Genomic DNA, 54,042 nt, shown 5'->3' on the forward strand with positions numbered 1-54,042 from the left:
GTTGGTCGCGGAGAGCCCGGCCAAGACCCAGATCTAGCCGGGCTCTCCGCGACCAACCCAACCCCCGCCACGAGGGGCTGCGCCGTTGGCTGAAAATCCATGTAACCGCTTACAAGGAAACGGATTTTTGCCGCAACGGGTATCATGACCGGCTGACTTCACACAGGAGCCACCCGCTCATGCGCCGCAAGATCGTCGCCGGAAACTGGAAGCTGCATGGCAGCCGTCAATTCGCCAATGAACTGCTGGGGCAGGTGGCCGCTGGGCTGCCGCTGGAGGGAGTGGACGTGGTGATCCTGCCGCCGCTGCCCTACCTGGGGGAGCTGGTCGAGGACTTCGGCGAGGCCGGCCTGGCCTTTGGCGCACAGGACGTGAGCAGCAACGAGAAGGGCGCCTACACCGGCGAAGTCTGCGCGGCCATGCTGGTCGAGGTCGGGGCCCGCTATGGCCTGGTCGGCCATTCCGAGCGTCGCCAGTACCACCATGAAAGCAGCGAGCTGGTCGCACGCAAGTTCGCCGCCGCCCAGCACGCCGGCCTGGTGCCGGTGCTGTGCGTGGGCGAGACCCTGGAACAGCGCGAGGCCGGGCAGACTGAAGCGGTCATCGCCAGCCAGCTGGCGCCGGTGCTGGAGCTGGTCGGCGCGGCCGGTTTCGCCAAGGCCGTGGTCGCCTACGAGCCGGTCTGGGCCATCGGTACCGGCCGTACCGCCACCAAGGAGCAGGCGCAGCAGGTGCACGCGTTCATCCGTGGCGAAGTCGCGCGCATCGATGCTAGAATCGCTGATTCACTGCCCATTGTTTACGGCGGTAGCGTGAAGCCCGACAATGCCGGGGAACTGTTCGCGCAGCCGGATGTCGATGGTGGGCTGGTCGGCGGCGCCTCCCTGGTGGCCGCGGACTTCCTGGCCATCGCAAGGGCGGCGGCCGCGAACTAATCCTAGAAGTTTTGTCCGAGGGCGGTTTCCAATGCTGATGTTGATCCTCAATGTCGTCTACGTGCTGGTCGCTGTGGCCATGATCGCGCTGATCCTGATGCAGCGTGGTTCGGGTGCGGCGGCGGGTTCGGGCTTTGGTGCCGGTGCCTCGGGTACGGTGTTCGGTGCGCGTGGCGCCTCGAACTTCCTGTCCAAATCGACCAAGTGGCTGGCTGTCGTGTTCTTCGGCATCAGCCTCTTCATGGCCTGGTATGCCGGTCATGGCAGCCGCCCGGCGGCCGACCAGGATCTGGGCCTGATGTCCGCTCCGGCGGCCGTCGCTCCGGCGGCTCCGGCGGGCGAGCTGCCGGCCGTTCCGAAGGCCGATGCGGTCCCGGCCGCCCCGGTTCCGGCCGCGAATGTGCCGGCTCAGGCGGAATCTTCGGTTTCTGGTGAAGAAAAGCCTTCGGAAGGCTCCCAGAAAGACTGAAGCCGGTTACAATACGCGGCGCATCGGGAAGATAGTCTGATGTGATCGTTTGCCCAGGTGGCGGAATTGGTAGACGCACTACCTTGAGGTGGTAGCGACGCAAGTCGTAGGGGTTCGAGTCCCCTCTTGGGCACCATTTGTAAGTAAAGCGGGTTCGTCTGGCGCGCAAGGCGCCAGGCAGATTCCCGTCCACTCCCCCATGCCAAAGCGCCTGCAGGCGCGGCGGCAGAGGCAAGAGAGAATCGCTGTGCTGGCCGAATATTTGCCGTCTCTGCTGTTTCTGATCGTTGCCACCGGTATCGGCGTTACGCTGATGCTGGTTGGTCGATTCCTCGGTCCCCGCCGCCCCGATCTGGAGAAGCTGTCGCCGTACGAGTGCGGCTTCGAGGCCTTCGAAGACGCGCGCATGAAGTTCGACGTGCGCTACTACCTGATCGCGATCCAGTTCATCGTCTTCGACCTGGAAATCATCTTCATCGTGCCGTGGACCCAGGTCTTCATGGAGCTGGGTGCCCGTTCGCTCATCACCATGGGCCTGTTCGTCGGCATGCTGTTCCTCGGTTTCATTTACGTCTGGAAGAAGGGAGCGCTGGAATGGGAGTGATTCAGACTCTCGATGGCCTCATGAACAACCCCACGCCGGAAGGCCGGGTTGATGACATCCTGCGGCCGGAAGGCGACAACCCGCTGCTGGAAAAGGGCTTCGTCACCACCAGCGTCGATGCACTGCTGAACTGGGCGCGCACCGGCTCGATGTGGCCGATGACCTTCGGTCTGGCCTGCTGCGCGGTCGAGATGATGCACGCCGGCGCCGCGCGCCTGGACCTTGACCGCTACGGCGTGGTGTTCCGCCCGTCGCCGCGTCAGTCCGACGTGATGATCGTGGCCGGTACCCTGGTCAACAAGATGGCCCCGGCGCTGCGCAAGGTCTACGACCAGATGCCGGACCCGAAGTGGGTCATCTCGATGGGTAGCTGCGCCAACGGTGGCGGCTATTACCACTACTCCTATTCTGTGGTGCGCGGCTGTGATCGCGTGGTGCCGGTGGACGTCTACGTCCCGGGCTGCCCGCCGACCGCCGAGGCGCTGGTGTACGGGATCCTGCAGCTGCAGAAGAAGATCTGGCGTACACAGACCATCGCCCGCTGACCCCTTCACCTGACAAGAGCGCGCCAAGCCCCCATGGCAGAGCAAGCATCCTTCATCGACCGACTGTCCGCACGTTTCGCTGGTGCGAAAGTCATCGTGGTCGAACCCCGCGGCGAAGTGACGCTGGAAGTGCCTGCCGCCGAGTGGCACGCCACCGCCCTGGCGCTGCGTGACGAGTTTGGTTTCGAACAGGCCGTGGATCTCTGCGGCGTCGACTACCTTGGTTATGGCTCCGACGAATGGGACACCGCCGACGTGTCTTCTCAGGGCTTCAGCCGCGGCGTCGAAGGCAAGGCCCAGGGCCGCTTCGCGTGGGGCGAGTTCCCCACCGAGGAAAACGGCGCCGACGGTGCCCGCCCTCAGCACATGCCGACCCAGCGCTTCGCCGTGGTCGCCCAGCTGCGCTCGTACCAGCACAACCTGATGATGCACCTGCGGTGCTTCGCCCCTGACGAAGCGCTGCCGGTGGTGTCCTCGCTGACCAGCATCTGGCCGGGCCTGAACTGGTTCGAGCGCGAAGCGTTCGACCTGTACGGCGTGATCTTCGAAGGCCACCCGGACCTGCGCCGGATCCTGACCGACTACGGTTTCGTCGGCCATCCGTTCCGCAAGGACTTCCCGCTGATCGGCAATGTCGAAGTCCGCTACGACGAAGAAAAGAAGCGCGTGATCTACGAACCGGTCACCTCGGTGGAGCCGCGCGTCGGCGTGCCGCGCGTGATCCGCGACGACGCCCGTCTGCAGACCGCAGAAGGTGAGCGCGCGCAGGAGGCAGTGAAGTGAGCCACGTACACCAGGCCGGCGAAGCATTCGCCAGCAACGCCGCCGAAAGCCGGCAGGAAATCCGCAACTACACCATGAACTTCGGCCCGCAGCATCCGGCCGCGCACGGTGTGCTGCGCCTGATCCTGGAAATGGACGGCGAAACCATCATGCGCGCCGACCCGCACGTGGGCCTGCTGCACCGTGGTACCGAAAAGCTGGCCGAGTCCAAGCCGTTCAACCAGTCGATCGGCTACATGGATCGCCTGGATTACGTGTCGATGATGTGCAACGAGCACGCCTACGTGCGCGCGATCGAGACCCTGATGGGCATCGAGGCGCCGGAGCGTGCGCAGTACATCCGCACCATGTACGACGAAATCACCCGCATCCTCAACCACCTGATGTGGCTGGGCTCCAACGCGCTCGACCTGGGTGCGATGGCGGTGATGCTGTACGCCTTCCGCGAGCGCGAAGAGCTGATGGACTGCTATGAAGCGGTCTCCGGCGCGCGCATGCACGCGGCGTACTACCGTCCGGGCGGTGTCTACCGCGACCTGCCGGACCACATGCCGAAGTACAAGGAATCGCGCTGGCACAAGGGCAAGGCGCTGAAGCAGCTCAATGCTTCGCGCGAAGGCTCGCTGCTGGACTTCCTGGAGAACTTCACCGTCGAGTTCCCCAAGCGCATCGACGAATACGAAACCCTGCTGACCGACAACCGCATCTGGAAGCAGCGTACCGTCGGTATCGGCGTGGTCACTCCGGAACTGGCCCACCAGTGGGGCATGACCGGCGTGATGCTGCGCGGCTCGGGCATCGCCTGGGACCTGCGCAAGAAGCGTCCGTACGCCAAGTACGATGCCGTCGATTTCGACATCCCGCTGGGCAAGGAAGGCGACTGCTACGACCGTTACCTGGTCCGCGTTGCCGAAATGCGCGAATCCAACCGCATCATCAAGCAGTGCGTGGCGTGGCTGAAGGCCAACCCGGGCCCGGTGATGGTGAAGAACTTCAAGGTCGCTCCGCCCAAGCGCGAGGACATGAAGGACGACATGGAAGCGCTGATCCATCACTTCAAGCTGTTCAGTGAAGGCTATTGCGTGCCGGCCGGCGAGACCTATGCGGCAGTGGAAGCGCCCAAGGGCGAGTTCGGCTGCTACCTGGTCTCCGATGGCGCCAACAAGCCGTTCCGCGTGCACCTGCGCGCACCGGGCTTCGCCCACCTGTCCTCGATCGATTCGGTCGTGCGCGGCCACATGCTGGCCGACGTGGTGGCGATGATCGGTACCTACGACCTGGTGTTCGGCGAGGTTGACCGGTAATGCCGTCCGCCACGCCAACGCCCGCTGCAGGCAGCCGGCGCAAGCCGGCGCCGCAGTTTCTGGAATTTCACGTTATGCATTTCGCTGAGGTCGGCCGATGAAGGCGACAGGTAATTTCGAGGCGGCGCGCGACGTCGACCCGATGGTGGTGCTGAGCGACAAGACCCGCGCTCACATCGATCACTGGCTGTCCAAGTTCCCGCCGGACCGCAAGCGCTCTGCCGTGCTGCAGGGCCTGCATGCGGCCCAGGAACAGAACGAGGGCTGGCTGACCGACGAGCTGATCGCCGGCGTGGCCAAGTACCTTGATCTGCCGCCGGTGTGGGCCTACGAGGTCGCCAGCTTCTACTCGATGTTCGAGACCGAGAAGGTGGGCCGCAACAACGTGGCCATCTGCACCAACATCAGCTGCTGGCTCAATGGCGCCGAGGACATCGTCCGCCATTGCGAGAAGAAGCTGGGCATCAAGCACGGTGAATCGACCCCGGACGGCCGCGTCTACCTCAAGCGCGAGGAAGAGTGCCTGGCCGGTTGCGGTGGCGCGCCGATGATGGTCATCAACGGTCACTACCATGAGCGTCTGACCCTGGAAAAGGTCGACGAGCTGCTGGACGGGCTGGAGTAAGGGCATGGCACATCACCACGAATCCAAGGGTCCGGTCGGCCCCGCGCCGCTGCCGCACCAGGTGGTCTACACCACCCTGCATTACGACACCCCGTGGTCGTACGAAAGCTACCTGAAGACCGGTGGCTACGCCGCCCTGCGCAAGATCCTCGAAGAGAAGATCCCGCCGGAGCAGGTCATCGAGATGGTCAAGGCCTCGGGCCTGCGCGGCCGCGGTGGCGCAGGCTTCCCGACCGGCCTGAAGTGGTCCTTCATGCCCAAGGGCAACATGCAGAAGTACATCCTCTGCAACTCGGACGAATCCGAGCCGGGCACCTGCAAGGATCGCGACATCCTGCGCTACAACCCGCATTCGGTGGTGGAAGGCATGGCGATCGCCTGCTACGCCACCGGTTCGACCGTGGGCTACAACTACCTGCGCGGTGAGTTCCACCATGAGCCGTTCGAGCACTTCGAACAGGCCTTGGCCGATGCCTATGCGAACGGCTGGCTGGGCAAGAACATCCTCGGCAGCGGCGTGGACATCGACATCTACGGCGCGCTGGGCGCTGGCGCCTACATCTGCGGCGAAGAAACCGCGCTGATGGAATCGCTGGAAGGCAAGAAGGGCCAGCCGCGCTACAAGCCGCCGTTCCCGGCCAACTTCGGCCTGTACGGCAAGCCGTCGACGATCAACAACACCGAAACCTATGGTTCGGTGCCGGCGATCATCCGCAACGGCCCGGAGTGGTTCAAGGGCCTGAGCCTGACCGCCAACGGCGGCCCGAAGTGCTTCTCGGTGTCCGGCTGCGTGCAGAACGGTGGCAACTTCGAAGTGCCGCTGGGCACCAAATTCCACGATCTGCTGGAAATGGCCGGTGGTCTGCGTCCGGGCCGCACGCTGAAGGGCGCGATCCCGGGCGGTGTGTCGATGCCGGTGCTGACCGCGGCCGAGCTGAAGGACCTGCCGATGGACTACGACACCATCCGTGCGCTGGGCTCCGGCCTGGGTTCGGGTGCGATCGTGGTGCTCGACGACAGCGTGTGCTGCGTCAAGTTCGCCTGCCGCATCAGCCAGTTCTTCCACAAGGAATCCTGCGGCCAGTGCACCCCGTGCCGTGAAGGTACCGGCTGGATGCACCGCGTGCTGGAGCGCATCGTCGCCGGCAAGGCCACGATGGAAGACCTGCACCAGCTGAAGGCGGTGGCCGGCCAGATCGAAGGCCACACCATCTGTGCGTTCGGTGAAGCGGCTGCATGGCCCATCCAGGGCTTCCTGCGCCAGTTCTGGGACGAATTCGAGTACTACATCGTCAACGGTCATTCGATGGTTGACGGCAAGAAGGTGGAGGCAGCCGCCGCATGAGCGCGCAACCCGTAAACCCGAACGTGCCACCGGATCACGTGACCATCGAAATCGATGGCAAGTCCCTGGTCGTGCCCAAGGGTTCGATGATCATCCAGGCGGCCGACAAGGCCGGCATTTCGATTCCGCGCTTCTGCTACCACGAGAAGCTGCCGATTGCCGCCAACTGCCGCATGTGCCTGGTGGACGTGGAGAAGTCGCCGAAGCCGGCGCCGGCCTGCGCTACCCCGGTGATGGACGGCATGAAGGTCGCCACCCGCAGCGAAAAGGCACTGAAGTTCCAGCGCTCGGTGATGGAGTTCCTGCTCATCAACCACCCGCTGGACTGCCCGATCTGCGATCAGGGCGGCGAATGCGAGCTGCAGGACGTGTCGCTGGGCTATGGCCGTTCGGTCAGCCGCTTCAACGAGCGCAAGCGCGTGGTGCCGGACGAGGACATGGGCCCGCTGGTCGCCACCGAGATGACCCGCTGCATCCAGTGCACCCGCTGCGTCCGCTTCACCGCCGACGTGGCCGGTACCTACGAACTGGGTGGCATGTACCGCGGTGAGAACCTGCAGATCGGTACCTTCGACGGCAAGCCGCTGACCACCGAGCTGTCGGGCAACGTCGTCGACGTCTGCCCGGTCGGTGCGCTGACCAACAAGGTGTTCCAGTTCCGCGCCCGCCCGTGGGAACTGACCGCGCGCGAGTCGCTGGGCTACCACGACGCGATGGGTTCGAACCTGTTCCTGCACGTACGTCGCGGCGAAGTGCTGCGCACCGTGCCGCGCGACAACGAAGCGGTGAACGAGTGCTGGCTGTCCGACCGTGACCGCTACTCGCACCAGGGCCTGTACAGCGAAGACCGTGCGGTCAAACCGCTGCGCAAGGTCAATGGCGAGTGGAAGGAAGTGAGCTGGGCCGAAGGCCTGGCCGCGGCCGCCGAAATCCTCAAGGCGAACCAGGGCGACAACCTGGGCGTGCTGGTGCATCCGTCCACCTCGAACGAGGAAGGTGCGCTGCTGGCCCGTCTGGCCAAGGGCCTGGGCTCGAGCAACATCGACCACCGCATCAACAACCGCGATTTCTCCGACGCCGCCACCGCCGAAGTGTTCGGCCTGCCGCTGACCGAAATCGAAGGCGCCGACCGCATCGTCGTTCTGGGCAGCAACATCCGCCACGAACTGCCGCTGCTGCACGCCCGCCTGCGCAAGGCGCAGACCACCAACGGTGCGAAGATCCACGTCGTCAACCCGGTGGACTTCGACTTCGCCTTCAGCATCGCCGGCAAGCAGATCGTTGCGCCGTCGAAGTTCGTCGACGCGCTGGCCAACGCAGAGCTGCGCTCGGCAGTGCAGGGCGGCAACAACACCGTACTGATCGTCGGTGGTATCGCCGAGAACCACCCGCAGGCTGCCGCGATCCGCGCCGCCGCGCGTGACTTCGCTGCCGCTACCGGTGCCAAGCTGTGCCGCATCCCGCAGGGCGCCAATGCTGTTGGCCTGACCCGCGCCGGTGTGCTGCCGGCCGGCAAGGACGTCGCCGCGATGCTGGCGCAGCCGCGCCAGGCCTACGTGGTGTACGGCCTGGAGCCGGGCCTGGACTTCGCCGACGCACCCGCCGCGCGCAAGGCGCTGGTGGGTGCCCAGGTGGTGGCCTTCAGCCAGTTCGCCTGTGCCTCGACCCGCGACGTCGCCGACGTGATCCTGCCGATCGGTGCGCTGCCGGAAATCGACGCCACCCTGACCAACCTCGATGGTCGCGAGCAGTTGGCCCGTGCCGGCGGCAAGCTGCCGGGCGAGGCCCGTGAGGGTTGGCGCGTGCTGCGCGCCCTGGGCGGCGAGCTGGCCGTGGCCGGTTTCGACTTCACCGACCTGGCCGGCCTGCGTGCCAGCCTGGCCCCGGTTTCGGTCGCCGTTGCCGCTTCGGCGCAGCCGGCGGTTGCCGGTGAAGGCCTGGAAGTGGCTTCGACCGCCGCGATCTACCGCACCGATGCGGTGGTCCGTCGCGCGCCGGCGCTGCAGTCGCATCCGCTCAACAACGCCCCGCGCATCGTGCTGAATGCTGAAGATGCTGCTCGCCTGCAGCTGCAGGAAGGGCAGATGGCCAAGGTCGGCACCGATGCCGGCAAGGCCACCCTGCCGGTGGTGGTCGACGCCCGCGTCGCTGCGGGTTCGGTCTGGATTGAATCGGGCCACGGCGCGACCGCGCCGCTGGGTGCCGCTCGCGTATCGGTGGTGGCTGCATGAACGAATTGCTGTTGAACGCGGTCGACCCGCTGCACCAGTGGCTGCTTGGCCTCGGTGACATCGGCGCGCTGATCTGGATCATCCTGAAGATCCTGGTGATCACCGTGCCGGTGATCATCTCGGTGGCCTTCTACGTGGTCTGGGAACGCAAGCTGATCGGCTGGATGCACGTCCGCCACGGCCCGATGTACGTGGGCATGGGCATCTTCCAGGCCTTCGCCGACGTCTTCAAGCTGCTGTTCAAGGAAGTGGTCCAGCCGAGCAGTGCCAACAAGGCGATCTACCTGCTGGCACCGCTGATCACCCTGGCGCCGGCCTTCGCGGCCTGGTCGGTGGTGCCCTTCGATTCGCAGATCGTGCTGTCCAACGCCAACGCCGGCCTGCTGTATCTGCTGGCGATGACCTCGCTGGGCATCTACGGCATCATCCTGGCCGGTTGGGCATCCAACTCGAAGTATGCGTTCCTGGGTGCGATGCGCGCCTCGGCACAGATGATCAGCTACGAAATCGCCATGGGCTTCGCCCTGGTCGGCGTGATGATCGCGTCGGGCAGCCTGAACCTGAGCAACATCGTGATGGCGCAGGCCGGCAATTCCGGTTTCTTCGACTGGTTCCTGCTGCCGCTGTTCCCGCTGTTCGTCATCTACTGGGTGTCGGGCGTGGCTGAAACCAACCGCGCGCCGTTCGACGTGGTGGAAGGCGAGTCGGAAATCGTCGCCGGCCACATGGTCGAGTACTCCGGCGGTGCCTTCGCCCTGTTCTTCCTGGCCGAATACGCGAACATGATCCTGATCAGCTTCCTGATCTCGATCTTCTTCCTCGGCGGCTGGCTGAGCCCGATCCAGGGCTGGGTCAACTTCGGCGATGTCTCGCCGCTGGTCGACTGGATCTGGAAGGGCGGTGCACCGTGGCTGTTCGTCAAGGTGCTCTTCTTCGCCAGTGCCTACATCTGGTTCCGTGCCAGCTTCCCGCGCTTCCGCTACGACCAGATCATGCGCCTGGGCTGGAAGGTCTTCATCCCGCTGGCCATTCTGTGGATCGCGGTTACCGCCGTCATGGTGTTCTTCGGCGTGATTCAAAAGGGCGTCTAAAGTGATGAACAGGATTACCCATTACTTCAAGAGCCTGCTGCTGCTCGAACTGCTGGCCGGTCTCTGGCTGACCTTGAAGTACAGCTTCAAGCCCAAGTACACGATGATGTACCCGATGGAGAAGTTCCCGCAGTCGCCGCGCTTCCGTGGCCTGCACGCCCTGCGCCGTTACCCCAACGGTGAAGAGCGCTGCATCGCCTGCAAGCTGTGCGAAGCGGTGTGCCCGGCACTGGCCATCACCATCGACTCGGCCAAGCGCGAAGACGGCACCCGCCGTACCACGCGCTATGACATCGATCTGTTCAAGTGCATCTTCTGCGGCTTCTGTGAAGAAAGCTGCCCGGTGGACTCGATCGTCGAAACCCACATCCTCGAGTACCACTTCGAGAATCGTGGCGAAAACATCGTTACCAAGCCGCAGCTGCTGGCCCTGGGCGACCGTCTCGAGTCCGAGATCGCCGAGCGTCGCGCCGCCGATGCCGCTTACCGCTGAGGTCGAGAGATGGATTGGGTAAATATCGCTTTCTGGGTGTTCGCCATCGCGGCAACGGTTTCGGCCGGTGCGGTGATCAGCGTGCGCAACCCGGTTCACGCCGTGCTCTGCCTGGTGCTGACCTTCTTCTCCATCGCCTGCGTCTGGCTGCTGGTCGGCGCCGAGTTCCTCGGTGTGGCACTGGTGCTGGTGTATGTCGGCGCGGTGATGGTGCTGTTCCTGTTCGTGGTGATGATGCTGGACATCGATCCCACCAAGATGCGTGAGGGCTGGGTCCGCTACCTGCCGGTCGGCCTGATCGTTGCCGTGGCCATGCTGGTCCAGATGCTGATCCTGATCGGCGTGAAGGGCAGGGCGGTTACCCCGTTCCCCGCCGACAACGCCGCCGCGGTCGCTGCCGACAGCTCCAACGTCACCTGGCTGGCGCGCACGCTGTTCACCGAATACCTGCTGCCGTTCGAGTTCGCTGCGGTCATCCTGACCGTGGCCGTGGTTGCCGCCGTGATGCTGACCCTGCGTCGCCGTACCGGCGTGAAGAGCCAGAACCCGGGCGAGCAGACCATGGTCAAGGCCGGCCAGCGCCTGCGCATGGTCAAGATGGGCGCCGAAGCGCCGGTCGTGCACAGCAACAGCAAGCCGGCCACCGGCGAGGAGACCCAGCCGTGATTACCCTTGGCCACATGCTTGCGCTGGGCGCGGTGCTGTTCGCCATCAGCCTGGCCGGCATCTTCCTCAACCGGAAGAACGTCATCGTCCTGCTGATGTCGATCGAGCTGATGCTGCTGTCGGTGAACGTCAATTTCGTCGCGTTCTCGCGTCAGCTGGGCGATCCGTCCGGCCAGCTGTTCGTGTTCTTCATCCTGACCGTCGCCGCCGCGGAAGCCGCCATCGGCCTGGCGATCCTGGTGACCCTGTTCCGTACCCGCCGCACGATCAATGTCGGCGAAGTCGATTCGTTGAAGGGCTGATCCACAGATGGAAATCACTCTCTCCAAGAGTCTGTTGATCGCAGTGGTGCTTGCACCGCTGTTCGGCAGCATCATCGCCGGCCTGTTCGGTCGCCAGGTCAAGCGCTTCGGCGCGCAGACCATCACCATCCTCGGCGTTGCGGTTGCCTGCGGCCTGTCGATGTACACGCTCTACCAGCTGCTCTGGGGCGGTGCGCAGCCGTTCAACCAGAATATCTACACGTTCTTTGAAGTCGGCCAGTACTCGGCCCACGTCGGCTTCATGGTCGACAAGCTGACCGCGATGATGATGGTGGTGGTGACCTTCGTGTCGCTGCTGGTCCACATCTACACGATCGGCTACATGCAGGACGATCCGGGCTACCAGCGGTTCTTCAGCTACATCTCGCTGTTCACCTTCTCGATGCTCACCCTGGTGATGAGCAACAACTTCCTGCAGCTGTTCTTCGGCTGGGAAGCGGTGGGCCTGGTGTCGTACCTGCTGATCGGCTTCTGGTTCAAGCGCCCGACCGCGATCTTCGCCAACATGAAGGCGTTCCTGGTCAACCGCGTCGGTGACTTCGGCTTCCTGCTGGGCATCGCCGGCGTGCTGTGGGTGTTCGGCACCCTGGACTACTCGCAGGTGTTCTCGCAGGCCGGCATGCTGGCTGACCCGCGCGCCCAGCTGCAGATCTGGGACGGCACGATCCTGGGCATGCAACTGCTGAACGAGCCGGTGATCTGGTCGATCGCCACCGTCATCTGCATCTGCCTGTTCATCGGCGCCATGGGCAAGTCGGCCCAGGTCCCGCTGCACGTGTGGCTGCCGGACTCGATGGAAGGCCCGACCCCGATCTCGGCACTGATCCACGCCGCGACGATGGTGACCGCCGGTATCTTCATGGTCACCCGCATGTCGCCGCTGTTCGAGCTGTCGCAGACCGCGCTGAACTTCGTGCTGTTCATCGGTGCCACCACCGCGTTCTTCACCGGCCTGATCGGTATCGTGCAGAACGACATCAAGCGCGTCGTCGCGTACTCCACGCTGTCGCAGCTGGGCTACATGACCGTAGCCCTGGGCGTGTCGGCCTATTCGGCGGCCGTGTTCCACCTGATGACCCACGCCTTCTTCAAGGCGCTGCTGTTCCTGGGCGCCGGCTCGGTCATCATCGCGATGCACCACGAGCAGGACATGCGCAAGATGGGCGGCCTGCGCAAGTACATGCCGATCACCTTCGTCACCATGTGGATCGGTACGCTGGCCCTGGTCGGTACGCCGTTCTTCTCCGGCTTCTATTCGAAGGACACCATCATCGAGGCGGCCGAGATCCACGCCCACATGCAGAACAGCTGGGTGGCCACCTATGGTTACTGGGCAGTGCTGGGTGGCGTGCTGGTGACCAGCTTCTACAGCTTCCGCCTGCTGTTCATGACCTTCCATGGCAAGGAACGCTTCCGCGACGCGCACGACGATCATGGCCATGGCCATGACGATCACCACGCCGCCGACGCCCACCATGGCGATGCCCATGACGACCACGGCCATGGCCACGGTCCGCATGAGCCGCACGAAACCCCGTGGGTGGTGACCCTGCCGCTGATCCTGCTGGCCATCCCGTCGATCGCCATCGGCTTCTTCAGCATCGGCCCGATGCTGCATGGCACCGATTGGGCCGGCCAGCATGCGCACGAGGCGATCAAGGGCCAGGCGCAGACGTTCTTCACCGGCATCGTCGACTTCTACGATCCGGCCAAGAACACCGTCGCGTTCCTGGGTGAAGAGTTCCATGGTCCGGTCGCGTTCGCGCTGCACGGCATGATGCTGCCGCCGTTCTGGCTGACCCTCGCGGGCTTCCTGCTGGCCGCGCTGTTCTACCTCTGGAAGCCGGACCTGTCGGGCAAGGCGCGCAAGACCTTCGCCCCGATCGTTTCGGTGCTGGAAAACAAGTACGGCTTCGACAAGCTGTGGATCGATGGCTTTGCCGGCGGCAGCGTCAAGCTGGGCAAGGTCTCGCGCTGGATCGACAGCAACATCGTCGACGGCGTGGTCAATCTCTCGGCACGTGTTGTGGACGTTGCAGCCGGCGTGCTGCGTCGTACCCAATCCGGTTTCCTCTATCACTACGCCTTCGCGATGATCATCGGCCTGATTGCCCTGCTGGGCGTGCTGATGCATTACCTGCGTTGATGACCTGTACGGAATAAGAAGACGTGTCGAACTGGCCTCTACTCAGTGTCCTCATCTGGCTGCCGATCATCGGTGGTGCCCTGATCCTTGCGATCCGTGATGCGCAGACCGCCCGCTGGGCGTCGCTGGGTGTCGCGGTGCTCACCTTCGTTGCAAGCCTCTCGCTGCTGAGCGGCTACAACGCGGGCATCGACGGCCTGCAGTTCGTCGAGACCCATGCCTGGATCCCGGCGTACAAGATCGGCTACAACCTGGGCGTGGACGGCATTGCCGTGGCGCTGATCCTGCTGACCACCCTGGTCAGCGTGCTTGCCCTGATCGGCGCCTGGAGCGCCATCGACAAGCGCGTGAACCAGTACGTGGCGGCCTTCCTGATCCTGGAAGGCGTCACCGTCGGCATCTTCGCCGCGACGGACGCGATGCTGTTCTACGTGTTCTTCGAGGCGATGCTGATCCCGATGTTCCTGATCATCGGTGTCTGGGGCGGCCCGCGCCGCATCTACGCCGCGCTGAAGTTCTTCCTGTACACCTTCCTCGGCTCGGTGCTGATGCTGGTGGCGCTGATCTACCTGTACATGAAGGGCGGCAGCTTCCAGCTGGCCGACCTGTACGCGCTGCCGCTGTCGGCCAAGGAACAGACCTGGATCTTCTTCGCCTTCCTGATCGCCTTCGCGGTCAAGGTGCCGATGTTCCCGGTGCACACCTGGCTGCCGGACGCGCACGTGGAAGCGCCGACCGCCGGTTCGGTGATCCTCGCTGCCATTGCGCTGAAGATCGGTGGCTACGGCTTCCTGCGCTTCAACCTGCCGATCGTCCCGGACGCGTCGCAGGAATGGGCCTGGCTGGTGATCGCGCTGTCGCTGATCGCGGTGATCTACGTCGGCCTGGTCGCTCTGGTGCAGGACGACATGAAGAAGCTGATCGCCTATTCGTCGATCGCGCACATGGGCTTCGTCACCCTGGGCACCTTCATCGCCCTGTGGCTGGTGCGTGAGGCCGGCAACGCCGATGCCGCCCGCCTGGGCCTGCAGGGCGCCATGGTGCAGATGATCTCGCACGGCTTCGTGTCCGGTGCGATGTTCTCCTGCGTCGGCGTGCTGTACGACCGCATGCACAGCCGCCGCATCGCCGATTACGGCGGCGTGGTCAACGTGATGCCGTGGTTCGCCACCTTCGCCATGCTGTTCTTCATGGCCAATGCCGGCCTGCCGGGCACCAGCGGTTTCGTCGGTGAGTTCATGGTCATCCTGTCGGCCTTCCAGCGTAATCCGTGGATCGCACTGGGCGCGGCCACCACCCTGATCATCGGTGCCGCCTACACCCTGTGGCTGTACAAGCGCATCTTCTTCGGCGAGGTGGCCAACAGCCACGTGGCCGAACTGAAGGACATCAACGGCCGCGAATGGCTGGTGCTGGGCGTGTTCGCCATCGGCGTGCTGGCGCTGGGCATCTACCCCAAGCCGCTGACCGACCTGATGGAGCCCTCGATCGCGAAGCTGGCGATGCAGATCGCATCCAGCAAGCTGCTGTAATTCCAGGATTTGATGATGACCACCTCGCCGCTGCTGCCATTGACCGCCGCTGACCTGCCACCGCTCGCTCCCGAGCTGGTGCTGATCGGCAGCGCCTTCGCCCTGATGATCCTCGACCTGTTCGTCAGCAACCGGAACAAGATCGTCACCCACCTGTTCTCGCTCGCTGCGCTGGCCGTGGTGCTGTTCATGCTGGCCACCGGCGTGGGCGGGCAGGGGGAGGTCTTCCATGGCATGTTCGTGCGCGATACCGCCGCGGACGTGATGAAGACCGGGATCGTGCTGCTCAGCGGCCTGACCCTGGTCTATGGCTGGCGTTACCTGCGTGACCGCAACCTGTTCCAGGGCGAGATCCCGGTGCTGATCCTGTTCGGCACCGCCGGCATGATGATCCTGGTGTCGGCCGGCAGCCTGCTGATGGTCTACCTGGGCCTGGAACTGCTGGCGCTGTGCTCCTACGCCCTGGTCGCCAGCAACCGTGAGAACGGCCTGGCCTCGGAAGCGGCGATGAAGTACATCGTGCTCGGCTCGCTGGCCTCGGGCCTGCTGCTGTATGGCATGTCGCTGATCTACGGCGCCACCGGCAGCCTGCACCTGGACGTCATCCGCGACGCCATCCCGCACTCGGAAGAGCGCGTGCTGCTGATCACCGGTGCGGTGTTCATGATCGCCGGCGTCGCCTTCAAGCTGGGTGCCGCACCGTTCCACATGTGGCTGCCGGACGTGTACCAGGGTGCCCCGGCACCGATCGCGCTGTTCATCAGCTCGGCGCCGAAGCTGGCCGCCTTCGGCATGGCCTACCGCCTGCTGGAAATGGGCGTGGGCCCGCTGTCGACCGAACTGCAGCTGCTGATCGCCGGCCTGGCCGCGGTCTCGCTGGTCATCGGCAACCTGATGGCCATCGCGCAGAGCAACCTCAAGCGCATGCTGGCGTTCTCCACCGTCTCGCACATCGGCTTCCTGCTGATGGGCATCGCCGGCGGTGGCGCGCAGGGCTATGCCGCTGCGCTGTTCTACGCACTGGCCTACGCCATCATGTCCACCGCTGCCTTCGGCGCGATCATCGCGCTGTCGCGTGCCGGCTTTGAAGCCGAGAACATCGAGGACTTCAAGGGCCTGAACGCCCGCAACCCGTGGATGGCCGGCCTGGTGCTGTGCATCATGGCGTCGCTGGCCGGCATCCCGCCGTTCCTGGGCTTCTGGACCAAGCTGGCCGTGCTGGGCGCTGCCGTCAATGGCGGCCTGCTGTGGCTGGCCATCCTCGGCGTGCTGTGCGCCGTGGTCGGCTGCTTCTACTACCTGCGCGTCATCAAGGTCATGTACTTCGATGAGCCGGTGGGCGAGGCCATGCCGCGCAGCAATGACCGCGTACTGGGCCTGGTGCTGGGCGTGAACGCGCTGGCACTGCTGGCGCTGGGCCTGGCCTGGAACCCGATCATGGTCTGGTGCCAGCAGGCATTTGCGCATCTTGCATAAAAGTTGACACAAAGCTGCGCGATTCGTGTAATATGCGCAGCCTGAGTTGTCACTGCAGCGGTTCAGCCAGAACATCGTTGCGGTAGCCCTCCTCGAAAGAGCAGGGCAGCAGTTCAAACGCTTCCGGTGCGGGGTGGAGCAGTCTGGCAGCTCGTCGGGCTCATAACCCGAAGGTCGCAGGTTCAAATCCTGCCCCCGCTACCAACTTCAGATCGGCGCCAACCGGTCTGATGAATGAGGGAAAGCTTGCATGTTTTGAAGTTATCGCTCATAATTCCGCTTCTGATGCGGGGTGGAGCAGTCTGGCAGCTCGTCGGGCTCATAACCCGAAGGTCGCAGGTTCAAATCCTGCCCCCGCTACCAAGTAAAGAGATCGCCTTCGAAGTCCTGCTTCGAAGGCGTTTTTCTTTGGGACGGTGCTCGATCCGCCGGGCATGGCCCGGCGCTACCCGTACGCCGCACGGTGGTAGCGCCGGGCCATGCCCGGCGAGCGCAGCGGACGCTTCGGGGTAGCCCCGCACCTTGCACCAGCGCGGTGCAGCCGCTATCATCAGCGACCTAGCAATACCCCTGAAGGTGGCCTCCCCAGCGGGAGTCCAGACCCGGAAGGAGGGCCGCAACCGGCAGGCAATGCGGGTTGCAACCGGAATCCAGTCACCGGAGTCTTTCCGGAAAAAGGGGCCCAGCGGGCCCTTTGTCGTTTCCGGGGCGTCATGTTTTCACGCCGGCCAAGGCCGGCACCCAACCAAGAGATCAAGGCAGGCTGTGAGCGACAAGGCAACCGACATCGCGAATCTGCTCGCCCCGACCGTTGTGTCGCTGGGCCTAGAGCTGCTGGGCGTTGAGTATCTGCCGGCCCCCGGCGGATCGACCCTGCGCCTTTACATCGACGTGCCGCTGGCTGAACAGCCCGAGCGCATCATCAATGTCGACGACTGCGAGCGGGTCAGCCGCGAAGTGTCGGCGCAGCTGGACGTCGAAGACCCGATCAGCGGCAATTACACGCTGGAAGTGTCCTCGCCGGGCGTGGATCGCCCGCTGTTCAACCTGGAGCAGTTCTCCCGCCACCAGGGTGAATCGGCCAAGGTCACGCTGAAGCTGCCGCAGGACAACCGTCGTCGCCTGCAGGGCCGTATCGAGGCGACCGACGAGGCCGCTGGCACCATCACCTTCATCGTCGACAAGACCGAAGTGGTGGTGTCGGCCGACAACATCGACAAGGCACGGATCATGCCCGACTGGGTGGCGCTGGGGCTGGCCCCGAGCAAGCCGACCGGTCCGGCACCGAAGCGTCCGAAGCCGAACACGAATTCTTCTTCCAACGAGCCGGCGGCAAAGAAGCCGCGCGCGGAGTGAGCCAATGAGCAAGGAACTGTTGCTGGTAGTCGACGCAGTCGCCAACGAGAAGGGCGTGCCGCGTGAAGTGATCTTCGATGCCATCGAGGCCGCCCTGGCCTCGGCAGCGAAGAAGCGCTATCCCGACGAGGAAGTGCTGACCCGCGTGGTCATCGACCACAAGGATGGCAGCTACGAAACCTACCGCCGCTGGGAAGTGGTGGCCGATGACGTGGTCATGGAATCGCCGGATCGCCAGATCCGCCTGATGGACGCGGTCGATGAAGCCGAAGGCGTGGACGTCGGCGACTACATCGAAGAGCAGATCGAGAACCCGGATTTCGGCCGCATCGCTGCCCAGGCCGCCAAGCAGGTCATCGTCCAGCGCGTGCGCGAAGCCGAGCGCCAGCAGGTCGTGGATGCATGGAAGGATCGCGTGGGTGAGCTGATCACCGGTGTGGTCAAGCGCGCCGAGCGCGGCAACATCTACGTCGACCTCGGTGGCAACGCCGAAGGCTTCATCCCGAAGGACAAGGGCATTCCGCGCGACGTGCTGCGCGCCGGCGACCGCGTGCGCGGCTACCTGGCCGAAGTCCGTTCGGAACCGCGTGGCCCGCAGCTGTTCATCAGCCGTGCCGCCCCGGAATTCATGATCGAGCTGTTCAAGCTGGAAGTGCCGGAAGTCGGCCAGGGCCTGGTGGAAATCAAGGCCTGTGCCCGCGATCCGGGCGACCGCGCCAAGATCGCCGTGCTGGCCCACGACCAGCGCACCGATCCGATCGGTGCCTGCATCGGCATGCGCGGTTCGCGCGTGCAGGCCGTGTCCAACGAGCTCAATGGCGAGCGCGTGGACATCGTGCTGTGGAACGACAACCCGGCCAACTTCGTCATCAACGCGATGGCGCCGGCCGAAGTGCAGTCGATCATCGTTGATGAAGACAAGCACTCGATGGACCTGGCTGTCGCTGAAGACCGCCTGGCCCAAGCGATCGGCAAGGGCGGGCAGAACGTGCGCCTGGCCAGCCGCCTGACCGGCTGGCAGCTCAACGTGATGACCCAGGACCAGGTCACCGCCAAGTCGGAAGCCGAGCAGGCGTCGGCCCGCCAGCTGTTCATGGACAAGCTGGAAGTGGACGAAGAGATCGCCGGCATCCTGGTCAGCGAAGGCTTCGGTACCGTCGAGGAAATCGCTTATGTCCCGGTCGGCGAACTGCTGGCCGTGGAAGGTTTCGACGAAGACATCGTCGAAGAGCTGCGCGCTCGTGCCCGCGATGCGCTGCTCAATGAGGCCCTGGCAGTCGAAGAAGGCCTTGAAGACGGCCAGCCGGCGCAGGACCTGCTGTCCCTGAAGGGCATGGACGAAGCCACCGCATATGCGCTGGCCGGCCACGGCGTGCGTACCAGCGAGGACCTGTCCGACCTGGCCGCCGACGAGGTCATGGACTTCGGTATCGAAGGACTGGATCAGGCGCGCGCCGCTGCGCTGATCCTGGCCGCCCGTGCCGAAGAGATCGCCCGACTGGAACGCGGCGAATGAGCCGGCAATGAACAGGGCCCTGAGCCGCTCAGGGCGTAGAATCCGCGCCACCTCCAGATGCGGGGGGGCGCCCACAAGATCATAGGATCCGAATGTCGCAGCAAACCACCATCCGCAAGCTTGCCGAACTGGTCAACACGCCGGTCGAAAAACTGCTGGAACAGCTGGCCGGTGCCGGCATGAAGTTCAGCGGTCCCGACCAGGTCGTGACCAGCTCCGAGAAGGTTAAGCTCCTGGGCTTCCTTCGTCGTTCGCACGGCAAGCCCGAGCAGGCCCCGGAAGAGACCGATCAGTCTGCAAAGAAGATCACGCTCAACCGCCGGAAGCAGCAGGAAGTGACGGTCAATTCCGGTCGCAGCAAGACGACCGTGAATGTCGAGGTGCGCCAGAAGCGCACCTACGTCAAGGATGGTGCGCGCGCCATGACGCCGGACGAAGAGCGCGCCGACATCCTGCGCAAGCTGGAAGAGTCGCGTGCCCGCAACCTCGCCGAACAGCAGGCCTTGGCCGAGAAGGATCGTCTGCGCGACGAAGCCATCGTCCGCGCCCGTGAGGAAGAGATTGCGGCCAAGGAACGCGCAGAGGCCGAGAAGAAGGCTGCCGAGGAAGCTGCGGCCGCCGCAAAGGCTGCCGAGGCACTGGCTGCCGCCAAGCCCAAGCGCGCCCCGATCGATGAAACCGCGCCGCGTCCGCCGCGCACGCCGGCCGCTGCTCCGGCTGCGCCGCGCAGTGCGCCGCCGCCGCGCAACGACGACCGCAACAACCGCAGCGCGCCGCGCAACGAGCGTGGCCCGGGCGACCGTTTCGCCGGCCAGATGCACCTGTCGGCTGCCGACCGCGCGCGTCGTGGCAACAGCAACAACAGCAACACCCGGGGTCGTCCGGGTGGCCGCAACCAGGCCGGTGGCCGTCGCGACATGTCGCGCGGCGGCAACAATGCCGGTCCGCACGCCTTCGAGCGCCCGACCGCACCGGTCGTGCGTGAAGTGGCGATCGGCGACACGATCACCGTGGCCGACCTGGCGCAGAAGCTCGCGCTGAAGGGCGGCGAGGTGGTCAAGGCGCTGTTCAAGATGGGCGTGATGGCCACCATCACCCAGTCCATCGACCATGACACCGCCGCGCTGGTGACCGAGGAACTCGGCCACAAGGCGATCCGTGCCAATGACAACGATGCCGAAGACGCACTGCTGGCCTCGACCGGTGAAAACCAGGGCGAAGCCACCCAGCGTCCGCCGGTGGTCACCATCATGGGCCACGTCGACCACGGCAAGACCTCGCTGCTGGATTACATCCGCCGTACCAAGGTCGCCACTGGCGAAGCCGGCGGCATTACCCAGCACATCGGTGCCTACCACGTGGATACGCCGAAGGGCGTGATCAGCTTCCTGGATACCCCGGGCCATGCTGCCTTCACCTCGATGCGTGCCCGCGGTGCCAAGCTGACCGATATCGTGGTGCTGGTCGTGGCCGCCGATGACGGCGTCATGCCGCAGACCAAGGAAGCGATCCAGCACGCCCGTTCGGCGGGTGTGCCGCTGATCGTGGCGATCAACAAGATCGACAAGTCCGACGCCGACCCGATGCGGGTCAAGAACGAACTGCTGTCCGAGCAGGTCGTGGCCGAAGACTTCGGTGGTGATACCCAGATGGTGGAGATCTCGGCCAAGACCGGCCTGGGCATCGACGACCTGCTGGACGCCATCTCGATCCAGGCCGAACTGCTGGAGCTGAAGGCCGTCGACGAAGGCCGCGCCTCGGGCGTGGTGATCGAATCGTCGCTGGACAAGGGCCGTGGCCCGGTCGCGACCGTGCTGGTGCAGCAGGGCCGCCTGAAGAAGGGCGACTACCTGGTGTGCGGCATCCAGTACGGCCGCGTGCGTGCGCTGTTCGACGAAACCGGCAAGCAGCCGGAGTTCGCCGGCCCGTCCATCCCGGTGCAGGTCCTGGGCCTGTCCGGCGTGCCGGAAGCCGGTGACGACTTCGTGGTCGTCGAGGATGAGCGCCTGGCCAAGGACGTTGCCCAGCAGCGCGAGACCAAGCGCCGTGAATCGCGCCTGGTGGCCACCGCTGGCAGCCGCATGGAAGACATCATGGCGACCCTGGGCAAGGGCGAGGGCCAGCAGGTCCTCAACCTGGTCATCAAGGCCGACGTGCAGGGTTCGGTGCAGGCCTTGAGCCAGGCACTGGTCGCGCTGTCCAACGACGACATCCGCATCAACGTGATCCACTCCGGCGTGGGCGGCATCACCGAATCGGATGCCAACTCGGCGGCTGCTTCGAAGGCCACCGTCATCGGCTTCAACGTGCGTGCGGATGCTTCGGCCCGTCGCATCATCGAATCCAACGGCGTCGACTTGCGTTACTTCTCGATCATCTATGACGTGATCGATCAGGTGAAGCAGGTGGCCTCCGGTCTGCTGGGCGTGGAGATCCGCGAAGAGATCATCGGTATCGCCGAGGTCCGCGACGTGTTCCGCAGCTCCAAGCTGGGCGCCGTTGCCGGCTCGATGGTCATCGAGGGCGTGGTCAAGCGCAACAAGCCGATCCGCGTGCTGCGCGACAGCGTGGTGATCTTCGAAGGCGAACTGGAATCGCTGCGCCGCTTCAAGGAAAACGTCGAGGAAGTCCGCAACGGTACCGAATGCGGTATCGCGGTGAAGGCCTACAACGACGTCAAGCCGGGTGACCAGATCGAGTGCTTCGAGCGTATCGAAGTGCCGCGCACCCTGTAATGCTGCAAGGTGGCCCGACCAACGGTCGGGCCCTACCATGTACCTGTAGCGCGCGACCGTTGGTCGGGCGACAACTGAACCAAGAGCTCCTCGTGCCCAAGACTTTCCATCGAACCGACCGTGTCTCCGCCCAGCTGCGCCGTGAACTCGGCACCCTGGTGCACAACGCCGTGCGCGAGCACGGGTTGCCCTCGGTGAGCGTGTCCGACGTGGAAATCACCCGCGACATGGCCCATGCCAAGGTGTTCGTCACCGCGCTGATGCCGGAACGTTCGGCTGAAGCCGTGGCCGGCCTGAAGGAGCTGGGCTACCGCCTGCGCATGGACCTGGCCCGCGCGATGAAGCTGCGCCACGTGCCGGAGCTGCATTTCCACTACGACGACTCGGTCGACCGTGGTGAGCACATCGACAACATCCTGCGCGACCTGCCCGATACGCTGGCCGCGGAGAAGCGTCGCGAGAGCGACGAAGAATAAGCCAGCGCCGGGCCCATGCCCGGCGTCTTTTCATTCCGGCAACGCGACGCCTGTGCGGGCCGCGTTGCGGCAGCCGGGCATGGCTCGGCTCTACAACGTCCTGTCATGACCCGAATTCAGTTCCGCCGCCTGGATGGCATCCTGCTGCTCGACAAGTCGACCGGCATGAGTTCCAACGCCGCCCTGCAGGTGGCTCGTCGCCTGTTCCGTGCCGAAAAGGGCGGCCATACCGGCAGTCTCGACCCGCTGGCCACCGGCCTGTTGCCGCTGTGCTTCGGCGAGGCGACCAAGATTGCCGGCCTGCTGCTCGGCTCGGCCAAGGCCTACGACGCCGAGATCATGCTGGGCCAGACCACCGACACCGACGATGCCGAAGGCCAGGTGCTGCTGCAGCGCCCGGTGCCTTCGATCAGTGCCGAGACCCTGCAGGCGGCGCTGGCGCCGCTGACCGGCAGCATCCGCCAGCGCGCCCCGATCTATTCGGCGCTGAAGCAGGGCGGGGAGCCGCTGTATGTGAAGGCCCGCCGCGGTGACGTCATTGAAGCGCCGGAGCGCGAGGTGCAGGTGCACGCCATCGAGGTGCTCGAGCAGCAGCCGGAGCGGTTGCGGCTGCGTGTGACCTGCGGCTCGGGCACCTATATCCGCAGCCTGGCCCGCGATCTGGGCGAGGCGCTGGGCTGTGGCGCGCATATCAGTGCGCTGCGCCGGCTCTGGGTCGAGCCGTTCCGTGAACCGGCGATGGTCACGCTGGATCAGCTGCGGGCGATGGTCGAGGCGGGTGACGAGGCGGGCATGGACGCGCTGCTGCTGCCGCTGGCGGCCGGCCTGGCTGAATACCCGCGGGTCGACCTCGATGCCGACCAGGCCCACCGCTTCTGCGTCGGCCAGCGCCAGCGCGATCTGTCGTGGCCCCGTGGTCTGGTGGCCGTGTTCGGTCCGGACGATGCTGTCCAGGGGTTGGGGCAGGTCGATGACAGTGGCCTGCTGGCTCCGCAGCGTCGTTTCAACCTCTGACCGGGCCCGGACGGTTCAGCCCCGGACCTTGTTCCGAGGCCCCCCGACCGTTACAATTTCGCGGCCGTTTTCCGGCAGCCTGCCTCGCGCAGGTTTCATCCTCGTAGTCCACGGCGAGCCTGGCGGTGCGCGAAGCGCGTTCCTGCCGGCCACGCATCACAGAGAAAAAAGAAATGTCGATCGACACCCAGAAGGTCATTGAAGACAACAAGCGCAGCTCGGCTGACACCGGCTCCCCGGAAGTCCAGGTTGCACTGCTGACCGCCCGCATCGAACTGCTGACCGGCCACTTCAAGACCCACAAGAAGGACCACCACAGCCGCCGCGGCCTGCTGCAGATGGTCAACCGCCGTCGCAGCCTGCTCGACTACCTGAAGAAGAAGGACGTCGAGCGTTACAAGGCCCTGATCGAAAAGCTTGGCCTGCGTCGCTAAGCAACGAATCCCCCGCGGCGCAGCGATGCGCCGCGGTTTTGTTTTGTAGCACCGCAATCCCCGATTCAGGCCGGAACGATCCGGCCACCCGCTGGCGGCAAGGGTCGCCGACGGTCCAAATTCGCAGACAGCATCCCCAAGGACACCCTCCGTGGCAAAAATCACCAAAACCTTCCAGTACGGCAAGCACACCGTCACGCTCGAGACCGGCGAAGTCGCCCGTCAGGCCAGCGGTGCCGTCATCGTCAAGATGGACGACACCGTACTGCTGGTCACCGCCGTCGCCGCCAAGAGCGCGCGCGAAGGCCAGGACTTCTTCCCGCTGACCGTCGATTATCAGGAAAAGTTCTACGCCGGCGGCCGTATCCCGGGTGGTTTCTTCAAGCGTGAAGGCCGTGCGACCGAGAAGGAAACCCTGATCTCGCGTCTGATCGACCGTCCGATCCGCCCGCTGTTCCCCGAAGACTACAAGAACGAAGTGCAGATCATCGCCACGGTCATGTCGCTGAACCCGGACGTGGACGGTGACATCCCGGCCCTGATCGGCGCCTCGGCTGCCCTGGCCCTGGCCGGCACCCCGTTCATGGGTCCGATCGGCGCTGCCAAGGTCGGTTACAAGAACGGCGAGTACATCCTGAACCCGACCGTCAGCGAACTGGCTGACTCGCAGCTGGAACTGGTCGTCGCCGGCACCTCCAACGCCGTGCTGATGGTTGAATCCGAAGCTGCGCTGCTGTCCGAAGAAGTGATGCTGGGCGCCGTGACCTTCGGTCACCGCGAGATGCAGAAGGTCATCAACGCGATCAACGAGCTGACCGTCGAAGCCGGCACCAAGCCGTCGACCTGGGAAGCCCCGGCCAAGAACGACGCGCTGATCGCCGCCCTGAAGGAAGCCATCGGCCCGCGCCTGGGCGAAGCCTTCCAGGTGCGCGACAAGCTGCAGCGCCGCGACGCCATCTCGGCAATCAAGAAGGACGTGGTCGAAGCCCTGGCAGGCCGCGTGGCCGCCGAAGGCTGGAACCCGGCCGAGCTGTCGAAGGAATTCGGCGAGCTGGAATACCGCACCATGCGTGACTCGGTGCTGGACACCAAGGTGCGCATCGACGGCCGTGCGCTGGACACCGTCCGCCCGATCACCGTGAAGACCGGCGTGCTGCCGCGTACCCACGGCTCCTCGCTGTTCACCCGCGGCGAAACCCAGGCCATTGTGACCATCACCCTGGGCACCGCCCGTGACGGCCAGGTCATCGACGCCGTTGCCGGTGAGTACAAGGAAAACTTCCTGTTCCACTACAACTTCCCTCCGTTCTCGGTGGGTGAGTGCGGCCGTATGATGGGCCCGAAGCGCCGCGAAATCGGCCACGGTCGCCTGGCCAAGCGCGGCGTGCTGGCTGTCATGCCGTCGCTGGAAGCCTTCCCGTACACCATCCGCGTCGTCTCGGAAATCACCGAGTCGAACGGTTCCTCGTCGATGGCCTCGGTCTGCGGTTCCTCGCTGGCCCTGATGGACGCCGGCGTGCCGGTGAAGGCACCGGTTGCCGGTATCGCCATGGGTCTGGTCAAGGAAGGCGAGCGCTTCGTCGTCCTGTCCGACATCCTGGGTGACGAAGATCACCTGGGCGACATGGACTTCAAGGTGGCCGGTACCGCTGAGGGCATCTCCGCCCTGCAGATGGACATCAAGATCGAAGGCATCACCGAAGAGATCATGAAGCAGGCCCTGCAGCAGGCCAAGGCTGGCCGTCTGCACATCCTGGGCGAAATGGCCCACGGCCTGACCGCTCCGCGTGAAGAGCTGTCGGACTACGCGCCGCGCCTGTTGACCATCAAGATCCACCCGGACAAGATCCGCGAAGTGATCGGCAAGGGTGGTTCGACCATCCAGGCCATCACCAAGGAAACCGGCACCCAGATCGACATCCAGGACGACGGCACCATCGTCATCGCATCGGTCAACGCCATCGCTGCCCAGGCCGCCAAGGCCCGCATCGAGCAGATCACCTCGGACGTCGAGCCGGGCCGCATCTACGAAGGCAAGGTCGCCAAGATCATGGACTTCGGTGCGTTCGTCACGATCCTGCCGGGCAAGGACGGTCTGGTCCACGTGTCGCAGATCTCCAGCGATCGCGTCGAGAAGGTCGGCGACGTGCTGAAGGAAGGCGATGTGGTCAAGGTCAAGGTGCTGGAAGTCGACAAGCAGGGCCGTATCCGCCTGTCGATGAAGGCCGTGGAAGAAGGCGACGCCGTCAGCGCCGAATAATCGGCGGTGGGTGTCAACCTTGCTTGGTTGACACGCTCCTGGAATCGCTGAAATGAAAAAGCGGGCTTCGGCCCGCTTTTTCTTTGCCTCGAAGTTGCGAACAACCGCTCACCCAGGTCGCCGCATGTCCTGCTGCGGTGCATGAGAGGCGCTACGCAGCCATTGTTCTGTCACCGTTGCACGGATCGCGCCTGTCCATCGGACGACATGCCACGACATCGGTCCCACAGCCCCATCGGTTTGCTAACGTGGCGGCGCCTTCGAACCGGGAGATTCCATGTTCCGCCAGACTGTGGCCGTCCTTGCCGTACTGATTGCCGGCGCCCTGCCCATTGCCGCGCACGCTGCGCCCGCACAGCCGCCGATCTTCGGTGCCTACTACCCCGGTGGTTCCGCCGAGCGCTATCCGGTGTCGAGCATTCCGGCCGAGCGCCTGACCCACCTGTTCTACGCGTTCTCGACCATCGAGGACGGGCGCTGCACGATCGGTGCGGAAGCGCCGAAGAATTTCGCCGCACTGGCCGAACTCAAGAAGGCGCATCCGCACCTGCGCACGCTGATTTCGATCGGTGGCTGGGGCGCAGGCGGGTTCTCCGATGCGGCACTGACCGAAACCAGCCGCAAGCGCCTGGTCGACTCATGCATGACGCTGTTCTTCGAGCGCCATGCAGGCAGCTTCGATGGTGTGGACATCGACTGGGAATTCCCGGTCAGTGGTGGGCCGAAGGAACTGGCGCACCGCCCGCAGGATCGCGCCAACCTGACCCGGCTCGCGCAGGCGTTCCGCGTGGCACTTGATGCGCGCGGTCGCAAGGCGGGGCAGCCGATGCTGCTGACCGCCGCGCTGGCCGCCGGTCGCCTGCAGACGGATGGCCCCTACGATCCGGCGGCGAGCTACGACCTGCCGGCGCTGGCCAAGGTGTTCGATTTCATCAACCTGATGAGCTACGACATGGGCACCGGCTTCTCGGCGGTGTCGACCTTCAACGCACCGCTGCTTGAGGTGGCGGCCGATCCACTGGCGCCGGAGCTGCGCCGTTGGAACAACGTGGCCGGTGCCGTGCAGTTTTACCGCGACCACGGCGTACCGGCCCACAAGCTGGTGCTGGGCGTGCCGTTCTACGGGCGCGGCTTCAAGGTTACAGGTGATGCCCCGGATGGGTTGTACCAGCCCTACAGCGCACCGGCCGATGCAGGCGACTGGCGGGTGATCAAGGCGCGCTATCTCGACCAGCCGGGCTGGACGAAGCACTGGCAGCCGCAGGCGCAGAGCCCGTGGCTGTACAACGCCGAACAGAAGGTCTTCATCAGCTATGAAGACCCGCGCTCGATCGGGCTGCGTGCGCAGTTCGCCCGCGAGCAGGGCCTGGCCGGTGTATTCATGTGGGAGCTGACCGGCGACGACGAGCAGGCCAGCCTGCTCAACGCCATGCTGGGCCCCTGGCAGAAGGCGCGCATCGGCGATTGAGCTGCATCAGGCGATGCCCGGCGCAATGCCGCAACGCCATCGGCCCAACCCCGCACAGCATGTCCACGCCCGCAGCGTTACGCTGCGGGCATGATCCATCTCGAACGCCTGGACCATCTGGTCCTCACCGTCGCCGACATCGACCGCAGCTGTGATTTCTACCAGCGCGTGCTCGGCATGCAGGTCGTGCGCTTCGGCGCGGGACGTACCGCGCTGCAGTTCGGCCAGCAGAAGATCAATCTGCATCCGGCCAGTGCCCCGCTGCAGCCGCATGCGTTACGACCCACGCCGGGCAGTGCCGACCTGTGCCTGGTCACGCTTACGGCGACAATCGATGTGCTGGCACACCTGCAGGCGCAGGCCGTCGCGGTGGAGGAGGGGCCGGTGGCCCGCACCGGCGCACTGGGTCCAATCGAATCGGTGTACTTCCGCGACCCGGATGGCAACCTGATCGAAGTCAGCCGCTACCTGGACCCAGCGCACCTGCTCCGGTAGCGCCGGGCCATGCCCGGCGAAGGCTCAGTTGGCCCAGACGCTGTTCGGATCGCCGTTGCGGGCGCGGCGTTGACTGGCCACTGCCAGGCGGGCGAAGCCGAAGGCCATGGCCAGCGCGATGGCATCGACCCAGAACAGCGGCCAGTGGCCACGCGCGGCCGCACGCCACAGCCAGTCACCATTGAGTGCGCCGTGCAGGATCGGCACCAGCGCGGTACTGATTGCCGCCGCCCACAGCAGCTCGCGTGCGGCCTGTGCCGGGCGACGCAGCGCGGCCCACAGCGCACAGGCCGCCCAGCTGCCGAAGCAGGCCCAGCGGATGCCGTGGTCGACCGCCGCCGGCGCCAGCCGTTCCAGCACCAGCGCGGTGAGGAACGCGACCGAGATCGCCACGCACAGGCCGATGCACACGCCGACCGTGGCCCGTGCCATGTTCACTCCGGCACGCGGTTGCTGCGGCTGGCGACGCTTGCGCCGCGACTCGATCCACAGCAGGTTGCCCGAGTAGAACAGGAACGCACCGCCCAGGCCGAGCAGGAAGTACAGCCAGACCACCACCCCGTTGCCGAACTCGCCGAAGTGCAGCGCATAGGCGGCGCTGAGCGTGGCGTGGTTGGCGTCGCGCTGGCCTGGCAGCTGGGTGGCCAGTACCTGGCCGGTGGCGACATCCAGCGCCACGGCGCCGAGCGGGCCGAGGGTGCCGGTGGATTCGCCGGTGATCTCGATGGTGGCGTTGGTGTCGCCCGCGTTGGCCAGCTTCAGGTAGGCCGGCTCGAAGCTGGTCACGCCCTGTGCGCGCGCCACCTCCAGCGCCCGCGCCTGCAGCACGCGCAGGCTGCCCGGCGGCGAGGGGATGCCGGTCGCTTCACGCACCGGTGCGGTGTCCATCGCTGTTGGCACGGCCTGCAGGGCCTTGCCGTCGAAGATCAGGGGGTTGAGCAGGGCCATCTGCACGAACACCAGGCAGAGCAGGGCGCCGGTCACCGCGAACATCAGGTGGAAGGGCAGGCTCAGTACGCCGATCACGTTGTGCGCGTCCTGCCACAGCTGTTTCAGGTTGCGCCCCGGACGCAGCGCGAACAGGTCGCCGAGCAGCTTCGGCAGATGGATCACCAGGCCGCTGAGCAGCGCCATGCCGTACAGCAGGCTGACAATGCCCATCACGTAGATGCCGGCCACGGGCAGGCCCAGGCTGTAGTGCAGCTCGTTGACCAGCTCGGCCAGCCCGGTCTGCGGCGGCGTCGGGCTGCCGCCAATCTGCCCCGGCCAGGCATAACGCCAGCTGCCATCATCGACCTGCCAGTACGCAAGTGGCTGCGGGTGGTCGGCGCCGGGGAAGGTCATGCCGACGTGGCGGCGGGCTTCCGGGTGTGTCGCCAGTACGTCTTCCAGCAGGTACTGCGCATCGTCCAGCCCGGCTGGCAGTGCGGTGGCCGCGCCCGGGGTCTGCCACAGCGGCAGGTCGTGATGGAACAGGGTCAGCGCACCGGCGTAGAAGGCCACGAACAGGCCGAACCCGGCGACCAGGCCGACCCAGGTGTGCAGGGTGGTGAACGTGCGCAGCGTCTGCGAACTGAACTTCATGGGAGAGGTCTCATTGCACCGCGCCGGTCAGGCGCAGCAGCCCGAGCACGCCGAAGCCGGCGGCGGCGCTGCCGCCCAGCACCAGCCAGGCGCGCAGCGCGCTGCGGAAACTGAACGCCCACAGGGCGGCCAGCATCCACAGCGGGATGAAAGCGATCAGGGTCGGCACCAGCGCCCGCTGCCAGGGGCCGGGCGGCAGCCATGCCAGCAGGCCGGTCGCGGCCGCGGCCAGGAAGAAGCCGGCGACGATGCCGGCGAAGGCGCGCGGCCACATCAGGGCGACTCCGTGCCCGGGCGATGCCAGGCGGCCAGTGCCGGCAGCAGCATCGCCGCCAGCATCCAGGTGCACAGCATGGCCACCAGGCCGGCGGCAAAGCCGAGCTCGGCCATCCACAGCCACAGCGCGGCGGCGGCCGCGACCAGGCCGATCTGGCGGCCCAGGCGGCCGGCCCGACGCAGGCGCGGCCAGCGGCAGTGCGGCGAGGCGGCATAGAAGGCCAGCGCGGAGAACATCGCCGCCAGCATGCCCAGGCTGCAGAAGCCCAGGGTGGAAAGGCCGACGGTGATCATTGCGGGCGGCCGCCGTGGCAGCGGGCCAGCGAACGCGGGGCACGGGCGGGGCCGGCGGGAGCCGGTCGGAGCGGGTGGCGCATCACGAGGTCCTGGGGGGAAGCGGGCAGGCTGGCACGGGGCGGGCTGCGCGGACATGGTAATCATTGCGTTTTCACGCCGCCAGCGAGGGCCATTCAGCGTACCGTACGGTAGCCCTTGGGCTTTCCGGTGCGCTGGTTTAAGATCATCACACTCCCTGACTGGAACAAGGTGGCCCGCGCCCAGCGCCGGCCGAGCGTGCGACATGAGCACTACCACCGCCCACTGTTGACCTGCCCCCGAAGGCCCTGTGTCCCTGGCGCCCTCGTGGCGCTTTTTTATTGCCCGGGCGCCGCCCCGGGAGCGCTTTCCAGCCCGCCCAGCGGGCCCCGCACGAAGCCACTCCGATGATCAACATTACCCTCCCCGACGGCAGCCGCCGCGAGTTTGAAAACCCCGTCAGCGTCATGGACGTCGCCCAGTCGATCGGTGCCGGCCTGGCCAAGGCCACCATCGCCGGTGCCGTGGATGGCGTGCTGGTCGATGCCAGCGACGTCATCGACCACGATGCCAGCCTGCGCATCATCACCGCCAAGGACGAGGAGGGCGTGGAGATCATCCGCCACTCCTGCGCCCACCTGGTCGGCCACGCGGTCAAGCAGCTGTACCCGGATGTGAAGATGGTGATCGGCCCGGTGATCGCCGAAGGCTTCTACTACGACATCTACTCCGAGCGCCCGTTCACCCCGGACGACATGGCCGCGATCGAGAAGCGCATGGGTGAACTGATCGCCCAGGACTACGACGTCATCAAGAAGATGACGCCGCGCGCCGAAGTGATCGAGATCTTCAAGGCCCGTGGTGAGGACTACAAGCTGCGCCTGATCGAGGACATGTCCGACGACATCCAGGCGATGGGCATGTACTACCATCAGGAATACGTGGACATGTGCCGCGGCCCGCACGTGCCGAACACGCGCTTCCTGAAGGCCTTCAAGCTGACCCGCATCTCCGGCGCCTACTGGCGTGGCGACGCGCAGAACGAACAGCTGCAGCGCATCTACGGCACCGCCTGGGCGGACAAGAAGCAGCTTGAGGCGTACATCAAGCGCATCGAGGAAGCCGAGATGCGCGACCACCGCCGCATCGGCAAGCAGCAGGACCTGTTCCACCTGCAGGAAGAAGCGCCGGGCCTGGTGTTCTGGCACCCGAAGGGCTGGGCGCTGTGGCAGGTGGTCGAGCAGTACATGCGCAAGGTCTACCGCAACAGCGGCTACGGCGAAGTGCGCTGCCCGCAGATCCTGGACGTGAGCCTGTGGAAGAAGTCCGGCCACTGGGACAACTACCAGGACAACATGTTCTTCACCGAATCGGAGAAGCGCACCTACGCGGTCAAGCCGATGAACTGCCCGGGCCACATCCAGGTGTTCAACCAGGGCCTGCACAGTTACCGCGACCTGCCGATCCGCTACGGTGAGTTCGGTTCCTGCCACCGCAACGAGCCGTCCGGCGCGCTGCACGGCATCCTGCGCGTGCGTGGCTTCACCCAGGACGACGGCCACGTGTTCTGCACGGAAAACCAGATCGAGTCGGAAGTGACGGCCTTCCATCAGCAGGCGCTGGCGGTCTACCAGCACTTCGGATTCGACGACATCCAGATCAAGATCGCCCTGCGCCCGGAATCGCGCCTGGGTGACGATGCGACCTGGGACAAAGCGGAGGGCGCGCTGCGCTCGGCGCTGACCGCCTGTGGCGTGGAATGGCAGGAGCTGCCGGGCGAGGGTGCCTTCTATGGCCCGAAGATCGAGTACCACCTGAAGGACGCCATTGGCCGTACCTGGCAGCTGGGCACCATGCAGGTCGACTTCATGATGCCGGGCCGCCTGGGCGCCGAGTACGTGGACGAGAACAGCCAGAAGAAGCACCCGGTCATGCTGCACCGGGCCATCGTCGGCTCGATGGAGCGCTTCCTGGGCATCCTGATCGAGCACCATGCCGGCCAGTTCCCGGCCTGGCTGGCCCCGACCCAGGTGGTGGTGGCCAACATCACCGACGCCCAGGCCGACTACGTCTCGGGCGTGACCAAAACCCTTGCGGAGCAAGGCTTCCGCGTCAGCTCGGATTTGCGTAACGAGAAGATCGGCTATAAAATCCGCGAGCATACGTTGCAGCGCGTGCCCTACCTGCTGGTCATTGGTGACCGCGAGAAGGAAAATGGGGCTGTGGCGGTGCGTACGCGTTCTGGCGAAGATCTGGGCAGCATGAGCCTGCAGGCCTTCATCGAGCGGCTCCACGCCGAGGGCGCGTAAGCAAAGGTCCGGTCCGGGCGCACAGGCACCCGGACCGGTTCGATACCCTTGGGAGAACGTAATATCAGCACCCCTGACAACAAACAGAACCGCAAGAATCAGGAAATCCGTGTGCCGCGCGTCCGCGTGATCGGCAGTGACGGAGAAATGATCGGCGTGTTGTCGCGCGACGAAGCGCTGTCCATGGCCGAAGATGAAGGCCTGGACCTGGTCGAAATCCAGCCGCAGGCCGATCCGCCGGTCTGCAAGATCATGGACTTCGGCAAGTTCAAGTTCGAAGCGCAGAAGAAGGCCAGCGAGGCCAAGAAGAAGACCAAGCAGGTCGAGATCAAGGAAGTGAAGTTCCGTCCGGTCACGGACGAGGGCGACTACCAGATCAAGCTGCGCAAGATGCGCGGGTTCCTTGAGGATGGTGACAAGATCAAGGTCAACATCCGCTTCCGTGGCCGTGAAATGAGCCACCAGGAACTGGGCCGCGAAATGGCCAACCGGATCGAGACCGATCTGGGCGAGGACATCGTCATTGAATCCCGTCCGCGCCTGGAAGGGCGTCAGATGGTCATGATGATCGCGCCGAAGAAGAAGACCTGAGGCCTGACGGGCCGCCCTCCGGGGCGCCTGGCTGAACGGTTCAGGGTGAAGGGGCGCCATCGGCGCCCCTTCGCTTTTGCGGCATGCCGGTGAATTGCCGTGAAAGGGTTGCAGGGGCTGGTGGCAGGGCGGTTTTGCCTGTATCATGCCCGGCTCGACCCACCCAGGACGGGTCGTACGCCGATCATGGCAGGACGGAAAGAGCGGCCCAGGCCGCCGCCAGATCAGTCAGAAACCAGGGTCATATCCCATCAAGGACATTGCAATGCCCAAGATCAAGACCAACCGGGCAGCGGCCAAGCGTTTCCGCAAGACCGCCTCGGGCAAGTACAAGTGCGGCCACGCCAACCGTAGCCACATCCTCACGAAGAAAGCGACCAAGCGTAAGCGTAATCTGCGTCAGACGGGCCATGTCCGTGCAGAAGACGCAGGCCGTCTGGACCGCATGCTCCCTTACCTCTGAGGAACTGAAAAATGGCACGAGTTAAGCGTGGCGTACAGGCGCGTCGCCGCCACAAGAAGATTCTGGATCTCGCCAAGGGCTATTACAACGCCCGTCGCAAGGTCTTCCGCGTCGCCAAGCAGGCGGTCATCAAGGCTCAGCAGTACGCCTACATCGGCCGTAAGCAGAAGAAGCGCAACTTCCGTTCGCTGTGGATCACCCGTATCAATGCGGCTGCCCGCATCAACGGCCTGAGCTACAGCCGCTTCATGAACGGTCTGCTGAAGGCCGGCATCACCCTGGATCGCAAGGTCCTGGCTGACATCGCCGTGCACGACGCAGCCGGTTTTGCTGCGCTGGCCGAAAAGGCCAAGGGCGCGCTGGCGGCATAAGTCCTTCCCGATGCCGTAACCGTTCACTCGGAACGGTGTCAGGTCAAGGCAATGCATGGGGAAGGGCGCAAGTCCTTCCCCATTCTTTTTTGGGTCCCGGCGAGGCCACGATGGCAGCGCGGGGACGGCGGTGGCGACAGGGGTCGGCCCTTCGCGCATCGCGATGGCAGATCGACTGGAGTTCCGCCCCCCCCATGAGCGACATCCAATCCCTCACCACCCAGGCGCTGGCCGATGTGGCCGCCGCACAGAGCCCCGACGTGCTGGAACAGCTGCGCGTGGCCCTGCTTGGCAAGAGTGGCAGCATCACCTCGCAGCTCAAGCAGCTCGGTGCCCTGCCGGCCGACGAGCGCAAGGCCGCCGGTGAAGCGATCAACCAGGCCCGTGACGCGCTGACCCGCGCGCTGGGTGAGCGCAAGGCGCTGCTGGAAGACGCGGCACTGGATGCGCGCCTGGCCGCCGAAGCCATCGACATCACCCTGCCGGGTCGCAACGGCGACCGTGCCGGCCTGCACCCGATCACCCGCACCCTGGAGCGCATCACCGGCATCTTCGGCCGGCTGGGCTACGAGCTGTCGGAAGGGCCGGAGATCGAGGATGACTGGCACAACTTCGAGGCGCTGAACTTCCCGCCGCACCACCCGGCGCGCGCCATGCACGACACCTTCTACTTCGGCGACGGACGCCTGCTGCGCACGCATACCTCCGGTGTGCAGGTGCGCTACATGGGCGACCACGCGCCGCCGCTGCGCATGATCGCCGCCGGCAAGGTGTACCGCAGCGACAGCGACCAGACCCACTCGCCGATGTTCCACCAGGTCGAAGGCCTGCTGGTGGACGAGCATTCGACCTTCGCCGACCTGAAGGGCACGCTGGCCGAGTTCGTGCGCGCGTTCTTCGAGCGCGACTTCGAGATGCGTTTCCGTCCCAGCTACTTCCCGTTCGTTGAACCGGGTGCGGAAGTGGACATCGCCTGGCAGCAGCCCGATGGCAGCACCCGCTGGCTGGAAGTGCTCGGCTGCGGCATGGTCCATCCGAACGTGCTGCGCAATGTCGGCATCGATCCGGAGCGCTACACCGGCTTTGCCTTCGGCATGGGCGTGGAGCGTTTCGCGATGCTGCGCTACGGCGTCAACGACCTGCGCGCGTTCTTCGAGAACGACGTGCGGTTCCTGAAGCAGTTCGCGTAAGCCGCAACCGTGTAGAGCCGAGCCATGCTCGGCTGCTTTTCTGGATGGACGCCTCCTTGCGCATGCGCTGGGCGACCACAAAAACCGCAACGGGAGGCACACCTCCCACCAGGGTGACACCATGAAATTCTCCGAAAACTGGCTGCGCAGCCACGTCCCGACCTCCGCCTCGCGCGATGAGCTCAGCGCGGTGCTGACCGCCATCGGCCTGGAAGTGGAAGAGGTGACCGCGCTTGGCGAAGGCCTCGAGCACGTGGTCGTGGCGCGCATCGTCGAAGCGGTGCGCCATCCCGAAGCCGATCGCCTGCAGGTGTGCAAGGTCGATGCCGGGCAGGGCGAGCTGCTGCAGATCGTGTGCGGCGCGCCGAACGCGCGCCCGGGCCTGGTCGCGCCGCTGGCGATGGTCGGCGCGCAGATCGGCGAGCTGAAGATCAAGCCGGCCAAGCTGCGCGGCGTCGAGTCCAACGGCATGCTGTGCTCGGCCAAGGAGCTGGGCCTGGACAACGATGCCTCCGGCCTGCTGGAACTGCCGGACGACGCACCGGTCGGCCAGTCCCTGGTCGAGTATCTGGGGCTGCCGGACGCCAGCATCGAGATCAAGCTGACCCCGAACCGTGCCGACTGCTTCAGCCTGCGCGGCATCGCCTACGACGTCGCCGCCGCCACCCGCAGTGAAGTGCTGGACTTCGCGGCCGACGCCATTGCGCCGGTCGGCAGCCGCGAACTGTCGATCCAGCTCGACGCCGGCGCCGAAGCACCGCGTTACCTGGGCCGCGTCATCGAAGACGTCAACGCCGCTGCCAAGACCCCGCTGTGGATGGCTGAGCGCCTGCGCCGCAGCGGTGTGCGTCCGGTCTCGCTGCTGGTCGACATCACCCAGTACGTGATGCTGGAGCTGGGCCAGCCGATGCATGCCTACGACCTCGGTACCCTGCAGGGCAGCATCGCCGTGCGCCGTTCGCGCGCGGGCGAGAGCCTGAAGCTGCTGGACGGCCGCGATGCCGCACTGGACGACAGCTTCCTGGTGGTTGCCGATGCTGACCGTGCGGTCGGTCTGGCCGGCCTGATGGGCGGCTTCGATACCCGCGTCACCGACGCGACCACCGCCGTGTTCCTGGAAGCTGCGCACTTCGCGCCGGCCGCGATCATGGGCCGTGGCCGCAAGCTCGGCCTGCACACCGATGCCGGCCACCGCTTCGAGCGTGGCGTCGACCCGGCATTGCCGCGCACCGCCATCGAATACGCCACCCGCCTGGTGCTGGACCTCGCCGGCGGTACCCCGGCGCCGGTCACCGAGGCCGTGCGTGCCGATGACCTGCCGCAGCCGGCGACGATCGTACTGCGCCGTGCTCGCATCAGTCGCGTGCTGGGCATCACCATCGACGACGCCGAAGTCGAGCGCATCCTGCGCGCGCTGGGCATGGACGTGGCTGCGACGGCCGAGGGCTGGCAGGTCGCCGCGCCGAGCCGTCGCTTCGACATCGCCATCGAAGAAGACCTGATCGAAGAACTGGCCCGCATCCACGGTTACGAGCAGATCCCGACCACGCTGCCGGGCGGTGCCTCGCGCGTGGCGATGCCGAGCGAGACCCAGCTGGACGCGCTGAGCGTTCGTCGCCAGCTGATCGCCCGCGACCAGCAGGAAACCGTCAACTTTGCCTTCGTCGACGACGCGCTGCTGACCCAGTGGCAGCTGCGCGATGGCCTGGTACCGCTGGCCAACCCACTGTCGGCCGAACTGGCGGTGATGCGCCCGTCGCTGCTGCCGGGCCTGGTCGCCACGCTGGGCCGCAATGCCGCGCGCCAGTTGGGTCGCGTGCGCCTGTTCGAGCTCGGCCGGGTGTTCACCCAGCAGGCCGGAGATGGCCAGCCGGCGCCGCTGGAAACCCCGCGCGTGGCCGCTGCGGTCTGCGGTGATGCGCAGGCGGTGCAGTGGGGCCTGCCGACCCGCAAGGTCGACTTCCACGATCTGAAGGGCGACCTGGAATCGCTGGCCGCTGCCAGTGGCGCGCAGCTGGAGTTCCGTCCGTCGGCCCGTCCTTACGGCCACCCGGCGCGCTCGGCCGAGGTGTTCCGCGATGGCGTGGCGATGGGCTGGATCGGCCAGGTCCATCCGCGCCTGGTCAAGGCGATGGACATCGAATCCGACGTCTACGCCTTCGAACTGGATCTGGAACCGCTGACCGCCCGCCGCCTGCCCCGTGCCGGCGAGCTGTCGCGCTTCCCAGCGGTGCGTCGCGACCTGGCGTTCCTGGTGCCTGAACAGGTGGCCTGGGCCGATCTGGCGGCGACCGTCCGCCAGGCCGCCGGCCCGCTGCTGCGCGACCTGAACCTGTTCGACCGCTATGTCGGCCAGGGCGTCGAGCCGGGATTCAAGAGTCTCGCTATGGGCTTGATTTTGCAGGACAAGTCGCGCACTCTGACGGACCGCGACGTGGATGCGGTGGTGGCCGAGGCGGTCACTGCCATCGAGCGTGAACACCACGCCCGGATCCGCGGCTGAGCGGGCAGCACTCGGGGGTAGCAGGCAATGGCATTGACCAAGGCGGAGATGGCGGAAAAGCTGTTCGACGAAGTCGGTCTGAACAAGCGGGAAGCCAAGGAATTCGTCGACGCGTTTTTCGATGTGCTGCGTGAAGCATTGGAACAGGGACGTCAGGTGAAGCTGTCGGGCTTCGGTAATTTCGATCTGCGGCGCAAGAACCAGCGCCCGGGTCGCAACCCCAAGACCGGCGAGGAAATTCCGATTTCCGCCCGTACGGTGGTCACCTTCCGTCCGGGCCAGAAGCTCAAGGAGAGGGTGGAAGCTTATGCTGGATCCGGGCAGTAACCGCGAACTACCGCCGATCCCGGCCAAGCGCTACTTCACCATCGGTGAAGTCAGCGAGCTGTGCGACGTCAAGCCGCACGTCCTGCGCTACTGGGAAACCGAGTTTCCCAGCCTTGAGCCGGCCAAGCGCCGAGGCAACCGCCGCTACTACCAGCGCCATGACGTGCTGATGGTGCGGCAGATCCGCAGCCTGCTGTACGAACAGGGCTACACCATCGGTGGTGCACGCCTGCGTCTGGACGGCCCCGATGCCCGCGAGGAATCGGCGCTGAGCAACCAGATCATCAAGCAGGTACGCATGGAGCTGGAAGAAGTGCTGCAGTTGTTGCGCCGCTGATCCCATTTCCATCGTAATCCGCTATACTTCACGGCCCGCCGCACTGGCGGGCACATCGCAGCATCAGTCGGGGCGTAGCGCAGCCTGGTAGCGCATCTGCCTGGGGGGCAGAGGGTCGTCGGTTCGAATCCGGCCGTCCCGACCACTGTGATGAATCAAGAAGCCTGCGCAGCAATGCGTGGGCTTTTTTGTGCGCGCTGCTGATGCCGATGATCAGTCTTCAGCGAAGCGGTAGATCAGCTCCGGGTCGCCCTCATCCAATCCGTGCACGATGCCGCTGTCGATGAAGCCCGACGCAACGAGCAGGCGCTGCATGCCGATGTTGGAGGCATTGGTCGAGGTGAACAGCTTGCCGCGACCGCGCCGTGCGATCGCGTGTCGCAGCAGTGCGGTACCAATGCCGTGGCCGCGGCGTTCGCGCGCCACCATCAGCATCTCGACGAAGGCCTCGCCGAAGAAGTGGTGATGCATGACCAGGTAGCCGACGACCCTGCCGTCCTGCTCGGCGACATACACGCCGCCGTGTGCCAGCCAGTTGCCAATCTGCATGATCCGCTCTGGATCAATGGCTGCCACGCTGTCGAGCGCGATCAAGGCATCCGCGTCCTGGGGGCTGCCGTTACGCAGGCGCGGAGAACGGGACGTCCGGCTCATCGCGGGCGGAGCTGCAGCAACAGACCGCCACCCGATACAAAACAGGCGAGCAGGACGATGATCGACAGCGGCAGGTGGAATTCATTGCGACCGAGCAGGGCAAACGCCAGGTGGATCAGCGCCGTGCCAATGCCGAGCGCGCCACAAACCAGTGCATAGCCGCGCGCCGTGGATGTACCCAGCAGGGCATGGCGATAACCCCAAAGCACGGCGCCGACTGCGAACAGGTTGAACAGCAGGAAGCCCTGGATGCCGCCGGGCACATGGAACATGGTCCATTCCTGCCAGAACGCAGCGTCGATCTGATGCAGGATCAACGCCAGCAGCGTCGCCAGATACCATCGTTCCATGTCGTGCTCCCTGCCATGCAGGCCATAGTCTATCGACTCCGCCTTGCACGCACGCCTACGCGTTGCAGCCAGCGCGTGGCAGGCAGTCAATACACCCGGAACTCGGCACGGCAGCCGTCGCTGACCCACACGCCGCGACGGTCCCAGCCCCAGTTGCGGTCCTCGATGCAGGTCGTCACCGATTTCTGCTTGACCAGCCGTACCTCGTGACGAACGCGAATCCGGCACTCCTTGTCCTTGTTCTCGTAGGACTCGCAGACCAGGCGTTCACCCTCGTTGTCGCGGTCACGGCCGCGGCCACGTCCCGGCCAGCGCCCGTATCCATCGGCGACGAACTCGGCGCGGCAGCCGTCGGTCACCCATAACGTGCGGCGGCTCTGGCCCCAGTTCTGGTTCTCCACGCAGCGGGTGACCGACAGTTGCCTGGCCAGGCGCATCGGGCCCTCGATGGGGCATTGCTCGGTCTTGTTGAACTGGGATTCGCAGCGCAGCGCTGGAATGTGATCAGTGTCGTAGTCCTGGGCGGCCACGGCGGTGGCGGCCAGCAGCAGGACAAGGGCGGCGCCGGTGATCGGCAGCAGCGGGCGAAGGGTCATAGGGAGCCTCGAGCGTGGATTCGGGCGGCAAGAATGACCCAGCACGAGGCCGTCGGAACGCATCGTTCCGGATGTGGCTCAGTAAGGATTTAGTAGTGCGCACGGGCCCATGCAGAGGCTTACATCCCGTATCATCGCTGCACATCCGATCGCATCGGTTTACACCTTCTTACATGTCTTCCACGCCTGTCGGCGCAGCCTGTGGCTGCCGTCACTGGTGTGCGGGCGGCCTGTGGGGGAGGATGCGCGGACCACGACGACCACAGGGGGTTGCGTTGATCAGCAGTACCGTCATTCATCGCTCGGCCGACGCAGGCGGCGCCGAGGTGCGGGTCCTGGACACCACGTTCAAGGGCAAGCATGTGTTCATTGCCTGGGGCCTGCGCGGGCCGGAACTGACCCGCAGCGCGGACCCGGCTGCGACCGTGGCCGCACGCAAGGCGCTGCACGCGGTTGCCGGCCACAGCGAAGGGCCGCGCAGCCCGGAAGTGTTCATCGCCAACCAGTCGGCGGTGGCGATCACGGTCTATCGCCTGCTTACCGAAGCGCGCTCCGGCGATGCCATCTTCTTCCTGTGCGATTCCCAGGCGGTGGTCGAGTGGCTGATCACCGCGCTGGAAGTGCAGGGCGCGGACTGATTCCGCGCTGCACCGAAGGCAGGATCAGGCCAGTGCTGCGTCCACGGCAGCCCGCGCATGCAGGGCAGTGGTATCGAACAACGGCACTGAACTGTCCTCCGGGCGTACCAGCAGCATGATCTCGGTGCAGCCAAGAATGATCGCTTCGGCACCGCGCGCCACCAGTCGCGCGATCACGCCGGCATAGACCTGTCGTGAGTGCTCGCTGACCACGCCGGCAATCAGCTCCTGGTAGATGATGTCGTGCACGCTGCGCCGGTCATCGGTATCGGGCACCAGCACTTCCAGATCGAAGCGATCCTGCAGCCGGCCGCGGTAGAAGTCCTGCTCCATGGTGAAGGCGGTGCCGAGCAGGCCCACCTTGCGTGCGCCTGCCTGCACGATGGCCTGGGCGGTGGGGTCGACGATATGCAGCAGCGGCAGTGGGCAGGCCGCCTCGATGCGGTCGGCCAGCGTGTGCATGGTGTTGGTGCAGACCAGCAGCAGATCGGCACCACCGGCCTGCAGGCGTCGTGCGGCGTCGACCATGTGGTCGCCCAGTGCATCCCAGTCGCCGTCGTGCTGCAGCTGCTTGATCGGGGCGAAGTCCACCGACCACAGCAGCAGCTGCGCGGAGTGCGCGCCACCGAGGCGCTGCCGTACGTCCTCGTTGATGAGCCGGTAGTACTGGGCCGAGCTTTCCCAGCTCATGCCGCCGATCAGTCCAAGGGTCTTCATGCATTGCTCCAGGGAAGAGGCTGTCATTGCAGCACAGCAGATCGGAGGGTTGCATTAAACATTAGTGGATACTAATGTATTGATCATGATCGAGAACGCCCTGTTCAAGGCGCTGGCCGACCCCACCCGCCGCCATATCTACGAAAAGCTGGCCGAGGGCGGGCAGCATGCCAGCGCGCTGCGCGAGGGCATGGCGATCAGCCAGTCTGCGATGTCCCAGCACCTGGCAGTGCTGCGCGATGCCGGACTGGTGCATGAGCAGCGCCAAGGCCGCTTCGTCCACTACGAGGTCGATCCGCGCGGGCTGGCCCACATCGGCCGCTGGTTGCAGCGCTACCGGGCCTACTGGCCGGCGCGGATGTCCGCACTGCAGAACCTGCTGGAGGAGATGGACTGATGGACGACGTTCTGAACGAAGCGGCTCCCGCCTTGGTGATGGAGCAACGGCTGCCAGCGCCACCGGGACGGGTCTGGCGCGCACTGTGCGATCCAGCGCTGCGTGAGCGCTGGTTGCCTGCAGCCGATCTTGCCGACCCGCAGCCCTGCCTGTGCGAGGAAGGACGGGAGCTGGGGTTCCACTTGCGCGATGCGCAGCCCCCACATCTGCACAGCCTGGTGTGTTTCCAGCTGCGCGCGGATGACAGTGGGGGGACGGTGCTGACCATCGTGCATCGGCTCACCGACCTGCGCGCGCCGCTGCCGTTGGCCGCCAACGACGATCATCGCACCATGATGCGCGCGGCCTGAGGTGGCGCCTCAATCCCACCGGACAAGGAGCAGGCACATGCCGGACAGAATGCAGCTGGTACCAATGGTGGTGGAGCGCAGCGAGCGGGGCGAGCGCTCCTATGACATCTACTCGCGGCTCCTGCGCGAGCGCATCATCTTTCTCAACGGCGAAGTCGATGACGCCGTGTCGGCGCTGGTCTGCGCGCAGTTGTTGTTCCTGGAATCGGAAAACCCGGAGAAGCCGATCCATCTGTACATCAACTCGCCGGGTGGGGTGATCTCCAGCGGCCTGGCGATGTACGACACGATGCAATACATCTCGGCCCCGGTGCATACGCTGTGCATGGGCACCGCACGGTCGATGGGTTCGTTCCTGCTGATGGCCGGCGAGCCCGGTCACCGCGCGGCGTTGGCCAATGCCAGCCTGCACGTGCACCAGCCGCTGGGCGGGGTGCAGGGCCAAGCTTCGGACATCTTCATCCACGCCGAGGAGATGCAGCGCACCAAGCAGCGCATCACCCGACTGTATGCGCAGCATTGCGGACGCAGTGTCGAGGAAGTCGAGCAGACCTTGGACCGCGATCGTTTCATGAGTGCCGAGCAGGCATGCGAATGGGGCCTGATCGACCAGGTACTGGTACGGCGCGACGCGCTCGCTGCCTGAGCCAGCCTCTGTAACCACCACATCCACGCTGTGCTGTATGTGCCGCGCGCTGCAGGCGCGTTCTATGCTGGTTGCGTCTTCTGAAGTGGATGTGCGCTATGGCCCTGCATACCTGGTGGTGGTTCCTGGCCACGGTGTTTGTTCTGTGTGGCACGCCGGGGCCGAACATGCTGCATATCCTCGGCCGCAGCGTCGGACTCGGCTTCCGCGGCAGTGTGCCGGCGATGGCCGGCTGCCTGCTGGCGATGCTGCTGGTGCTGGCCGCGTCCGCTGCTGGCCTGAGCGCATTGCTTCATTCCTCGCCGATGCTGTTCGAAGTGCTGCGCTATCTGGGTGTGGCCTACCTGGCCTGGCTGGGCCTGAAGGCATGGCGCGATAGTTGCCGTCCCGCGCCTGCGGTGACGGTGGATGCCGCACTGCCGATGACGCCGACGCTTGGTGCCTGGACCGTGTTCCGTGGTGGCCTTCTGGTGGGCCTGAGCAATCCCAAGCTGCTGCTGTTCGCGGCGGCGTTCCTGCCGCAGTTCGTCGATCCGTCACGCGGCCAGGCACTGCAGTACAGCGTGCTGGTGGCCACCTTCGCCGCCTGCGAACTGTTCTGGTACGTGATGTATGCAGCCGGTGGCCATGGCCTGCGCCGCTGGCTGGCCAAGCCGTTTGCGCGACGCTGGTTCGAGCGGCTGGTGGGCAGCGTGTTCCTGGCGTTTGCCGTCGCGCTGCTGCGCTTCCGTCCGCGCTGATTCACGCCGCGCACGCGGCCTGTTCACGACTGCCGCATCGGCCACGGCCTAGCCTGATCATCCAGTACGCAGTCCCTGCGGGGAAAGGTTTGACATGATCAAGTGGGCCATCATCTTCGCCATCATCGGCGTCATTGCGGGCGTGCTCGGCTTCGGTGGCATTGCCGGTGCCGCGGTCGGCATCGCCAAGTTCCTGTTCTGGGCCGGCATCATCATCGCCGTGGTGCTGTTCCTGCTCGGCATGACCGTAGCGAAGAAGGTCAGCTAGCGTTGATCGCGCAGCAGCGTGCTCAATGTGCGCTGCTGCGCGAGAACAGATTGATCACCAGTACACCGGCGCAGATCAGGCCGATGCCGATCAACGCGGGTGCATCCAGGCGCTGCTTGAACACTACCAGCCCGATCAGCGAGATCAGCACGATGCCGACGCCGGACCAGATCGCGTAGGCGATGCCGGTCGGAATCGACTTCATGGTCATCGACAACAGGTAGAAGCACAGCCCGTAGCCGACCAGCGCGCCCAGCGTCGGCGCCAGCCGGCTCATGCCGTCGGATGCCTTCAGCAGTGATGTGGCAATCACTTCCAGCACGATGGCGGCAGCAAGGTAGAGGTAGGGATTCATTGCGCGCTCCAGCTCACGGGTCGCACAGTTTCAGGGCCTGCTCGGCCATGGCCAATGCGTTGGCACGTTCCTCCTCGTCCAGCGGACGCCCATAGGCCGTGGCCCAGTAGCCATCGGCAGCGCAGCGCGCCGCGTACAGCCGGGGATCGTTGGCTTCGCCGGCGAATTCGGCCAGCATCGCACGCTTCCAGGTGCGCCAATGCGCGAGCAGGGCCGGTTCCATCAGGTTGCCGAGGGTCAGGCCGATGTCGTTGTCCTGCTCCTGCTGCAGCAGATGCTCGAAATTGGCCTGCACATAGGCGCGGCTGAAACGGCCATGGCCTTCGGGATTCTCCTGCAGCAGGGCGCGTACCCGCGTTTCGAACTCGCCGATGAGCGCTCCGACGGCTTCATCCACCAGTGCCTGCTTGCTGCTGAAATGATGGAACAACGCACCCTTGCTGACACCAGCGGCCTGCGCGACGTCCTGCACGGTCAGCGCGGCCAGGCCGTTACGGCCGATCACTTCAATGGTGGCCTGCAGCAGTGACTGGCGCACGCTGTCGGGCGCCTTGCGGCGCGAACGGGAGGGGGATGCGGACATGGTGGGAAGAAACCGACTGGACGGTACGATTGTAGCGCAGGCCCGCTGTGTTGCCGCGCGCTGCCGGCCTGGACCGGCAGCGGAACCGTCATGCGTCGACGCGGGCGAAACGTGGTTGCGGTCCGTGCTCGCCGGGCAACTGCTCGACGAACATGGCGTACGGGCGTACCCACAGGCCGCCTTCGCCATACAACGCGCGGTACAGCACCATCGGCTGCAGGGTCTCGCTGCTGCGGACGATGTCCAGCACTTCGTACTCGCCGCCCTTGAAGTGGCGGTAGCGGCCCGGGGCCAGGGTGGGGAGCGGACTCAGCTCAGCCATGGTGGGCGCGACTCACTTGCGCGCCGGGCTGGCCGGCTTTGCGCAATAGGCGTTGATGGCTTCGGCGGTGTTGGCCAGGCCCTGTGCCTGCGCCAGTTCCCACGGGCGTTCGCAACGCTGGCTGTGCTCGCACCACTGGTAGCCGGCCGAACCGATGCAGCCATGCGCATCGCGATCACCGCCGACCATCGGCGTGGCTGTCGCTTCGGCGTGCGTGGGTGCCTTGTCCGGGCTGGCGCAGGCGACCAGGACCAGTAGCGCGGGAATCAGAAGAAGGGATTTCATCGGCGGAGCTCCGTGCCTAAAGCAACAGTGTCGGCCGCAGGAAAAATGGCAGCAAGTGCTCAGTGCAGGGCGGCGCGGATCAGTTCCTCGATCAGCACCAGATAGCTGGCCACGAAGTAGAACTTCAGCAACGTCCAACGCTGCTGCGAGAAGAAGGTGCGCATGTGGAAGGGGCCCCTGTTGGTGATGGTAGTGTGAAGCTCTGTCAACTCCGTGACAAGGGTCACGAAAGGGATTCACTAAACGGCCTCAGGGATGTGAGGGCGGGGCGGTCTGACAGTCCGGCGCGGCATTTTCGTACAAATCTGATAGGCCATCCCGGAGGTGCTCGCTAGCCTGATGGTGTACCGGCGCTCAGGGCCTTCCGCTGCCGGCATGCCTTCATTCCGCAGGAGTCTTCCAATGGTCATTACCGTTCAATGCAACGCCCGGCACTGGTCCGTACTGGATCCGCAGGCGCATGACGCCACCCGTTATGCACGGGGCGCCGAGGCTTTCGATGTCGCTGCGGCGCGGGCCCTGGAGCACCACCGCCGTACCGGCCAGCGCAGCACGGTACGGGTCGAGGCGCTCGGCAATTCGGTGGACGCACTCCACGTCGGAAGTTGACACCACCGGCCGAGGCGCAGTCAGCCACGGTTGAGTTGTTTGAATGGGGAAAAAACCGCCGTGGGGCGCCCCCTGTGCGCCGCGCCACGAATCCCCGATGCTTGCGCCATCGTATTCATCCGGAGATCCCGATGGGCAAGGCACTCACCTGGCGCACCCTGGCCTGCACCCTGCTGCCAATGCTGGCGGCCGCGGGCGGCGCGCAGGCGCAGAGCTATGGTTACGGTTATGACGACGATCGCTACGGCGGTCGTGATGGCGGCGGCATCGTACGCTGCGAATCGATCAAGAACCGCAGCAATGAATGCCGCCTGGAAGGCCGTGCCCGGATGATCCGCCAGTTGTCGGGCTCGCCGTGCGTGGAAGGCGAGACCTGGGGACAATCGCGCTACGGTGTCTGGGTTACCCAGGGCTGTCGTGCCGAGTTCGTTGGCGAGTACCGCCGCGGCGGTGGCTGGGGTGGTGGCCATGGCAACGGCTGGGGCAATGGTGGCAATGGCTGGGGTGGGGGTGAGGTGATCACCTGCCATTCCAACGGTCATCGCCAGGAGTACTGCGATGCGCGCATCCGTCGTGGTGTGCGCCTGGTCCGCCAGGATTCACGCAGCGCCTGCATCGAGGGCCAGACCTGGGGCTGGGACCGCCGTGGCATCTGGGTCAGCGACGGTTGCCGGGCGCAGTTCCAGGTGAATTGAGCACGCGCCTCGAAAATCAGAATAATCTGATACAGCTCACATTTTGAACGTCGTATCTTCTGCGATCAGGGCACCTCTGCGTGCCCCTGATCCGCCGCGATGAAGTCTGCCGTAACCGGCACGCCCATCCCGCCACCGTCGATACGCTGCCTCAAGGAGTGAGCTGCATGTTGATCCGCCTGCAATGCGAGCAACGCCAATGGCGCGTGCTGCACCCGGACCGGCCGGAACCGATCGAGTTCCGCGATGGTGCCCGGGCCTACGATTTCGCTGAAACCCTTGCACGCCTCCACTTCGTCGACACCGGGCAGCGCGCTGCGGTGCGGGTGGAGGCCAGCGGCGCGTTCGTGGAAGCGGTCAGCTACGGCTGAGGGCTGGGGCTCCCTGATCTGTCCCCACGCATGGCGTGGATCGACCCCTGTTCCGCAGTGGATCCACGCCATGCGTGGATCCACCGGGTGGTGACCGGTCTCAGCCTGCCGCGCTGAGCGGCGGGGTCCCGGCAGCCAGCTGCGGCCAGCGCTTGAGTACGGCCGCGCGGATGCCTGCGGCGTCGATGCCGGCTTCGGCCAGCAGGTCCTCGCGGCTGGCGTGGTGCTGGTAGCTGTCGGGCAGGCCCAGGTGCAGGATCGGGCGCAGCACGCCTTCGGCATTGAGCAGCTCACCGACGCCGGAGCCGGCGCCACCGGCCACCACGTTGTCTTCGATCGTCACCAGCCCCTCGTGCTGGGCGGCGACAGCCAGCACCAGCTCGCGGTCCAGCGGCTTGATGAAGCGCATGTTGACCACGCTCAGGCCCAGTTCGCGGCCAACCTGTTCGGCGGCGGCCACGGTGCTGCCGAAGGCGAGCAGGGCGATACGACTGCCCTGCAGGCGCAACTCGCCCTTGCCGATCGGCAGGGTGGACAGGTCGGTGCCGGCAGCCACGCCGGTGCCGGTGCCGCGCGGATAGCGCACGGCGGCTGGGCCCGGGTGCTGCAGGCCGGTGCTGAGCATCTGCCGGCACTCGGCCTCATTGGATGGCGCCATCACCACCATGTTCGGAACGCAGCGCAGGAAGCTCAGGTCGAGGTTGCCGGCATGGGTCGCACCGTCCGGGCCGACCACACCGGCGCGGTCAATGGCGAACAGAACATCCAGGTCCTGGATGGCCACGTCATGTACCAGCTGGTCGTACGCGCGCTGCAGGAAGGTCGAATAGATCGCCACCACCGGCTTGCCCCCCTGGGTCGCCATGCCGGCGGCCAGCGTGACCGCGTGCTGTTCGGCAATCGCCACGTCGAAGTAGCGCTGCGGGAATTCCTTGCTGAAACGCACCAGGCCGGAGCCTTCGCGCATCGCCGGGGTGATGCCGTACAGGCGCGGCTCGGCGGCGGCGGCATCGCACAGCCAGTCGCTGAACACGTCGGTATAGGTGGGCTTCTTGGCGCCAGCCTTGGCCACCAGGCCCTTGTCCGGATCAAACGGACCCACCGCGTGGTAGCCGATCTGATCGCCTTCGGCCGGCTCGTAGCCCTTGCCCTTTGTCGTCATCACGTGCAGCAGCTTCGGGCCCTTGGAGGCGCGCAGCGTCTTCAGCGTGGACAGCAGGGCGGGCATGTCGTGGCCGTCGATCGGGCCGGTGTAGTGGAAACCCATTTCCTCGAACATCGTGGACGGCACGAACATGCCCTTCCAGTGTTCTTCCCAGCGCTTCACGAAGCGCGCCGGGTTGTTCTTCTTGTCGCCGAGGATCTTCTTGCCGCCTTCGCGCAGTGCATTGAGCGTGCGGCTGCCGGTAGCACGGCCGAGCATCTTGGTCAGGCCGCCGACCGCCTCGGAGATCGACATGTTGTTGTCGTTGAGGATCACCAGCAGATTCGGTTCCGGCTCCATGCCGCCGGCGTGCATCAGCGCTTCGAAGGCCATGCCGGCGGTCATCGCACCGTCACCGATCACCGCAACGACCTGGCGGTTGTCGCCTTCGGACTGGCGAGCGATGGCCATGCCGAGCGCGGCCGAGATCGAGGTCGACGAATGGCCGACGCCGAAGGTGTCGTACTCGCTCTCTTCACGCTTCGGGAACGGTGCCACGCCGTCCTTCTGCTTGACGGTGTGGATCTCGTCGCGGCGACCGGTCAGGATCTTGTGTGGGTAGGTCTGGTGACCGACGTCCCAGACCAGCTGGTCCTGCGGGGTCTGGTACAGGTAGTGCAGGGCCACGGTGAGTTCGATCACGCCCAGACCGGCGGCGAAGTGGCCGCCGCTCTTGCCCACCGACTCGATGAGGTAGGCACGCAGTTCGTCGGCGACCGCCCTCAATTCGGATTCGTCGAACGTGCGCAGGTCATCCGGTGTCTGGATGCGCGCGAGGCGGGGATAGCGGGCAGAGTCGATCATCATGTTCGCACTTGTTCTGAACGCCCATTTTCGCCCTCAAACGGGGGTGGGGCAAGCAAACGCCGCCGCCCGTGACAGGACGGTGAGGGTTGCATTTTCGGCGATTCAGGTGCTCAGTTTTGAGCGCTTCGGCAATTGCGCCTTCAGGAAGGCCATCTGGTCGGCCAGGATGTTGCGGTTGGACAGGATCAGATGCTCGATCCAGCTGGGCCGGTAGGGCACCGCCAGCAGTGGCATTCCGGCCTGCTGCGGGGTGCGGTCGCTCTTGCGCGAGTTGCAGTGGAAGCAGGCGGTGACCACGTTTTCCCAGCAGTCCAGGCCGCCCTTGGACAGCGGCATGACGTGGTCGCGGGTGAGCGTGGGGCGGTTGAACTGCTGGCCGCAGTACATGCACAGGTGGGCGTCGCGGGCGAACAGGGCCGGGTTGGTCAGGTTCGGCGTCGGGTCGATCGCGCGGGAGCGGGCGTGGCCGCGCGCGGCGATGATCGGGTGCAGGTCCATCCCGCTCTGCAGGCCGCTGAAGCGGTTTGTGCCGCCGTGGATGTGCAGGCAGGGATCGCCGAGTGTCCAGGCGACGGCTTCGCGGGCGTAGAGGCACGCCGCATCCTGCCAGGTGATCCAGTCCAGTACGCGTCCGTGGGCATCAAGCGAGAGCAGCCGGACCGAACCGGGGCGATGCAGCGTCGTGGCGTTGGGCGATGCTTCGGCGCCCGGAGCAGAAAACGGAGCTCCGGCTTCGATCAGACCCAAGCGTGTAGTGTCTGTCTCCATCGGGAGAACAGCTTATACCTGAATCATTGCGATTTGGGTATCGCCCTGTGGGCGAAACCCAAATCGCAAGATTCAGGTCCGCGCATTCCTCCTATCCCCCGCACCTGTCGGTGCGCCCCCCTTAACAAAGGGGGGCTCTTCTCCAGAGGGATTTCGGTGGTTTTCATCCACGCGTGGCGTGGATCTACGCAGATCGCGGGGAACTGTCAGAGGCGGGGCGGCGTGTCCTGCCAGCCCACACCGCCCCGCCATCCACCGGGATCCAGCTGTTGCTATTGAGGTTGCCGGCCGGCGGCCGGCACTACCGCGGGTGCCGGGTGCAGCCCGACTCAGGCGCCGAAGCGCTCGTCGTCCATGGCCATCAGCGGGGCGGCGCCGGCCTGGATGGCGGCGGCATGGCTGAGCGTGCGCGGCAGCACGCGGGCGAAGTAGAACCGCGCGGTCTCGCGCTTGCCCTGGGCGAAGGCGGCGCCGTGCGCGCTGGCATCGGCGGCGGCCACGCTGCGGGCCCACCAGTAGGCCAGAACCACGTACCCCGAATAGAACAGGTAGTCGTAGCTGGCCGCACCCAGTTCGTCCGGGTTGGCGGCCGCGCGCTGCAGCACGTCCAGGGTCAGCTTGCCCCATTCGGTGGCCTTTGCGCGCAGCGGGCCGATGAACTCGGCCAGCGCTTCGTTGCCCTCGTGTTCCTTGGCGAAGGCTTCGATCTCGGCCAGCATCAGCTTCAGGCCGGCGCCCTGGCTGGACGCGGTCTTGCGGCCGATCAGGTCCAGTGCCTGGACGCCGGTGGTGCCTTCATAGAGCGTGGTGATGCGGGCGTCGCGCGCAAGCTGCTCCATGCCGTGCTCGCGGATGTAGCCGTGGCCACCGAAGCACTGCAGGGCGTTGTAGGTGTTCTCGATACCCCACTCGGTCTGGCAGGCCTTGGAGATCGGGGTGAGGAAGCTCACCAGGGTGTCGGCGCGCTCGCGCTCGGCGGCGTCCTCGGCATGGTGGGCGACATCGATCAGGGTGGCAGCGTGCAGGGCCAGCAGGCGGCTGCCCTCGACCAGCGACTTCACCGTCAGCAGCATGCGACGCACATCCGGGTGGACCAGGATCGGGTCGGCCGGCTTGTCCGGGAACTTGGCGCCGCTGAGGGCGCGCGACTGCAGGCGCTCACGGCTGTACTTCAGCGCGTTCTGGTAGGCGCGCTCGGACAGGCCAATGCCCTGCAGGCCCACACCCAGACGCGCGGTGTTCATCATGGTGAACATCGCCTGCAGGCCCTTGTGCGGCTGGCCGACCAGGTAACCCTGCGCACCATCGAAGTTCATCACGCAGGTGACCGAACCCTTGATGCCCATCTTGTGCTCGATCGAGCCGCAGCGCAGTGCATTGCGCTCGCCGACGTTGCCATCGCGGTCAACCTTGAACTTGGGGGTGACGAACAGCGAGATGCCCTTGGCGCCCGGAGGGGCGTCAGGCAGCTTGGCCAGCACCAGGTGCACGATGTTGCCGGTCAGGTCGTGCTCGCCAGCGGTGATGAAGATCTTGGTGCCGGTGATCGCGTAGCTGCCATCGGCATTCGGCTCGGCCTTGGTCTTGAGCAGGCCCAGGTCGGTGCCGCAGTGCGGCTCGGTCAGGCACATCGTGCCGGTCCAGCGGCCTTCGATCAGCGGCTTGAGGAAGGCTTCGTGCTGCCAGGCTTCGCCGTGCTGCTTCAGCGCTTCGATGGCGCCGTGCGAGAGCAGCGGGAAGTTGCCCCACGCCAGGTTGGCGGCGTTGATCATTTCGTTGAGCGGCACGCCCAGGGTGTGCGGCAGGCCCTGGCCGCCCAGCTCCGGCGAGGCGGTCAGGCCGGTCCAGCCGCCATCGACGAACTGGTCGTAGGCCTGCTTGAAGCCGGGCGGGGTGGTCACTTCACCGGTGGCCTGGTCGAGCGCGCAGCCGATCTCGTCGCCGACGCTGTTGAGCGGGGCCAGCACGGTGGCGCTGAAGCGGCCGGCTTCTTCCAGCACGGCATCGACCACGTCGGCGGTGGCGTCGGTGAAGCCCAGGCGGGCGAACAGGGGTTCGACCTTGAGCACGTCGTGCAGGGCGAAACGGAGGTCGGAAAGCGGGGCGGTGTAGCTGCTCATCGGTACGTCTCGATTTGATCAGGGACAGGGGGAGCGGCGCCGGGCGCCGCGGCGGAAAGCGGGAGTCAGCGCAGCACGCCCGGCAGGCCCGGGGCCTGGTTGAGGGTGCTGCGGCTGCTGATGTCGAAGCTGCGCTGCTTCTTTTCCTGCGGCGTGGCCGCCACCGTTCCCTTCAGGCCGTAAGCCAGGGTGCGGTTGCTGGCCAATGCGTCGGCCACCACCAGGCGTGCGGCCGAGCTGGGCACCAGGTCGACATTGATGACATCGGCCGAGGTGCCGCCGATGGAGATGCCCGGCTTGGCCTGCAGGGTGCCGGCGTCGCTGTCGCCGACGGTCAGCGCCAGCGCGACGTCATCGAAGGTCATGGGCATGGAGCTGTAGTTCTGCAGGCGCAGGGCCACGGTCCAGTTGCCGTCGGCGCGCACGGTCAGCTGCTGCAGGCTGGCCGCCGGTTCCGAAACACGCTTGACGATGCCGTTGTTGCAGGCAACAAGGGCGAGGGTGCACAGGACGATCAAGGCGATACGGAAGCGGTGGAGCATGGGCGCAGGTCCTCTGGAGGGGTGCGTTGGATAAGCATACTACGGCGTATGGTCGTTTGGATCGCCTGTGGCGACCCGTCGCAGAGGGTAGCGCGTGAAGATGGCGGCCGGGCGTGCGCAGCGCCGGATGGCGCACGCGTGGTGCGCTGGATGCCGGGCGGTTCAGTCGGCGGGCGTATCGCGAATCGGGGCCATCAGGCGCAGTGGGCCGAGGTCGTAGCCCATGGCTTCGGCTTTTTCTTTCAGCTGTTCGAACCGGGCGCGATCCATTTCCGGCAGGCGCGAGAGAATCCACAGGTACTTGCGGTCCGGTTCACCGACCAACGCCCACTGATAGTCCGGATCCAGTGCCAGGACCCAGTAGTCGGCCCAGACCAGCGGCACCCAGCTCAGCCAGTCCGGCACGAAGCGCACCTGCAACTGGCCGGGATGGCCGGCGACCGGGCGTGCTACGCCTTCAGCAACCACACGTTCTCCGTCGCCGTTGCGGCAGGCGTTGGTGACACTGATGCGGCCATCGCGGCGCAGCCCGTAGTTGGCGGTGATTTCGCCGACGCACTGCTTCTGGAATGACACCGGAAGATGCGCGATCTCGTGCCACTGGCCGGCATAGCGATCGATGTCCAGCGTGTCGACCGCGCGCACCGGCTCGGCGGCGATCACCGGCAGGGCGGCCAGCAGCAGGCAGGCGAGCAGGGCGGGGCGCAGATGCATCGACAGGCTCCAGGCAGGAGTCTGGAGCGTAGGTGCCGCGGCGCGCGGCGGTGTAAATGTTTCGTCAACCGGACGGCGGTGGGCTGGCATGTATCGAGGCCAGGAGGGGGATCGCAGATCGCAGACAAAAAAAGACCTGCATTTCTGCAGGTCTCTGAAGATGGTGGCCGAAGACGGAATCGAACCGCCGACACGGGGATTTTCAATCCCCTGCTCTACCAACTGAGCTACTCGGCCAAATTGTGTGGCAACCGTCATCAAACCCGGTTTCCGGAAAAAAAAGACCCGCATTTCTGCAGGCCTTCGAAAGTGGTGGCCGAAGACGGAATCGAACCGCCGACACGGGGATTTTCAATCCCCTGCTCTACCAACTGAGCTACTCGGCCACATGTTTCGTTGCAGCGAGGTCGCTGCCAAGGACGCGTATATTACGGAGATCGGCTGCCTTCGGCAAGCGTTTTGCCAAGATTTCTTCACATTGCCGTCTGCGCGCTCGCAAGTGCTTGATCCTCCGTCGTGGGGCAGGGCGTGGTCAGTCGATCATCGTCTGCGGTGGAAATCAGCAGATCGCCGCGATCGTCAAAGCTGCAAGGGAAAGGGCTGCGCCGGCCCCGTGCCGCGCCGGTCCATGGAACGCTGTTTTCGTGGCCGCCATCGGGGATGGCTGCGGCGTAGTGTCGGCACTCCTTTCCTGATGCTGGCAACAGCAGAGACCTGGCCATG

Annotated in this window: 59 protein-coding genes and 6 tRNA genes (1 of these 65 only partly in view); 47 read left to right on the plus strand and 18 right to left on the minus strand. The window is 65.5% G+C overall.

Annotated elements, in window-relative coordinates:
* Positions 1-179: 179 nt before the first annotated feature.
* From tpiA to ARC63_RS21630, 28 genes are all read left to right on the plus strand, one after another.
* On the plus strand, positions 180-935 hold the full coding sequence (gene tpiA, locus ARC63_RS21495; protein ID WP_010486422.1) for a triose-phosphate isomerase: 756 nt from the start codon (positions 180-182) through the stop codon (positions 933-935).
* Between the two features lie 31 nt (positions 936-966).
* The gene (gene secG / locus ARC63_RS21500) at positions 967-1,404 is read left to right on the plus strand and encodes a preprotein translocase subunit SecG (protein ID WP_010486424.1); all 438 of its coding nucleotides are present in this window, start codon (positions 967-969) and stop codon (positions 1,402-1,404) included.
* Positions 1,405-1,455: 51 nt separating this feature from the next.
* Positions 1,456-1,540, plus strand: a tRNA-Leu gene (locus ARC63_RS21505).
* Between the two features lie 111 nt (positions 1,541-1,651).
* Complete coding sequence (locus ARC63_RS21510) at positions 1,652-2,008, plus strand: NADH-quinone oxidoreductase subunit A (RefSeq protein WP_010486426.1); 357 nt, start codon at positions 1,652-1,654, stop codon at positions 2,006-2,008.
* Positions 1,999-2,553, plus strand: coding sequence for a NuoB/complex I 20 kDa subunit family protein (locus ARC63_RS21515; protein WP_005410463.1), 555 nt, complete (start codon positions 1,999-2,001; stop codon positions 2,551-2,553). The genes ARC63_RS21510 and ARC63_RS21515 overlap by 10 nt, the downstream gene beginning before the upstream one ends.
* Positions 2,554-2,586: 33 nt before the next feature.
* Positions 2,587-3,336: an NADH-quinone oxidoreductase subunit C gene (locus ARC63_RS21520; RefSeq protein ID WP_010486428.1), complete on the plus strand. Its 750-nt coding sequence runs from the start codon at positions 2,587-2,589 to the stop codon at positions 3,334-3,336.
* Positions 3,333-4,640 carry an NADH-quinone oxidoreductase subunit D gene (locus ARC63_RS21525; RefSeq protein ID WP_010486430.1) on the plus strand — a complete coding sequence of 436 codons (1,308 nt, stop codon included), beginning with the start codon at positions 3,333-3,335 and terminating at the stop codon, positions 4,638-4,640. The genes ARC63_RS21520 and ARC63_RS21525 overlap by 4 nt, the downstream gene beginning before the upstream one ends.
* Positions 4,641-4,737: 97 nt before the next feature.
* A complete protein-coding gene (gene nuoE, locus ARC63_RS21530) occupies positions 4,738-5,265 on the plus strand; it encodes an NADH-quinone oxidoreductase subunit NuoE (RefSeq protein WP_006381132.1) in 528 nt (175 codons plus the stop codon).
* 4 nt (positions 5,266-5,269) lie between these two features.
* Complete coding sequence (gene nuoF / locus ARC63_RS21535; protein ID WP_010486436.1) at positions 5,270-6,610, plus strand: NADH-quinone oxidoreductase subunit NuoF; 1,341 nt, start codon at positions 5,270-5,272, stop codon at positions 6,608-6,610.
* Positions 6,607-8,841 carry an NADH-quinone oxidoreductase subunit NuoG gene (nuoG, locus tag ARC63_RS21540; protein WP_057504345.1) on the plus strand — a complete coding sequence of 745 codons (2,235 nt, stop codon included), beginning with the start codon at positions 6,607-6,609 and terminating at the stop codon, positions 8,839-8,841. Before nuoF ends, nuoG begins: the two co-directional genes overlap by 4 nt.
* Positions 8,838-9,932, plus strand: a complete 1,095-nt coding sequence (nuoH, locus tag ARC63_RS21545; protein ID WP_057504346.1) for an NADH-quinone oxidoreductase subunit NuoH — start codon at positions 8,838-8,840, stop codon at positions 9,930-9,932. The genes nuoG and nuoH overlap by 4 nt, the downstream gene beginning before the upstream one ends.
* Before the next feature lie 4 nt (positions 9,933-9,936).
* A complete protein-coding gene (gene nuoI, locus ARC63_RS21550; protein WP_005417924.1) occupies positions 9,937-10,425 on the plus strand; it encodes an NADH-quinone oxidoreductase subunit NuoI in 489 nt (162 codons plus the stop codon).
* A 9-nt stretch (positions 10,426-10,434) separates the two neighbouring features.
* Positions 10,435-11,091, plus strand: coding sequence for an NADH-quinone oxidoreductase subunit J (locus ARC63_RS21555; RefSeq protein ID WP_010486441.1), 657 nt, complete (start codon positions 10,435-10,437; stop codon positions 11,089-11,091).
* Complete coding sequence (gene nuoK / locus ARC63_RS21560; RefSeq protein ID WP_006381125.1) at positions 11,088-11,393, plus strand: NADH-quinone oxidoreductase subunit NuoK; 306 nt, start codon at positions 11,088-11,090, stop codon at positions 11,391-11,393. Before ARC63_RS21555 ends, nuoK begins: the two co-directional genes overlap by 4 nt.
* A gap of 7 nt (positions 11,394-11,400) precedes the next feature.
* A complete protein-coding gene (gene nuoL / locus ARC63_RS21565) occupies positions 11,401-13,560 on the plus strand; it encodes an NADH-quinone oxidoreductase subunit L (protein WP_057504347.1) in 2,160 nt (719 codons plus the stop codon).
* A 23-nt stretch (positions 13,561-13,583) separates the two neighbouring features.
* A complete protein-coding gene (locus ARC63_RS21570; protein WP_005410452.1) occupies positions 13,584-15,092 on the plus strand; it encodes an NADH-quinone oxidoreductase subunit M in 1,509 nt (502 codons plus the stop codon).
* Positions 15,093-15,107: 15 nt separating this feature from the next.
* Entirely contained in the window at positions 15,108-16,568 is a 1,461-nt protein-coding gene (gene nuoN, locus ARC63_RS21575) for an NADH-quinone oxidoreductase subunit NuoN (protein WP_005410451.1), read from the plus strand.
* A 127-nt stretch (positions 16,569-16,695) separates the two neighbouring features.
* Positions 16,696-16,772: transfer RNA gene (locus ARC63_RS21580), tRNA-Met, on the plus strand.
* An 82-nt stretch (positions 16,773-16,854) separates the two neighbouring features.
* A tRNA-Met gene (locus tag ARC63_RS21585) sits at positions 16,855-16,931 on the plus strand.
* A gap of 402 nt (positions 16,932-17,333) precedes the next feature.
* A complete protein-coding gene (rimP, locus tag ARC63_RS21590) occupies positions 17,334-17,924 on the plus strand; it encodes a ribosome maturation factor RimP (RefSeq protein WP_057504348.1) in 591 nt (196 codons plus the stop codon).
* 4 nt (positions 17,925-17,928) lie between these two features.
* A complete protein-coding gene (gene nusA, locus ARC63_RS21595) occupies positions 17,929-19,440 on the plus strand; it encodes a transcription termination factor NusA (protein WP_006458580.1) in 1,512 nt (503 codons plus the stop codon).
* A 92-nt stretch (positions 19,441-19,532) separates the two neighbouring features.
* On the plus strand, positions 19,533-22,175 hold the full coding sequence (gene infB / locus ARC63_RS21600) for a translation initiation factor IF-2 (RefSeq protein WP_057504349.1): 2,643 nt from the start codon (positions 19,533-19,535) through the stop codon (positions 22,173-22,175).
* Positions 22,176-22,267: 92 nt separating this feature from the next.
* The gene (gene rbfA, locus ARC63_RS21605) at positions 22,268-22,651 is read left to right on the plus strand and encodes a 30S ribosome-binding factor RbfA (RefSeq protein WP_005410447.1); all 384 of its coding nucleotides are present in this window, start codon (positions 22,268-22,270) and stop codon (positions 22,649-22,651) included.
* 105 nt (positions 22,652-22,756) lie between these two features.
* Positions 22,757-23,665 (plus strand): tRNA pseudouridine(55) synthase TruB, encoded by a 909-nt coding sequence (gene truB / locus ARC63_RS21610; RefSeq protein WP_010486453.1) that lies wholly within the window; start codon positions 22,757-22,759, stop codon positions 23,663-23,665.
* A gap of 173 nt (positions 23,666-23,838) precedes the next feature.
* On the plus strand, positions 23,839-24,099 hold the full coding sequence (gene rpsO, locus ARC63_RS21615) for a 30S ribosomal protein S15 (protein WP_005410445.1): 261 nt from the start codon (positions 23,839-23,841) through the stop codon (positions 24,097-24,099).
* Positions 24,100-24,250: 151 nt separating this feature from the next.
* The gene (gene pnp / locus ARC63_RS21620) at positions 24,251-26,359 is read left to right on the plus strand and encodes a polyribonucleotide nucleotidyltransferase (RefSeq protein WP_019336892.1); all 2,109 of its coding nucleotides are present in this window, start codon (positions 24,251-24,253) and stop codon (positions 26,357-26,359) included.
* Between the two features lie 277 nt (positions 26,360-26,636).
* Positions 26,637-27,827: a glycoside hydrolase family 18 protein gene (locus ARC63_RS21625; RefSeq protein WP_049455698.1), complete on the plus strand. Its 1,191-nt coding sequence runs from the start codon at positions 26,637-26,639 to the stop codon at positions 27,825-27,827.
* A gap of 90 nt (positions 27,828-27,917) precedes the next feature.
* Positions 27,918-28,322 (plus strand): VOC family protein, encoded by a 405-nt coding sequence (locus tag ARC63_RS21630; RefSeq protein WP_010486459.1) that lies wholly within the window; start codon positions 27,918-27,920, stop codon positions 28,320-28,322.
* Between the two features lie 24 nt (positions 28,323-28,346).
* Here ARC63_RS21630 and ARC63_RS21635 read toward each other — a convergent pair whose 3' ends face one another.
* The 3 genes from ARC63_RS21635 to ARC63_RS21645 are packed head-to-tail and all read right to left on the minus strand — an operon-like array spanning position 28,347 to position 30,476.
* Positions 28,347-29,906 carry a PepSY-associated TM helix domain-containing protein gene (locus ARC63_RS21635; protein ID WP_057504350.1) on the minus strand — a complete coding sequence of 520 codons (1,560 nt, stop codon included), beginning with the start codon at positions 29,904-29,906 and terminating at the stop codon, positions 28,347-28,349.
* Between the two features lie 10 nt (positions 29,907-29,916).
* Complete coding sequence (locus ARC63_RS21640; RefSeq protein ID WP_049409275.1) at positions 29,917-30,180, minus strand: hypothetical protein; 264 nt, start codon at positions 30,178-30,180, stop codon at positions 29,917-29,919.
* Entirely contained in the window at positions 30,180-30,476 is a 297-nt protein-coding gene (locus ARC63_RS21645) for a hypothetical protein (protein ID WP_005410439.1), read from the minus strand. The genes ARC63_RS21640 and ARC63_RS21645 overlap by 1 nt, the downstream gene beginning before the upstream one ends.
* Positions 30,477-30,904: 428 nt before the next feature.
* Here ARC63_RS21645 and thrS point away from each other — a divergent pair, with 428 nt between their 5' ends.
* The 9 genes from thrS to ARC63_RS21690 all read left to right on the plus strand — a co-directional run bounded on the left by thrS (position 30,905) and on the right by ARC63_RS21690 (position 38,733).
* Positions 30,905-32,806 (plus strand): threonine--tRNA ligase, encoded by a 1,902-nt coding sequence (thrS, locus tag ARC63_RS21650; RefSeq protein ID WP_010486466.1) that lies wholly within the window; start codon positions 30,905-30,907, stop codon positions 32,804-32,806.
* Positions 32,807-32,854: 48 nt separating this feature from the next.
* A complete protein-coding gene (infC, locus tag ARC63_RS21655; protein WP_005410437.1) occupies positions 32,855-33,397 on the plus strand; it encodes a translation initiation factor IF-3 in 543 nt (180 codons plus the stop codon).
* 265 nt (positions 33,398-33,662) lie between these two features.
* Entirely contained in the window at positions 33,663-33,860 is a 198-nt protein-coding gene (gene rpmI / locus ARC63_RS21660) for a 50S ribosomal protein L35 (RefSeq protein WP_005410436.1), read from the plus strand.
* An 11-nt stretch (positions 33,861-33,871) separates the two neighbouring features.
* Positions 33,872-34,231 (plus strand): 50S ribosomal protein L20, encoded by a 360-nt coding sequence (rplT, locus tag ARC63_RS21665; protein WP_005410435.1) that lies wholly within the window; start codon positions 33,872-33,874, stop codon positions 34,229-34,231.
* 194 nt (positions 34,232-34,425) lie between these two features.
* Complete coding sequence (locus tag ARC63_RS21670; RefSeq protein WP_005417865.1) at positions 34,426-35,421, plus strand: phenylalanine--tRNA ligase subunit alpha; 996 nt, start codon at positions 34,426-34,428, stop codon at positions 35,419-35,421.
* A 121-nt stretch (positions 35,422-35,542) separates the two neighbouring features.
* Positions 35,543-37,924: a phenylalanine--tRNA ligase subunit beta gene (gene pheT / locus ARC63_RS21675; RefSeq protein WP_057504351.1), complete on the plus strand. Its 2,382-nt coding sequence runs from the start codon at positions 35,543-35,545 to the stop codon at positions 37,922-37,924.
* Positions 37,925-37,951: 27 nt separating this feature from the next.
* On the plus strand, positions 37,952-38,251 hold the full coding sequence (locus ARC63_RS21680; RefSeq protein WP_005410432.1) for an integration host factor subunit alpha: 300 nt from the start codon (positions 37,952-37,954) through the stop codon (positions 38,249-38,251).
* Complete coding sequence (locus tag ARC63_RS21685) at positions 38,232-38,588, plus strand: MerR family transcriptional regulator (protein WP_005410431.1); 357 nt, start codon at positions 38,232-38,234, stop codon at positions 38,586-38,588. The genes ARC63_RS21680 and ARC63_RS21685 overlap by 20 nt, the downstream gene beginning before the upstream one ends.
* Before the next feature lie 68 nt (positions 38,589-38,656).
* Positions 38,657-38,733, plus strand: a tRNA-Pro gene (locus ARC63_RS21690).
* Positions 38,734-38,801: 68 nt separating this feature from the next.
* Here the strand turns inward: ARC63_RS21690 and ARC63_RS21695 are convergent.
* The 3 genes from ARC63_RS21695 to ARC63_RS21705 all read right to left on the minus strand — a co-directional run bounded on the left by ARC63_RS21695 (position 38,802) and on the right by ARC63_RS21705 (position 40,188).
* Complete coding sequence (locus ARC63_RS21695; RefSeq protein ID WP_057504352.1) at positions 38,802-39,242, minus strand: GNAT family N-acetyltransferase; 441 nt, start codon at positions 39,240-39,242, stop codon at positions 38,802-38,804.
* Complete coding sequence (locus ARC63_RS21700; RefSeq protein ID WP_010486477.1) at positions 39,239-39,592, minus strand: DUF6713 family protein; 354 nt, start codon at positions 39,590-39,592, stop codon at positions 39,239-39,241. Before ARC63_RS21700 ends, ARC63_RS21695 begins: the two co-directional genes overlap by 4 nt.
* Positions 39,593-39,678: 86 nt before the next feature.
* The gene (locus ARC63_RS21705) at positions 39,679-40,188 is read right to left on the minus strand and encodes a DUF3011 domain-containing protein (RefSeq protein ID WP_010486479.1); all 510 of its coding nucleotides are present in this window, start codon (positions 40,186-40,188) and stop codon (positions 39,679-39,681) included.
* A gap of 242 nt (positions 40,189-40,430) precedes the next feature.
* On the opposite strand from ARC63_RS21705, the gene ARC63_RS21710 reads away from it, so the two are divergent.
* Positions 40,431-40,826 (plus strand): hypothetical protein, encoded by a 396-nt coding sequence (locus ARC63_RS21710; protein WP_012511691.1) that lies wholly within the window; start codon positions 40,431-40,433, stop codon positions 40,824-40,826.
* Positions 40,827-40,850: 24 nt separating this feature from the next.
* On the opposite strand, the gene ARC63_RS21715 is transcribed toward ARC63_RS21710, so the two are convergent.
* The gene (locus ARC63_RS21715; RefSeq protein ID WP_057504353.1) at positions 40,851-41,543 is read right to left on the minus strand and encodes an aspartate/glutamate racemase family protein; all 693 of its coding nucleotides are present in this window, start codon (positions 41,541-41,543) and stop codon (positions 40,851-40,853) included.
* A gap of 85 nt (positions 41,544-41,628) precedes the next feature.
* Between ARC63_RS21715 and ARC63_RS21720 the strand changes: the two genes are divergently transcribed.
* The 5 genes from ARC63_RS21720 (at position 41,629) to ARC63_RS22560 (ending at position 43,944) form a co-directional block, all read left to right on the plus strand.
* Positions 41,629-41,940, plus strand: coding sequence for an ArsR/SmtB family transcription factor (locus tag ARC63_RS21720; RefSeq protein WP_057504370.1), 312 nt, complete (start codon positions 41,629-41,631; stop codon positions 41,938-41,940).
* On the plus strand, positions 41,940-42,290 hold the full coding sequence (locus tag ARC63_RS21725; protein WP_019336884.1) for an SRPBCC family protein: 351 nt from the start codon (positions 41,940-41,942) through the stop codon (positions 42,288-42,290). The genes ARC63_RS21720 and ARC63_RS21725 overlap by 1 nt, the downstream gene beginning before the upstream one ends.
* Before the next feature lie 37 nt (positions 42,291-42,327).
* Entirely contained in the window at positions 42,328-42,936 is a 609-nt protein-coding gene (locus ARC63_RS21730) for an ATP-dependent Clp protease proteolytic subunit (protein WP_043035596.1), read from the plus strand.
* A 98-nt stretch (positions 42,937-43,034) separates the two neighbouring features.
* Positions 43,035-43,676: a LysE family translocator gene (locus ARC63_RS21735; RefSeq protein ID WP_019336882.1), complete on the plus strand. Its 642-nt coding sequence runs from the start codon at positions 43,035-43,037 to the stop codon at positions 43,674-43,676.
* 94 nt (positions 43,677-43,770) lie between these two features.
* Positions 43,771-43,944: a DUF1328 domain-containing protein gene (locus ARC63_RS22560; RefSeq protein ID WP_006380555.1), complete on the plus strand. Its 174-nt coding sequence runs from the start codon at positions 43,771-43,773 to the stop codon at positions 43,942-43,944.
* A 22-nt stretch (positions 43,945-43,966) separates the two neighbouring features.
* Here ARC63_RS22560 and ARC63_RS21740 read toward each other — a convergent pair whose 3' ends face one another.
* The 4 genes from ARC63_RS21740 to ARC63_RS21755 all read right to left on the minus strand — a co-directional run bounded on the left by ARC63_RS21740 (position 43,967) and on the right by ARC63_RS21755 (position 45,489).
* Entirely contained in the window at positions 43,967-44,299 is a 333-nt protein-coding gene (locus tag ARC63_RS21740) for an SMR family transporter (RefSeq protein WP_005410423.1), read from the minus strand.
* A 13-nt stretch (positions 44,300-44,312) separates the two neighbouring features.
* Entirely contained in the window at positions 44,313-44,882 is a 570-nt protein-coding gene (locus tag ARC63_RS21745) for a TetR/AcrR family transcriptional regulator (protein WP_057504354.1), read from the minus strand.
* Between the two features lie 88 nt (positions 44,883-44,970).
* Positions 44,971-45,204, minus strand: a complete 234-nt coding sequence (locus ARC63_RS21750) for a DUF1653 domain-containing protein (protein ID WP_057504355.1) — start codon at positions 45,202-45,204, stop codon at positions 44,971-44,973.
* A gap of 12 nt (positions 45,205-45,216) precedes the next feature.
* Positions 45,217-45,489 (minus strand): hypothetical protein, encoded by a 273-nt coding sequence (locus ARC63_RS21755; protein ID WP_057504356.1) that lies wholly within the window; start codon positions 45,487-45,489, stop codon positions 45,217-45,219.
* A gap of 402 nt (positions 45,490-45,891) precedes the next feature.
* Here ARC63_RS21755 and ARC63_RS21760 point away from each other — a divergent pair, with 402 nt between their 5' ends.
* From ARC63_RS21760 to ARC63_RS21770, 3 genes are all read left to right on the plus strand, one after another.
* Positions 45,892-46,098: a hypothetical protein gene (locus ARC63_RS21760; RefSeq protein ID WP_010486505.1), complete on the plus strand. Its 207-nt coding sequence runs from the start codon at positions 45,892-45,894 to the stop codon at positions 46,096-46,098.
* Positions 46,099-46,229: 131 nt separating this feature from the next.
* Positions 46,230-46,793 carry a DUF3011 domain-containing protein gene (locus tag ARC63_RS21765; protein WP_010486507.1) on the plus strand — a complete coding sequence of 188 codons (564 nt, stop codon included), beginning with the start codon at positions 46,230-46,232 and terminating at the stop codon, positions 46,791-46,793.
* A gap of 167 nt (positions 46,794-46,960) precedes the next feature.
* Positions 46,961-47,164, plus strand: a complete 204-nt coding sequence (locus ARC63_RS21770; RefSeq protein ID WP_005417823.1) for a hypothetical protein — start codon at positions 46,961-46,963, stop codon at positions 47,162-47,164.
* 100 nt (positions 47,165-47,264) lie between these two features.
* Here the strand turns inward: ARC63_RS21770 and dxs are convergent, their stop codons facing one another.
* The 7 genes from dxs to ARC63_RS21805 form a co-directional block, all read right to left on the minus strand.
* Positions 47,265-49,172, minus strand: a complete 1,908-nt coding sequence (gene dxs, locus ARC63_RS21775) for a 1-deoxy-D-xylulose-5-phosphate synthase (RefSeq protein WP_057504371.1) — start codon at positions 49,170-49,172, stop codon at positions 47,265-47,267.
* Positions 49,173-49,277: 105 nt separating this feature from the next.
* Positions 49,278-49,943: an HNH endonuclease gene (locus tag ARC63_RS21780; protein ID WP_019336875.1), complete on the minus strand. Its 666-nt coding sequence runs from the start codon at positions 49,941-49,943 to the stop codon at positions 49,278-49,280.
* Positions 49,944-50,272: 329 nt separating this feature from the next.
* Entirely contained in the window at positions 50,273-52,063 is a 1,791-nt protein-coding gene (locus ARC63_RS21785) for an acyl-CoA dehydrogenase C-terminal domain-containing protein (protein WP_057504357.1), read from the minus strand.
* A 65-nt stretch (positions 52,064-52,128) separates the two neighbouring features.
* Complete coding sequence (locus ARC63_RS21790) at positions 52,129-52,605, minus strand: LEA/WHy family protein (protein WP_010486516.1); 477 nt, start codon at positions 52,603-52,605, stop codon at positions 52,129-52,131.
* A 162-nt stretch (positions 52,606-52,767) separates the two neighbouring features.
* The gene (locus ARC63_RS21795) at positions 52,768-53,319 is read right to left on the minus strand and encodes a lipocalin family protein (protein ID WP_053443327.1); all 552 of its coding nucleotides are present in this window, start codon (positions 53,317-53,319) and stop codon (positions 52,768-52,770) included.
* A 161-nt stretch (positions 53,320-53,480) separates the two neighbouring features.
* Positions 53,481-53,556: transfer RNA gene (locus tag ARC63_RS21800), tRNA-Phe, on the minus strand.
* 73 nt (positions 53,557-53,629) lie between these two features.
* Positions 53,630-53,705, minus strand: a tRNA-Phe gene (locus tag ARC63_RS21805).
* A 334-nt stretch (positions 53,706-54,039) separates the two neighbouring features.
* Here ARC63_RS21805 and ARC63_RS21810 point away from each other — a divergent pair.
* A protein-coding gene (locus ARC63_RS21810; RefSeq protein ID WP_057504358.1) for an NADP-dependent oxidoreductase crosses the window boundary here: on the plus strand, positions 54,040-54,042 show its 5' portion. Its footprint extends 1,023 nt past the window's final position; only the first 3 of its 1,026 coding nucleotides appear in the window; the start codon lies at positions 54,040-54,042; its stop codon lies off the right edge, out of view.

This window comes from Stenotrophomonas geniculata ATCC 19374 = JCM 13324 (assembly GCF_001431625.1).
In the GTDB taxonomy this organism is placed as follows: Bacteria; Pseudomonadota; Gammaproteobacteria; order Xanthomonadales; family Xanthomonadaceae; genus Stenotrophomonas; species Stenotrophomonas geniculata.

Excerpts from the sequence above, each read along its gene's own strand:
- tpiA (WP_010486422.1), top strand. The coding sequence starts at position 180 with ATGCGCCGCAAGATCGTCGCCGGAAACTGGAAGCTGCATGGCAGCCGT.
- secG (WP_010486424.1), top strand. The coding sequence starts at position 967 with ATGCTGATGTTGATCCTCAATGTCGTCTACGTGCTGGTCGCTGTGGCC.
- ARC63_RS21515 (WP_005410463.1), top strand. The coding sequence starts at position 1,999 with ATGGGAGTGATTCAGACTCTCGATGGCCTCATGAACAACCCCACGCCG.
- ARC63_RS21520 (WP_010486428.1), top strand. The coding sequence starts at position 2,587 with ATGGCAGAGCAAGCATCCTTCATCGACCGACTGTCCGCACGTTTCGCT.
- nuoE (WP_006381132.1), top strand. The coding sequence starts at position 4,738 with ATGAAGGCGACAGGTAATTTCGAGGCGGCGCGCGACGTCGACCCGATG.
- nuoF (WP_010486436.1), top strand. The coding sequence starts at position 5,270 with ATGGCACATCACCACGAATCCAAGGGTCCGGTCGGCCCCGCGCCGCTG.
- nuoG (WP_057504345.1), top strand. The coding sequence starts at position 6,607 with ATGAGCGCGCAACCCGTAAACCCGAACGTGCCACCGGATCACGTGACC.
- nuoH (WP_057504346.1), top strand. The coding sequence starts at position 8,838 with ATGAACGAATTGCTGTTGAACGCGGTCGACCCGCTGCACCAGTGGCTG.
- nuoI (WP_005417924.1), top strand. The coding sequence starts at position 9,937 with ATGAACAGGATTACCCATTACTTCAAGAGCCTGCTGCTGCTCGAACTG.
- ARC63_RS21555 (WP_010486441.1), top strand. The coding sequence starts at position 10,435 with ATGGATTGGGTAAATATCGCTTTCTGGGTGTTCGCCATCGCGGCAACG.
- nuoL (WP_057504347.1), top strand. The coding sequence starts at position 11,401 with ATGGAAATCACTCTCTCCAAGAGTCTGTTGATCGCAGTGGTGCTTGCA.
- nuoN (WP_005410451.1), top strand. The coding sequence starts at position 15,108 with ATGACCACCTCGCCGCTGCTGCCATTGACCGCCGCTGACCTGCCACCG.
- nusA (WP_006458580.1), top strand. The coding sequence starts at position 17,929 with ATGAGCAAGGAACTGTTGCTGGTAGTCGACGCAGTCGCCAACGAGAAG.
- infB (WP_057504349.1), top strand. The coding sequence starts at position 19,533 with ATGTCGCAGCAAACCACCATCCGCAAGCTTGCCGAACTGGTCAACACG.
- truB (WP_010486453.1), top strand. The coding sequence starts at position 22,757 with ATGACCCGAATTCAGTTCCGCCGCCTGGATGGCATCCTGCTGCTCGAC.
- rpsO (WP_005410445.1), top strand. The coding sequence starts at position 23,839 with ATGTCGATCGACACCCAGAAGGTCATTGAAGACAACAAGCGCAGCTCG.
- ARC63_RS21625 (WP_049455698.1), top strand. The coding sequence starts at position 26,637 with ATGTTCCGCCAGACTGTGGCCGTCCTTGCCGTACTGATTGCCGGCGCC.
- ARC63_RS21630 (WP_010486459.1), top strand. The coding sequence starts at position 27,918 with ATGATCCATCTCGAACGCCTGGACCATCTGGTCCTCACCGTCGCCGAC.
- ARC63_RS21635 (WP_057504350.1), bottom strand. The coding sequence starts at position 29,906 with ATGAAGTTCAGTTCGCAGACGCTGCGCACGTTCACCACCCTGCACACC.
- ARC63_RS21640 (WP_049409275.1), bottom strand. The coding sequence starts at position 30,180 with ATGTGGCCGCGCGCCTTCGCCGGCATCGTCGCCGGCTTCTTCCTGGCC.
- ARC63_RS21645 (WP_005410439.1), bottom strand. The coding sequence starts at position 30,476 with ATGATCACCGTCGGCCTTTCCACCCTGGGCTTCTGCAGCCTGGGCATG.
- thrS (WP_010486466.1), top strand. The coding sequence starts at position 30,905 with ATGATCAACATTACCCTCCCCGACGGCAGCCGCCGCGAGTTTGAAAAC.
- rpmI (WP_005410436.1), top strand. The coding sequence starts at position 33,663 with ATGCCCAAGATCAAGACCAACCGGGCAGCGGCCAAGCGTTTCCGCAAG.
- rplT (WP_005410435.1), top strand. The coding sequence starts at position 33,872 with ATGGCACGAGTTAAGCGTGGCGTACAGGCGCGTCGCCGCCACAAGAAG.
- ARC63_RS21670 (WP_005417865.1), top strand. The coding sequence starts at position 34,426 with ATGAGCGACATCCAATCCCTCACCACCCAGGCGCTGGCCGATGTGGCC.
- pheT (WP_057504351.1), top strand. The coding sequence starts at position 35,543 with ATGAAATTCTCCGAAAACTGGCTGCGCAGCCACGTCCCGACCTCCGCC.
- ARC63_RS21680 (WP_005410432.1), top strand. The coding sequence starts at position 37,952 with ATGGCATTGACCAAGGCGGAGATGGCGGAAAAGCTGTTCGACGAAGTC.
- ARC63_RS21685 (WP_005410431.1), top strand. The coding sequence starts at position 38,232 with ATGCTGGATCCGGGCAGTAACCGCGAACTACCGCCGATCCCGGCCAAG.
- ARC63_RS21695 (WP_057504352.1), bottom strand. The coding sequence starts at position 39,242 with ATGAGCCGGACGTCCCGTTCTCCGCGCCTGCGTAACGGCAGCCCCCAG.
- ARC63_RS21700 (WP_010486477.1), bottom strand. The coding sequence starts at position 39,592 with ATGGAACGATGGTATCTGGCGACGCTGCTGGCGTTGATCCTGCATCAG.
- ARC63_RS21705 (WP_010486479.1), bottom strand. The coding sequence starts at position 40,188 with ATGACCCTTCGCCCGCTGCTGCCGATCACCGGCGCCGCCCTTGTCCTG.
- ARC63_RS21710 (WP_012511691.1), top strand. The coding sequence starts at position 40,431 with ATGCGCGGACCACGACGACCACAGGGGGTTGCGTTGATCAGCAGTACC.
- ARC63_RS21715 (WP_057504353.1), bottom strand. The coding sequence starts at position 41,543 with ATGAAGACCCTTGGACTGATCGGCGGCATGAGCTGGGAAAGCTCGGCC.
- ARC63_RS21720 (WP_057504370.1), top strand. The coding sequence starts at position 41,629 with ATGATCGAGAACGCCCTGTTCAAGGCGCTGGCCGACCCCACCCGCCGC.
- ARC63_RS21725 (WP_019336884.1), top strand. The coding sequence starts at position 41,940 with ATGGACGACGTTCTGAACGAAGCGGCTCCCGCCTTGGTGATGGAGCAA.
- ARC63_RS21730 (WP_043035596.1), top strand. The coding sequence starts at position 42,328 with ATGCCGGACAGAATGCAGCTGGTACCAATGGTGGTGGAGCGCAGCGAG.
- ARC63_RS21735 (WP_019336882.1), top strand. The coding sequence starts at position 43,035 with ATGGCCCTGCATACCTGGTGGTGGTTCCTGGCCACGGTGTTTGTTCTG.
- ARC63_RS22560 (WP_006380555.1), top strand. The coding sequence starts at position 43,771 with ATGATCAAGTGGGCCATCATCTTCGCCATCATCGGCGTCATTGCGGGC.
- ARC63_RS21740 (WP_005410423.1), bottom strand. The coding sequence starts at position 44,299 with ATGAATCCCTACCTCTACCTTGCTGCCGCCATCGTGCTGGAAGTGATT.
- ARC63_RS21745 (WP_057504354.1), bottom strand. The coding sequence starts at position 44,882 with ATGTCCGCATCCCCCTCCCGTTCGCGCCGCAAGGCGCCCGACAGCGTG.
- ARC63_RS21750 (WP_057504355.1), bottom strand. The coding sequence starts at position 45,204 with ATGGCTGAGCTGAGTCCGCTCCCCACCCTGGCCCCGGGCCGCTACCGC.
- ARC63_RS21755 (WP_057504356.1), bottom strand. The coding sequence starts at position 45,489 with ATGAAATCCCTTCTTCTGATTCCCGCGCTACTGGTCCTGGTCGCCTGC.
- ARC63_RS21760 (WP_010486505.1), top strand. The coding sequence starts at position 45,892 with ATGGTCATTACCGTTCAATGCAACGCCCGGCACTGGTCCGTACTGGAT.
- ARC63_RS21765 (WP_010486507.1), top strand. The coding sequence starts at position 46,230 with ATGGGCAAGGCACTCACCTGGCGCACCCTGGCCTGCACCCTGCTGCCA.
- ARC63_RS21770 (WP_005417823.1), top strand. The coding sequence starts at position 46,961 with ATGTTGATCCGCCTGCAATGCGAGCAACGCCAATGGCGCGTGCTGCAC.
- dxs (WP_057504371.1), bottom strand. The coding sequence starts at position 49,172 with ATGATCGACTCTGCCCGCTATCCCCGCCTCGCGCGCATCCAGACACCG.
- ARC63_RS21780 (WP_019336875.1), bottom strand. The coding sequence starts at position 49,943 with ATGGAGACAGACACTACACGCTTGGGTCTGATCGAAGCCGGAGCTCCG.
- ARC63_RS21785 (WP_057504357.1), bottom strand. The coding sequence starts at position 52,063 with ATGAGCAGCTACACCGCCCCGCTTTCCGACCTCCGTTTCGCCCTGCAC.
- ARC63_RS21790 (WP_010486516.1), bottom strand. The coding sequence starts at position 52,605 with ATGCTCCACCGCTTCCGTATCGCCTTGATCGTCCTGTGCACCCTCGCC.
- ARC63_RS21795 (WP_053443327.1), bottom strand. The coding sequence starts at position 53,319 with ATGCATCTGCGCCCCGCCCTGCTCGCCTGCCTGCTGCTGGCCGCCCTG.